At 36.2% G+C, this 48,239-nt stretch carries 50 protein-coding genes and 2 tRNA genes; 51 read left to right on the top strand and 1 reads right to left on the bottom strand.

Annotated elements, in window-relative coordinates; all coding sequences use genetic code 11:
* The first annotated feature begins 154 nt into the window (after nt 1-154).
* The 9 genes from ILS93_RS27995 (at nt 155) to rsmI (ending at nt 6,658) form a co-directional block, all read left to right on the top strand.
* Entirely contained in the window at nt 155-334 is a 180-nt protein-coding gene (locus ILS93_RS27995) for a sigma factor G inhibitor Gin (protein ID WP_064475144.1), read from the top strand.
* Nucleotides 335-406: 72 nt separating this feature from the next.
* Nucleotides 407-1,828, top strand: coding sequence for an aminotransferase class I/II-fold pyridoxal phosphate-dependent enzyme (locus tag ILS93_RS27990; protein WP_088047077.1), 1,422 nt, complete (start codon nt 407-409; stop codon nt 1,826-1,828).
* 1 nt (nt 1,829) lies between these two features.
* Entirely contained in the window at nt 1,830-2,456 is a 627-nt protein-coding gene (gene tmk, locus ILS93_RS27985; RefSeq protein WP_000677225.1) for a dTMP kinase, read from the top strand.
* Between the two features lie 35 nt (nt 2,457-2,491).
* On the top strand, nt 2,492-3,475 hold the full coding sequence (gene holB, locus ILS93_RS27980) for a DNA polymerase III subunit delta' (protein WP_064475146.1): 984 nt from the start codon (nt 2,492-2,494) through the stop codon (nt 3,473-3,475).
* Nucleotides 3,476-3,480: 5 nt separating this feature from the next.
* Nucleotides 3,481-4,308 carry a PSP1 domain-containing protein gene (locus tag ILS93_RS27975; protein ID WP_000272429.1) on the top strand — a complete coding sequence of 276 codons (828 nt, stop codon included), beginning with the start codon at nt 3,481-3,483 and terminating at the stop codon, nt 4,306-4,308.
* Between the two features lie 14 nt (nt 4,309-4,322).
* Entirely contained in the window at nt 4,323-4,676 is a 354-nt protein-coding gene (yabA, locus tag ILS93_RS27970) for a DNA replication initiation control protein YabA (protein WP_000412057.1), read from the top strand.
* A 120-nt stretch (nt 4,677-4,796) separates the two neighbouring features.
* Nucleotides 4,797-5,537, top strand: a complete 741-nt coding sequence (locus tag ILS93_RS27965) for a tRNA1(Val) (adenine(37)-N6)-methyltransferase (protein WP_060486369.1) — start codon at nt 4,797-4,799, stop codon at nt 5,535-5,537.
* Nucleotides 5,524-5,814 (top strand): GIY-YIG nuclease family protein, encoded by a 291-nt coding sequence (locus ILS93_RS27960; RefSeq protein ID WP_000414343.1) that lies wholly within the window; start codon nt 5,524-5,526, stop codon nt 5,812-5,814. The genes ILS93_RS27965 and ILS93_RS27960 overlap by 14 nt, the downstream gene beginning before the upstream one ends.
* Entirely contained in the window at nt 5,783-6,658 is an 876-nt protein-coding gene (rsmI, locus tag ILS93_RS27955; protein ID WP_064475148.1) for a 16S rRNA (cytidine(1402)-2'-O)-methyltransferase, read from the top strand. The genes ILS93_RS27960 and rsmI overlap by 32 nt, the downstream gene beginning before the upstream one ends.
* A gap of 20 nt (nt 6,659-6,678) precedes the next feature.
* Here rsmI and ILS93_RS27950 read toward each other — a convergent pair whose 3' ends face one another.
* On the bottom strand, nt 6,679-6,963 hold the full coding sequence (locus ILS93_RS27950) for a transition state genes transcriptional regulator AbrB (protein ID WP_000843037.1): 285 nt from the start codon (nt 6,961-6,963) through the stop codon (nt 6,679-6,681).
* Nucleotides 6,964-7,464: 501 nt separating this feature from the next.
* Between ILS93_RS27950 and metG the strand changes: the two genes are divergently transcribed.
* The 42 genes from metG to lysS all read left to right on the top strand — a co-directional run bounded on the left by metG (nt 7,465) and on the right by lysS (nt 47,918).
* Complete coding sequence (metG, locus tag ILS93_RS27945; protein ID WP_064475149.1) at nt 7,465-9,447, top strand: methionine--tRNA ligase; 1,983 nt, start codon at nt 7,465-7,467, stop codon at nt 9,445-9,447.
* 165 nt (nt 9,448-9,612) lie between these two features.
* Complete coding sequence (locus ILS93_RS27940; RefSeq protein ID WP_064475150.1) at nt 9,613-10,380, top strand: TatD family hydrolase; 768 nt, start codon at nt 9,613-9,615, stop codon at nt 10,378-10,380.
* Nucleotides 10,381-10,574: 194 nt separating this feature from the next.
* Nucleotides 10,575-11,132 (top strand): ribonuclease M5, encoded by a 558-nt coding sequence (rnmV, locus tag ILS93_RS27935; protein WP_000692830.1) that lies wholly within the window; start codon nt 10,575-10,577, stop codon nt 11,130-11,132.
* Complete coding sequence (gene rsmA, locus ILS93_RS27930; protein WP_064475151.1) at nt 11,129-12,007, top strand: 16S rRNA (adenine(1518)-N(6)/adenine(1519)-N(6))-dimethyltransferase RsmA; 879 nt, start codon at nt 11,129-11,131, stop codon at nt 12,005-12,007. Before rnmV ends, rsmA begins: the two co-directional genes overlap by 4 nt.
* Before the next feature lie 110 nt (nt 12,008-12,117).
* Nucleotides 12,118-12,981, top strand: a complete 864-nt coding sequence (gene yabG, locus ILS93_RS27925) for a sporulation peptidase YabG (protein ID WP_064475152.1) — start codon at nt 12,118-12,120, stop codon at nt 12,979-12,981.
* A gap of 238 nt (nt 12,982-13,219) precedes the next feature.
* Nucleotides 13,220-13,480, top strand: a complete 261-nt coding sequence (gene veg / locus ILS93_RS27920) for a biofilm formation stimulator Veg (protein ID WP_000044349.1) — start codon at nt 13,220-13,222, stop codon at nt 13,478-13,480.
* 91 nt (nt 13,481-13,571) lie between these two features.
* Nucleotides 13,572-13,751, top strand: a complete 180-nt coding sequence (gene sspF / locus ILS93_RS27915) for an acid-soluble spore protein SspF (RefSeq protein ID WP_001985066.1) — start codon at nt 13,572-13,574, stop codon at nt 13,749-13,751.
* A 196-nt stretch (nt 13,752-13,947) separates the two neighbouring features.
* On the top strand, nt 13,948-14,817 hold the full coding sequence (gene ispE, locus ILS93_RS27910; RefSeq protein WP_000772096.1) for a 4-(cytidine 5'-diphospho)-2-C-methyl-D-erythritol kinase: 870 nt from the start codon (nt 13,948-13,950) through the stop codon (nt 14,815-14,817).
* A gap of 54 nt (nt 14,818-14,871) precedes the next feature.
* Nucleotides 14,872-15,720 carry a pur operon repressor gene (purR, locus tag ILS93_RS27905; protein ID WP_064475153.1) on the top strand — a complete coding sequence of 283 codons (849 nt, stop codon included), beginning with the start codon at nt 14,872-14,874 and terminating at the stop codon, nt 15,718-15,720.
* Between the two features lie 124 nt (nt 15,721-15,844).
* Complete coding sequence (locus ILS93_RS27900; RefSeq protein WP_000869826.1) at nt 15,845-16,219, top strand: RidA family protein; 375 nt, start codon at nt 15,845-15,847, stop codon at nt 16,217-16,219.
* Nucleotides 16,220-16,371: 152 nt separating this feature from the next.
* Entirely contained in the window at nt 16,372-16,665 is a 294-nt protein-coding gene (spoVG, locus tag ILS93_RS27895; protein WP_000454042.1) for a septation regulator SpoVG, read from the top strand.
* Nucleotides 16,666-16,987: 322 nt separating this feature from the next.
* Nucleotides 16,988-18,367, top strand: coding sequence for a bifunctional UDP-N-acetylglucosamine diphosphorylase/glucosamine-1-phosphate N-acetyltransferase GlmU (glmU, locus tag ILS93_RS27890; protein WP_064475154.1), 1,380 nt, complete (start codon nt 16,988-16,990; stop codon nt 18,365-18,367).
* 18 nt (nt 18,368-18,385) lie between these two features.
* On the top strand, nt 18,386-19,339 hold the full coding sequence (locus ILS93_RS27885) for a ribose-phosphate diphosphokinase (protein WP_000107420.1): 954 nt from the start codon (nt 18,386-18,388) through the stop codon (nt 19,337-19,339).
* 72 nt (nt 19,340-19,411) lie between these two features.
* Nucleotides 19,412-19,972, top strand: coding sequence for an aminoacyl-tRNA hydrolase (gene pth, locus ILS93_RS27880; protein ID WP_078183735.1), 561 nt, complete (start codon nt 19,412-19,414; stop codon nt 19,970-19,972).
* A 70-nt stretch (nt 19,973-20,042) separates the two neighbouring features.
* Nucleotides 20,043-20,267 carry an anti-sigma-F factor Fin family protein gene (locus ILS93_RS27875; RefSeq protein ID WP_222661714.1) on the top strand — a complete coding sequence of 75 codons (225 nt, stop codon included), beginning with the start codon at nt 20,043-20,045 and terminating at the stop codon, nt 20,265-20,267.
* 105 nt (nt 20,268-20,372) lie between these two features.
* On the top strand, nt 20,373-23,903 hold the full coding sequence (gene mfd / locus ILS93_RS27870) for a transcription-repair coupling factor (RefSeq protein ID WP_064475156.1): 3,531 nt from the start codon (nt 20,373-20,375) through the stop codon (nt 23,901-23,903).
* A 136-nt stretch (nt 23,904-24,039) separates the two neighbouring features.
* Nucleotides 24,040-24,576, top strand: a complete 537-nt coding sequence (spoVT, locus tag ILS93_RS27865) for a stage V sporulation protein T (protein WP_000648312.1) — start codon at nt 24,040-24,042, stop codon at nt 24,574-24,576.
* Nucleotides 24,577-24,808: 232 nt separating this feature from the next.
* Nucleotides 24,809-26,410, top strand: coding sequence for a putative polysaccharide biosynthesis protein (locus ILS93_RS27860; protein ID WP_088047080.1), 1,602 nt, complete (start codon nt 24,809-24,811; stop codon nt 26,408-26,410).
* Between the two features lie 12 nt (nt 26,411-26,422).
* On the top strand, nt 26,423-27,883 hold the full coding sequence (yabN, locus tag ILS93_RS27855; RefSeq protein ID WP_222661713.1) for a bifunctional methyltransferase/pyrophosphohydrolase YabN: 1,461 nt from the start codon (nt 26,423-26,425) through the stop codon (nt 27,881-27,883).
* A 14-nt stretch (nt 27,884-27,897) separates the two neighbouring features.
* The gene (locus ILS93_RS27850) at nt 27,898-28,173 is read left to right on the top strand and encodes an RNA-binding S4 domain-containing protein (RefSeq protein ID WP_001234876.1); all 276 of its coding nucleotides are present in this window, start codon (nt 27,898-27,900) and stop codon (nt 28,171-28,173) included.
* Between the two features lie 58 nt (nt 28,174-28,231).
* Nucleotides 28,232-28,540: a sporulation protein YabP gene (gene yabP, locus ILS93_RS27845; RefSeq protein WP_001059101.1), complete on the top strand. Its 309-nt coding sequence runs from the start codon at nt 28,232-28,234 to the stop codon at nt 28,538-28,540.
* A complete protein-coding gene (gene yabQ, locus ILS93_RS27840; protein WP_016085301.1) occupies nt 28,537-29,190 on the top strand; it encodes a spore cortex biosynthesis protein YabQ in 654 nt (217 codons plus the stop codon). Before yabP ends, yabQ begins: the two co-directional genes overlap by 4 nt.
* Nucleotides 29,187-29,546, top strand: a complete 360-nt coding sequence (gene divIC, locus ILS93_RS27835; RefSeq protein ID WP_001208737.1) for a cell division protein DivIC — start codon at nt 29,187-29,189, stop codon at nt 29,544-29,546. The genes yabQ and divIC overlap by 4 nt, the downstream gene beginning before the upstream one ends.
* Nucleotides 29,547-29,633: 87 nt before the next feature.
* Nucleotides 29,634-30,122, top strand: coding sequence for a S1 domain-containing RNA-binding protein (locus ILS93_RS27830; RefSeq protein WP_000021454.1), 489 nt, complete (start codon nt 29,634-29,636; stop codon nt 30,120-30,122).
* A 160-nt stretch (nt 30,123-30,282) separates the two neighbouring features.
* Nucleotides 30,283-30,356: transfer RNA gene (locus ILS93_RS27825), tRNA-Met, on the top strand.
* Between the two features lie 13 nt (nt 30,357-30,369).
* Nucleotides 30,370-30,441 (top strand) — tRNA-Glu (locus ILS93_RS27820).
* A gap of 260 nt (nt 30,442-30,701) precedes the next feature.
* Complete coding sequence (gene spoIIE / locus ILS93_RS27815) at nt 30,702-33,173, top strand: stage II sporulation protein E (RefSeq protein WP_064475159.1); 2,472 nt, start codon at nt 30,702-30,704, stop codon at nt 33,171-33,173.
* 233 nt (nt 33,174-33,406) lie between these two features.
* Nucleotides 33,407-34,837 carry a tRNA lysidine(34) synthetase TilS gene (tilS, locus tag ILS93_RS27810; protein WP_222661712.1) on the top strand — a complete coding sequence of 477 codons (1,431 nt, stop codon included), beginning with the start codon at nt 33,407-33,409 and terminating at the stop codon, nt 34,835-34,837.
* Nucleotides 34,834-35,376: a hypoxanthine phosphoribosyltransferase gene (hpt, locus tag ILS93_RS27805; RefSeq protein WP_000981838.1), complete on the top strand. Its 543-nt coding sequence runs from the start codon at nt 34,834-34,836 to the stop codon at nt 35,374-35,376. Before tilS ends, hpt begins: the two co-directional genes overlap by 4 nt.
* An 85-nt stretch (nt 35,377-35,461) precedes the next feature.
* Entirely contained in the window at nt 35,462-37,363 is a 1,902-nt protein-coding gene (gene ftsH, locus ILS93_RS27800) for an ATP-dependent zinc metalloprotease FtsH (protein WP_016085296.1), read from the top strand.
* Nucleotides 37,364-37,588: 225 nt separating this feature from the next.
* The gene (locus tag ILS93_RS27795; RefSeq protein ID WP_000578367.1) at nt 37,589-38,377 is read left to right on the top strand and encodes a type III pantothenate kinase; all 789 of its coding nucleotides are present in this window, start codon (nt 37,589-37,591) and stop codon (nt 38,375-38,377) included.
* 6 nt (nt 38,378-38,383) lie between these two features.
* On the top strand, nt 38,384-39,262 hold the full coding sequence (gene hslO, locus ILS93_RS27790) for a redox-regulated molecular chaperone HslO (RefSeq protein ID WP_088047084.1): 879 nt from the start codon (nt 38,384-38,386) through the stop codon (nt 39,260-39,262).
* Nucleotides 39,263-39,372: 110 nt separating this feature from the next.
* Nucleotides 39,373-40,296 (top strand): cysteine synthase A, encoded by a 924-nt coding sequence (gene cysK, locus ILS93_RS27785; protein ID WP_064475161.1) that lies wholly within the window; start codon nt 39,373-39,375, stop codon nt 40,294-40,296.
* A 219-nt stretch (nt 40,297-40,515) separates the two neighbouring features.
* The gene (gene pabB / locus ILS93_RS27780; RefSeq protein WP_222661711.1) at nt 40,516-41,913 is read left to right on the top strand and encodes an aminodeoxychorismate synthase component I; all 1,398 of its coding nucleotides are present in this window, start codon (nt 40,516-40,518) and stop codon (nt 41,911-41,913) included.
* A 5-nt stretch (nt 41,914-41,918) separates the two neighbouring features.
* Nucleotides 41,919-42,506, top strand: a complete 588-nt coding sequence (pabA, locus tag ILS93_RS27775) for an aminodeoxychorismate/anthranilate synthase component II (RefSeq protein WP_064475163.1) — start codon at nt 41,919-41,921, stop codon at nt 42,504-42,506.
* Nucleotides 42,500-43,357 (top strand): aminodeoxychorismate lyase, encoded by an 858-nt coding sequence (gene pabC, locus ILS93_RS27770; RefSeq protein WP_088047082.1) that lies wholly within the window; start codon nt 42,500-42,502, stop codon nt 43,355-43,357. Before pabA ends, pabC begins: the two co-directional genes overlap by 7 nt.
* A complete protein-coding gene (folP, locus tag ILS93_RS27765; RefSeq protein ID WP_142315072.1) occupies nt 43,347-44,207 on the top strand; it encodes a dihydropteroate synthase in 861 nt (286 codons plus the stop codon). The genes pabC and folP overlap by 11 nt, the downstream gene beginning before the upstream one ends.
* Nucleotides 44,208-44,570: a dihydroneopterin aldolase gene (folB, locus tag ILS93_RS27760; protein WP_064475166.1), complete on the top strand. Its 363-nt coding sequence runs from the start codon at nt 44,208-44,210 to the stop codon at nt 44,568-44,570.
* The gene (folK, locus tag ILS93_RS27755; protein ID WP_064475167.1) at nt 44,567-45,082 is read left to right on the top strand and encodes a 2-amino-4-hydroxy-6-hydroxymethyldihydropteridine diphosphokinase; all 516 of its coding nucleotides are present in this window, start codon (nt 44,567-44,569) and stop codon (nt 45,080-45,082) included. The genes folB and folK overlap by 4 nt, the downstream gene beginning before the upstream one ends.
* Nucleotides 45,034-45,237 (top strand): helix-turn-helix domain-containing protein, encoded by a 204-nt coding sequence (locus ILS93_RS27750; protein ID WP_000387029.1) that lies wholly within the window; start codon nt 45,034-45,036, stop codon nt 45,235-45,237. The genes folK and ILS93_RS27750 overlap by 49 nt, the downstream gene beginning before the upstream one ends.
* Before the next feature lie 23 nt (nt 45,238-45,260).
* Nucleotides 45,261-46,259 (top strand): tRNA dihydrouridine synthase DusB, encoded by a 999-nt coding sequence (dusB, locus tag ILS93_RS27745; protein ID WP_064475169.1) that lies wholly within the window; start codon nt 45,261-45,263, stop codon nt 46,257-46,259.
* Between the two features lie 159 nt (nt 46,260-46,418).
* Nucleotides 46,419-47,918, top strand: a complete 1,500-nt coding sequence (gene lysS / locus ILS93_RS27740; protein WP_000369672.1) for a lysine--tRNA ligase — start codon at nt 46,419-46,421, stop codon at nt 47,916-47,918.
* Nucleotides 47,919-48,239: the final 321 nt, after the last annotated feature.

Here is a 48,239-nt window from a genome sequence, read left to right as displayed (position 1 = left end):
CTGTTTTCAAACAGTACGAAAAAAGAAGTAATGGTAATACAAACACGTTGCCCAAGGGTTAATCATATTATATAAGAGATGGATGTATATTTTTCTGAAAATTGTTAAGGAATAGAAGTATAAAATATGTCCATTTGAATAGGGAGGGAAGGTTATGAAAGTACAAAATGAAGTTTGTATTGTTTGTGAGACAGAAAGAAAAGAAGGGATATATGTTTATAATAATTTAATATGTTATGAATGTGAAAAGGATATGGTGAATACGGAGACAAATGATCCGAAGTATATATATTATTTAAAGCAGCTTCGGAAATTAGAAGTATCATATTTTTAAATAGGCATATGCCTATTATTTTTTTTGTTCTGTATAATAGAGGGAGAATGAAATAATAAGGAAGAGATATAGATGAATCAAAATCGCATACCTTTATATGAGGCATTAACAGAGTTTAAAGAAAGAGGGCCGTTATCCTTTCATGTTCCAGGTCATAAAAATGGTTTAAACTTCCCTCAGGAAGCTGTAGGGGAGTTTAAAGATATACTATCTATCGATGTAACTGAGTTGTCAGGATTAGATGATTTACATAGTCCGTTTGAATGTATAGATGAGGCACAACAGTTATTAGCTGATGTATATGGAGTGAAAAAAAGTTATTTTTTAATTAATGGTTCAACAGTAGGGAATCTAGCAATGATTTTGTCTTGTTGTGGGGAACATGATATTGTTCTTGTACAAAGAAATTGTCATAAATCAATTATTAATGGTTTAAAATTAGCGGGCGCAAATCCAATTTTTTTAGATCCATGGATTGATGAAGCTTATAATGTACCAGTGGGAATTCATGATGAAATTATTAAGGAAGCAATTGAAAAATATCCAAATGCTAAAGCACTCATTTTAACGCATCCTAATTATTATGGAATGGGGATGGATCTAGAGGCAAGCATCGCTTATGCACATGCACATAAAATCCCCGTTTTAGTAGATGAAGCACATGGAGCCCATTTTTGTTTAGGAGGGGCATTTCCAAAGTCAGCATTAGCATATGGTGCAGATATTGTAGTTCATTCTGCACATAAAACATTACCCGCGATGACAATGGGATCCTATTTACATATAAATAGTCGCTTAGTGAAAGAAGAAAAAGTTTCTACCTATTTAAGTATGCTACAATCTAGTAGTCCATCGTATCCAATTATGACTTCTCTTGATATTGCACGTTTTACAATAGCACGTATAAAAGAAAAGGGACATGATGAAATTGTCGAGTTTTTACGGGGATTTAAAGACGAATTGTGTTCTATTCCACAAATAGCTATTTTACAGTATCCATTACAAGATGAGTTAAAGGTTACTGTACAGACACGTTGTCAGTTATCAGGATACGAATTACAGTCTGTATTTGAAAAGGTCGGTATATATACAGAAATGGCGGATCCATATAATGTCCTATTTATTTTGCCCTTGCAAGTAAATAAGGAATATATGAAGGCTATAGAGATGATCCGAGGGGCATTGCAATATTATGAGGTGAAAGACAAGAAGGAATCTATTCGTTATACTTATAAAGGAGAATTTTCTCCTTTACCGTATACATATAAACAACTGGAAGGATATGAAACAAAAGTAGTATCTGTAGAAGAAGCAGTTGGGATGATAGCGGCAGAAATGGTAATTCCGTACCCACCTGGAATTCCATTAATTATGTATGGGGAAAGAATTACTTCAGAACATAAAGAGCAAATTATGTATTTAGAGCAATCAGGCGCTCGTTTTCAAGGTAGCACGAAATATATGAAAGTGTATGATATAGAAAGTAGGTTTTAGAATGAAGGGATTATTTGTAACAATTGAAGGTCCAGAAGGTTCGGGTAAAACAACGTTAATTAAAAGTTTATTGCCGTACTTTGAACAAAAAGAACAAAAGGTAATGGCGACGAGAGAACCAGGTGGTATTGCAATTTCAGAGGATATTAGAACAATTTTACATAAACAAGAATATACGATGATGGAAGCACGTACAGAGGCGCTTCTGTATGCTGCTGCACGTAGACAACATTTGGTGGAAAAGGTTATGCCGGCACTTAACGAGGACTACCTTGTATTATGTGATCGTTTTATAGACAGCTCTTTAGCGTATCAAGGATATGCAAGAGGGTTAGGTATGGATAAAGTATTTGAAATAAATCGTTTCGCAACAGAGGACTGTATGCCTAGTTTAACGATTTACCTAGACATTGAACCAGAGATTGGTTTAGCTCGCATTGAAAAAGATGCAGGACGTGAAGTGAATCGATTAGATATGGAAGATATCTCTTTCCATAAACGTGTCCGTGAAGGGTATTTACAAGTTGTAGAACGTTTCTCAGATCGTATTGTATTGGTAAATGCTGATCAACCAATGGAAAAACTTATAGAAGAAGTTGTTCAGATTATAGAAGATAAATTGTTATAATAGAAGGAAAGAATGAAATAAGTGAGGTATGTATTATGACGAAGACGTGGGAGCAGCTTTCTGCTATACAACCCATCGGTGTAAAAATGTTGATGAATAGCATTGCAAAAGAGCGTATATCCCACGCTTACTTGTTAGAGGGAGGGAAAGGGACTGGAAAGTTTGCAACGGCAATTCAAATGGCAAAGAGTTTCCTATGTTCTGGGCGGAATGGGGTAGAGCCTTGTCATGTATGTACAAATTGTAAGCGAATTGATTCAGGTAACCACCCTAACTTACATATTGTAAAACCAGACGGATTATCTATTAAGAAGCAGCAAATTCATGATTTACAAGAAGAGTTTTCAAAAACAGGATTAGAAGCAAATAAAAAAGTATATATTATTGAGCACGCAGATCGTATGACAGCAAATGCAGCGAATACACTTTTAAAATTTTTAGAAGAACCAAGTAGTGATACAACAGCTATTTTACTTACTGAACAAAGTCATCAAATTTTAAATACGATTTTATCTCGCTGTCAAGTTGTTACATTTAGACCGTTACCTACGGAATCTTTAATTAGAAGATTACAGGATGAAGGTATTACGGCATCTTTATCGACACTTGCTGCGCAACTCACGAATAGTTTTGATGAAGCTTTAGCTTTATGTAGTGATGAATGGTTTGCACAAGCACGAGCTTTAGTGATAAAATTATGTGAAGCGCTCGAAAAGGATAAAGCCTCTATTTTTTTTGTACAAGAAAAATGGGGAAAACACTTTGGAGAGAAAGAACAATTACAGCAAGGTTTAGATATGTTGCTCCTTATTTATAAGGATTTATTATATGTTCAACTTGGAGAAGAAGATCGTCTTGTTTTTCATGAGCAGAAAGAGTTGTTTGAATCTTTCTCCTATGCTCAGAAGCGCATTGTATCAGCTCTCTTTAATATATTAGAGGCAAAAAATAGAATCAACGCTAATGTAAATGCGCAGCTTGTGTTCGAACAGTTAGTGTTGCGGTTGCAGGAGGGATGACCGTTTTGTATGATGTAGTAGGTGTTCGCTTTAAGAAGGCCGGAAAGGTGTATTACTTCGATCCGAATCAGTTCGATATCTCTGAAAATGAGTTTGTAATTGTAGAAACAGTAAGAGGTATTGAGTACGGAAAAGTAGTTATTACCAAAAAGCAAGTTGATGAAAACGACGTTGTATTACCGCTAAAAAAGGTTATTCGTATTGCAAATGAAAATGATCGTACCATTGTTGAAGAGAACAAACATGCTGCGAAAGAAGCATATCAAGTTTGTCAGCAAAAGGTAGTAGAGCATAATCTTGATATGAAACTTGTAGATGTAGAGTATACGTTCGATCGCAATAAGATTATTTTCTACTTTACTGCGGATGGTCGGATTGATTTCCGCGAACTAGTGAAGGACTTAGCGGCAATTTTTAGGACAAGAATTGAACTAAGACAAATTGGTGTTCGTGATGAAGCGAAGATGCTTGGTGGTATTGGTCCATGTGGTCGTATGCTTTGTTGTTCTACTTTTTTAGGAGATTTTGAACCTGTATCCATTAAGATGGCAAAGGATCAAAATTTATCATTAAATCCTGCAAAAATCTCTGGTTTATGTGGTCGCTTAATGTGTTGCTTAAAATATGAGAATGATGAATATGAGGCAGCAAAGGAACAACTTCCTGATTTAGATCAACGTATACAAACCCCGCATGGTACTGGCCGTGTTATCGGATTAAATATTTTAGAAAGATTAATTCAAGTGGAACTAGTAGACAAGGAACGGATAGTAGAATATACGTTAGATGAGTTAGTGAATAAAGGGGTCGTTTCGAGTCAAACCACAGATTAATGAGGTGGGTGCTTGTGGAGAAAAAAGATATTTTTGCATCGGTTTCTAGTATGGAAGAGCAAATTGGACATTTATACAAACAGTTGGGAGAATTAAAACAACATCTTGCAGAGTTGTTGGAAGAGAACCAACATATAAAAATGGAAAATGAAAATTTGCGACACCGCTTTGAAGAAGTGCAGATTAAAGAAAAACAAAAAACTCAAAAACGTAAAGAAGTGAAGCCGAAGACAACTGATATTGGCGAAGGCTACGATAATTTAGCAAGGCTATATCAAGAAGGTTTTCATATTTGTAATCTGCATTATGGAAGTGTACGTAAAGAGGGAGATTGTTTATTCTGCCTGTCATTTTTAAATAAAAAGTGAAATTACCTTTCCAATGATAATTGGAAAGGTAATTTTTTATACATGAGAGTAGAATGAAATATGTTTTTTATTAGTAGAAGATGAAATAGGGTAGGTTAAGTGTAAGAAAAGGAGTAACATATGAATTTATATGAAGATGAACGTTTAGATTACTTATTAGCGCAAGATATGAAGATTGTACAAAGCCCATCAGTATTCAATTTCTCGTTAGATGCTGTTTTACTTGCAGACTTTGCTTGGGTACCGATTCAAAAAGGTAATGTACTTGATTTGTGTACAGGTAACGCAGTTGTCCCCCTTTTATTAAGTACAAGAACAAAGGGAAACATTACAGGTGTAGAAATTCAAGAACGTTTATATGATATGGGAATCAGAAGCGTTCAATACAATAAGTTAGAAGAAAGAATTCACTTAATACATGGGGATTTGAAAGATATGCCGGAGAAACTTGGACGTCATCAATATGATGTAGTCACATGTAATCCCCCTTATTTTCAAACACCTGCAACTTCTGAGAAAAATATGAATGAACATTTAGCGATAGCTCGTCATGAAATTATGTGTACATTAGAGGATGTTGTATCTGCAAGTAGTCAATTAGTAAAGCAAGGTGGGAAAGTAGCATTTGTACATCGTCCAGGTCGTTTACTAGATATTGTTACATTAATGCGTAAATACAAAATTGAACCAAAGCGTGTAAGATTTGTTTATCCTAAGGCAGGGAAAGAAGCGAATACATTGTTAATTGAAGGAATTAAGGATGGAAACGCAGATTTGAAAATATTGCCCCCTCTTTTTGTATATGAAGAAAATAATGAATATACAAAGGAGATTCGTTCAATTTTATATGGAGAAGAATAAGCATTGTTTTTATGTAGTAGAGTGCTCTGACGGAAGTTATTATGCTGGATATACAAATCATATAGAGAAGCGGATTCAGACCCATAATAGTGGAAAAGGGGCTAGGTATACGCGTGCTAGACTTCCTGTTGTTTTAAAATACATAGAATTTCATGAAGATAAGCGTACAGCTATGCAAGCAGAGTATTATTTTAAGCAGTTAAATAGAAAACAAAAAGAAGAATATATGCAAAAAGGAGAACGCTATGTGGCAACAAAAAAGCTTTCAACAAAATGAAAAGGGAGTTTTATATTTAGTACCAACTCCTATTGGAAATTTAGAAGATATGACATTTCGTGCAATCCGAATTTTAAAAGAAGCTGATTTAATTGCTGCTGAAGATACGAGACAAACGAAAAAACTTTGTAATTATTTCGAAATTGAAACCCCTGTTATGAGTTACCATGAGCACAATAAGGAAGTAAGTGGGAAGAAAATATTAGGGAAGTTAGACGAAGGAAAGACTGTAGCACTTGTTAGTGATGCTGGTATGCCGTGTATTTCCGATCCAGGTTACGATATTGTTGTAGAGGCTGTAGCAGAACAGTATCATGTTATCCCGCTTCCTGGGGCAAATGCAGCCCTTACAGCATTAATTGCATCAGGTCTTGAAACAAAACAATTTTATTTCTATGGATTTTTACAAAGAAATAAAAAAGAAAGAAAAATGGAGTTAGAGAAGCTTCGTTATGTACAAACTACAATGATGTTTTATGAAGCGCCCCATCGTTTAGATGATACTTTAATCTCGATGCAAGAAGTGTTGGGAAATAGAGAAATTGTATTATGTCGAGAGTTAACGAAAAAATTCGAGGAATTTATTCGTGGAACAGTTGAGGAAGCAATTGAGTGGACGAAACAAAATGAAGTTCGTGGCGAGTTTTGTATTTTAGTAGCTGGTTCAACGGAAGAACCTGCCCCAGAAGAACAATGGTGGGAATCTATTTCGATATATGATCATATTGAACATTATATAAACGAAAAAGGTATGAATTCAAAAGAGGCAATAAAAACAGTCGCTAAAGATCGAGATTTGTCGAAACGCGATGTATATCAAATCTATCATGTCGATAAAAAATAAGCTTCTCATAATTGAGAAGCTTATTTTGCTGTTTCGATATAATCTTGAAGTTCGTTTAAGACTTGCTCAGCGCCTTCTTTGCTTAAGATAATTTTACCTTCAGCTAAAGATAGGTTACCATCAGATACTTCACCAGTTACTTGGCAAGTCATGTTTGGCTTATATTTTTTTAAGATGATTTTCTCGTCATCAACGTAGATTTCAAGAGCATCCTTTTCTGCAATACCTAAAGTACGGCGTAATTCGATTGGAATTACTACACGACCTAATTCATCAACTTTACGAACGATACCAGTAGATTTCATAATTCTTTTCCTCCTAAAGAAATAGTTTATAAGTTTCGAGTCTATTTTCTAGATTCGTCATTTTTCGACAAAATACCCTATGGACATATGATACCAATCATTTACATTTCCGTCAATTCTTTAATTCTATATTTTTTAAAAAGATTTATAGATTTCTTACTTCTTATATATAATAGAATGAGAGTAATTTCTACTATTATTTCACTTTATTTTCAGAAAAATTTATAGATTGTAAGTAAGGACTGTATATTTTCTTGAAATATGAGCAATAGATGATAAAGATACTAAGTATTAACTCGTTTTTATCAAGCATTAGCAAGCAGTAAGATTCTAAATTTAAAATTTGGCTGGAGCAAAGAAGTTAAGTTGGAGTCGGATTGGTGCGGGTTAATAATCCGCGGGAGTGAACAAAACCCCCACAGATTAAAGTTTCACTTTATATATAAGTTTTTGATATACTATTTATAAATACATATGAGGTTATCCGGGAGGTCCAAAACAATGACAGAGGAAAACAAATCCTTTTATATTACTACCCCAATTTATTATCCAAGTGGAAAATTACACATTGGACATGCTTATACAACAGTAGCAGGAGATGCGATGGCACGATATAAGCGTATGCAAGGATATAATGTTCATTATTTAACAGGAACTGATGAGCATGGACAGAAGATCCAAAAGAAAGCAGAAGAATTAAATGTTACACCACAAGCATATGTGGATAACATTGTTGCAGGAATCAAAGAGCTTTGGGAGAAGATGGATATCTCTTATGATGATTTTATTCGTACAACTGAAGATCGTCATAAAGATGTTGTTGAAAAAATCTTCAAGCAACTAGTAGATCAAGGTGATATTTATCTTGATGAATATGAAGGTTGGTATTCTGTACAAGATGAAACATTCTATACAGAACATCAATTAGTAGATCCAATTATGGAAGGTGAAAAAGTAGTTGGAGGAAAAAGCCCAGATAGTGGTCATGATGTAGAACTTGTTCGTGAAGAATCGTATTTCTTTAGAATGGGTAAATATGTCGATAGACTATTAAAATTCTATGAAGATAATCCACATTTCATTCAGCCAGAGTCTCGTAAGAATGAGATGATTAATAACTTCATTAAACCGGGCTTAGAAGATTTAGCTGTTTCTCGTACTTCATTTGACTGGGGAGTTCGTGTTCCAGGTAACCCGAAACACGTTATTTACGTATGGGTTGACGCATTATCTAACTACATTACAGCATTAGGTTATGGAACAGAAAATGAAGAGATGTATAAGAAATTCTGGCCAGCTGATGTGCATTTAGTTGGAAAAGAAATCGTTCGTTTCCATACAATTTATTGGCCAATCATTTTAATGGCATTAGATTTACCTCTTCCGAAAAAAATCTTTGCTCATGGTTGGATTTTAATGAAGGATGGAAAGATGAGTAAGTCAAAAGGAAACGTAGTAGATCCAGTTACTTTAATCGATCGTTACGGATTAGATGCATTACGTTATTACTTACTTCGTGAAGTTCCATTCGGATCTGATGGTGTATTCACACCAGAAGGATTTGTGGAGCGCATTAATTTCGATTTAGCAAATGACTTAGGTAACTTATTAAATCGTACAGTAGCTATGATTGATAAGTACTTTAACGGAGAAATCCCTGCATTTAAAGCAGATGTAACGGAATTCGATGAAACGTTAGTAACGTTTGCAAAAGATACATTGAAAAAAGTAGAAGAGGCAATGGAGAATATGGAATTCTCTGTAGCGCTAAGCTCAATTTGGCAATTGGTTAGCCGTGCAAATAAATATATTGATGAAACACAACCGTGGGTATTAGCGAAAGATGAGAATGATCGTGAAAAATTAGCTTCTGTAATGGCTCACTTAGCAGAAGTACTTCGTCAAACAGGTATTATGCTTATGCCGTTCTTAACGGTAGCACCAAGTAAGATGTTTGCTCAACTTGGACTTACTGAAGAGGCACATAAATCTTGGGGAAGCCTATCTACAATTGGCTGTATTCCAGCTGGAACAAAAGTAGAAAAAGGAAACCCGATTTTCCCTCGTTTAGAAATGGAAGTAGAAGTAGGCTACATTAAAGAACAAATGAAAAGCTCTGCTCCTAAAGTAGAAGAGAAAAAAGAAGAAGAACCGAAAGCAGAAGAAATTACAATTGATGATTTCTTTAAAGTAGAATTACGCGTAGCTGAAGTACTATCAGCTGAACCTGTGAAAAAAGCAGATAAGTTGTTAAAAATTCAGCTGGATTTAGGTACAGAAAAGCGTCAAGTTGTTTCAGGAATTGCAAAATTCTATTCGCCGGAAGACCTAAAAGGTAAAAAGGTTATTTGTGTAACAAACTTAAAACCTGTAAAATTACGCGGTGAATTATCACAAGGTATGATTTTAGCGGGTGAAGAGAATGGCGTGTTGTCATTAGCATCAATCGACCAAAATCTACCAAACGGTACGAAAATCAAGTAATTAAGACAAGAAAAGAGATGTTTCACGTGTAACATGTGTGAAGCGTCTTTTTTCTTTTTACATTCTCTACTTTTGCATTAAAATTATAGTATTGTTATCGTTAAGTTAGTAAAGAGCTTATTTTTTAGAATAAACTGGATTTCAATATAAAAGGAGTTATGTATTATGTTGTTTGATACACATTCACATTTGAATGCAGAGCAATTTGAAGAAGATTTGCAAGAGGTTATTGTACGAATGAAAGAAGTGGGAGTTACCTATACAGTTGTTGTTGGTTTTGATGAAGTAACGATAAAAAAGGCGATTGAATTAGCTGAAACTTATGATTTTATTTACGCTGCGGTAGGATGGCATCCAGTTGATGCAATTGACATGACAGAAGAACATTTAGCTTGGTTAGAAGAACTTGCTTCTCATCCTAAAGTCGTTGCACTTGGAGAGATGGGATTAGATTATCATTGGGATAAGTCTCCAAAAGAAATACAGAAGGAAGTATTCCGTAAACAAATTGCATTAGCCAAAAAGGTGAAATTGCCGATTATTATACATAACCGCGATGCAACTCAAGATATTGTTGATATTCTAGAAGAAGAGAATGCAGCTGAAGTGGGAGGCATTATGCATTGTTTTAGTGGCAGCGTAGAAGTAGCAGAGCGATGTGTTGATATGAACTTTTTAATTTCGTTAGGCGGACCAGTTACATTTAAAAATGCTAAGAAACCGAAAGAAGTTGCTATGGAGATTCCATTAGAGAAATTGTTAATAGAGACGGATTGTCCATATTTAACACCACATCCATTTCGAGGAAAACGAAATGAACCAAGTTATGTAAAACTCGTAGCAGAAGAAATTGCGAATTTAAAAGGAATTTCTTATGAGGAAGTAGCAGAAATAACAACAAAAAATGCAAAAGCTTTATTTGGTGTTGAATAAAAAGGAGTGGGAGAACCCATTCTTTTTTATTTTTGTGAAAAAATAAGGGCGAATGAGGAAGTGTTACAATAAGAAGAGAGAACAAAGTTTTGGACATTCTATTTTTTAAAATGTAAGAATGGGGAAAATAATAATGGAAAAGTCGTCATTTTTTTGTTTTACTAAGTAGAGACGAAACGAGTGTGGAGGCAAGCATGAAAATTAAAGAGATTATCGTTGTAGAAGGTAAAGATGATACAGTTGCGATTAAGCGTGCTGTTGATGCGGATACAATTGAAACGAACGGTTCAGCAATCGGTGATCATGTTATTGAGCAAGTTAAATTAGCGCTGCAAAAACGGGGCGTTATTATTTTCACAGATCCGGATTATCCTGGAGAGCGTATTCGAAAAATTATTTCTGATAAGGTGCCTGGATGTAAACATGCCTTTTTACCGAAGGAAGAAGCACTTGCCAAAAGGAAAAAGGGTGTCGGGATTGAACATGCTTCTAATGAATCAATTCGCCGTGCTTTAGAGAATATACATGAAGAAATGGAAGCTTACACAAGTGAAATTAGTTGGAGCGATTTAGTCGATGCAGGCTTAGTGGGCGGAGAAATGGCAAAGAGTCGCAGAGAAAGAATGGGTAAGCTATTAAAGATTGGTTATACAAACGCAAAACAGTTACATAAACGTTTACAAATGTTTCAAGTTTCAAAAGAATCGTTTGCAGAAGCTTATAAGCAAGTCATACAGGAGGAAAGAAAATGAAGGATATCGCAACGCCAAATCGTACGAAAGACATTGTTGAAAAGTATGGATTTTCATTCAAAAAAAGTTTAGGACAAAATTTTTTAATTGATACGAACGTATTAAATCGTATTGTCGATCACGCTGAAATTGGTTCAGAAAGTGGTGCAATTGAAATTGGACCAGGTATCGGTGCGTTAACAGAACAATTAGCGAAGCGTGCTAAAAAAGTAGTGGCTTTTGAAATTGATCAGAGATTATTACCGATTTTAGATGAGACGTTAGCTCCATATAACAACGTTACAGTTATAAATAAAGACGTACTAAAGGCAGATGTACATGAGGTGTTTAGTGAGCAATTTGAGGAAGGGCAAGATGTAATGGTAGTAGCGAACTTACCGTACTATATTACAACGCCAATTTTATTTAAATTGCTGGAAGAGAAATTACCGGTTCGTGGATTTGTTGTTATGATGCAAAAAGAAGTTGGAGATCGTTTAGCTGCTAAACCTGGAACGAAAGAGTATGGTTCTTTATCCATTGCTATTCAGTATTATACAGAGGTAGAAACAGTTATGACTGTACCACGTACAGTGTTTGTGCCACAACCAAATGTTGATTCTGCGATTATTCGTCTCCTAAAGCGCCCGAAACCAGTTGTAGAAGTAACAGATGAGACATTCTTCTTTGAAGTAGTACGAGCAAGTTTTGCACAGCGTCGTAAAACTTTAATGAATAATTTATCAAATAATTTAAACGGTTTCCCGAAAGATAAAGAGTTGTTGGATCGAATTTTAACAGAAGTAGGAATTGATCCAAAACGAAGAGGCGAAACGCTATCTATCGAGGAGTTTGCAACATTAAGTAATGCATTAGTTCTTCATAAATTGTCATAAGAATAGAAAAGGGACAGTTCAACTTGAACTGTCCCTTTTGTCACCTTTCCGCTCCTACATTCATACTTTAAAAACAGGTAAGATGGCCTAACGAGTTTGGAGGTAGGAGAATGGCTTTACATGTTGGAGAATTAGTGGAACGATATTCTCATAATAGGGATATCCTTTTTCGTATTATAGAAATAAAAGGCGAGATAGCTATATTATTTGGAGAGGAAATTAGACTGGTGGCAGATGCACCACTTGAAGATTTAATTAGTATAGATCAACGAGAGCATAAAAAAAGAGCGAAGCGTGAGAAAGAAACGATGGAGCGTACGTATCGTTTGTTTCAACAAGATTATGTATTAATGAAACAAAGGCATGAACACACTTCAACGGGTGGATATACAAGTGAGGTGAATTATTTTCAAATGCCAGGACGTGTATTGCATATAGATGGGGACCCGTTATATTTGCGCAAGTGCTTAGACTTATATAATAAAATTGGTGTTCCTGTACAAGGTATTCATTGTAAAGAAACAGAGATGCATGAAAAGGTAGTAGATTTAATAGATCATTTTCGTCCGGACATTTTAGTTATTACGGGGCACGATGCATATACAAAATCAAAAGGGGTAAAGGGAGATTTAGCAGCATATAGACATTCAAGGCATTTTGTACAGGCTGTTCGAGAAGTGAGAAAAAAATATCCATCATTGGATCAACTCGTTATTTTTGCCGGGGCATGCCAATCACACTTTGAAGCATTAATTCGAGCGGGTGCTAATTTTGCTAGTTCACCATCTAGAATTAATATTCACGCACTAGATCCTGTATATGTGGTTGGTAAAATTAGTTTTACGTCGTTTATGGAAAGAGTAAATGTATGGGATGTTGTACGTAATACGATTACCGGCGAAAAGGGACTTGGCGGGATTGAGACGAAGGGGATTTTACGAACTGGATTACCCTTTCAACATTATGAAGAATAAGCAAGGTACATATGTATCTTGCTTTTTTGTATGGAAAGGATTTAAATCAGCTTGGATAAAAAGAGACAAGAACGCGCAGACTACATAATGATACTTTTACAATATAGTATTTCTTCTATCTATTTGAACGCATGATGCTTTTATAACGATATTGTCTGTGAGTTGCGGTTAATAATTGGGATAGATATATCGTGTTTTAAGTGTGCAATCTAAATTACAGCGAGGTGTAACGAAGTATATGTCAAAACGTTTAGATGAAATTAAAAGCGAATTAGATCACCATCTTGGACAGAGACTGATGTTAAAGGCAAATAGTGGGAGAAGAAAAACAGTAGAACAATCAGGTGTACTTGCAGAAACGTACCGTTCTGTTTTTGTTGTACAATTGGATCAGCAAGAAGATGCGTTGCAACGTGTATCATATAGCTATGCGGATGTTTTAACAGAGACAGTAGAGTTAACGTTTTATGGTGAACCTCATAATGAAGTAATTTTATAATTCATGTATCGTTACATATATTCCCACAAATGAAAAGCTATATTATTTTGCATACTAATTATACCGTAGCAAAATAAGGAGGGACTCTGCATTGAGTAGACGAAGAGGTGTCATGTCAAATCAATTTAAAGAAGAGCTTGCAAAAGAGCTAGGCTTTTATGATGTTGTTCAGAAAGAAGGCTGGGGCGGAATTCGTGCGAAAGATGCTGGTAACATGGTGAAACGTGCTATAGAAATTGCAGAACAGCAATTAATGAAACAAAACCAGTAGTTGTAAGATACTTTCTATGCTACGGTAGCCGAGGAGTGATTCCTCGGCTTTTTGTACTCGAAAAGGTGCCATCATTTTACATAAGTAGTTTCATTCTGAATGCTTTTCGTTATAATTAGGGAAGTGTCATCGTCTTACTATAAATTTATGGTAAAATAAACGATAAAAGATTGAGTACATAGAGTGGGTGAATAGATTGAAGCTACTAGTGAAAGCACCAGCAAAGATTAATCTGTCGTTAGATGTACTGGGAAAAAGACAAGACGGATATCATGAAGTGAAAATGATTATGACAACAATTGATTTAGCGGATCGTTTAGAACTAATGGAATTAGCAGAAGACCGTATTGAAATTTTATCCCATAATCGGTATGTCCCAGACGACCAAAGAAATTTAGCTTATCAAGCAGCGAAATTATTAAAAGAGAAGTTTAATGTGAAAAAAGGCGTATCTATTACTATTGAAAAAACGATTCCAGTAGCAGCTGGATTAGCAGGTGGAAGTAGTGATGCAGCAGCGACATTACGTGGCCTTAATAAATTATGGAATTTAGGGCTTACAATTGATCAGTTAGCAGAGCTTGGCGCAAAAATTGGATCAGATGTATCGTTTTGTGTATATGGTGGGACAGCAATTGCCACTGGAAGAGGAGAGCAAATTGAGCACATAAAAACTCCGCCTTCTTGTTGGGTTATTTTGGCGAAACCCCATATTGGTGTATCTACTGCTGATGTGTATGGAAATTTAAAGTTAAATCGAGTTACACATCCAAATGTAGATAAAATGGTTAACGTCATAAATGCTGGGGACTACAAAGGGATTTGTGATACTGTTGGTAATGTTTTAGAAGATGTAACGTTTGCGATGCATCCTGAAGTTGCACGTATTAAGGCACAGATGAAGCGATTTGGGGCGGATGCCGTATTAATGAGTGGAAGTGGCCCAACTGTATTTGGTCTTGTGCACCATGATTCGCGAATGCATCGTATATATAATGGATTAAAAGGATTTTGTGAACAAGTATACGCAGTACGTTTATTAGGAGAGCGAGAAACGCTTGAATAAAGACGTATAATACGTTATGATTTGTTTAGAATATTCGTGATTTGAGGTGAGAGTATGAAAATTAGACGAAGTACAAGATTAGTCGATATGACGTATTACTTGTTACAAAACCCTCGTCAGCTAGTTTCTCTCACTTTTTTTGCTGAAAGGTATCAATCAGCTAAGTCTTCCATTAGTGAAGATTTAGTTATTATTAAGCAAACGTTTGAACAACAAGGGGTCGGCACATTGCAAACGGTACCAGGAGCAGCAGGAGGAGTGAAATATATACCATATATAAGTGAGGAAGAGGCAGATCTAATTATTAGTGAGCTTTGTAGCTTATTTGAAAATCCAGGTCGTATTTTGCCTGGTGGTTACTTATATATGACAGATCTTTTAAGTAATCCTCGCCATATTAATGGCGCAGGTCGTTTGTTTGCTTCTGTTTTTGCTAGGCAACCAATTGATGCGGTTATGACGGTGGCAACGAAGGGGATTCCACTTGCTTATGCGGTGGCAAATTACTTAGATGTACCGGTAGTAATTGCAAGGAAAGATAATAAGGTAACAGAAGGTCCAACTGTTAGTATTAACTATGTATCAGGTTCTTCTAAGCGAATTCAAACAATGACGTTAGCAAAGCGTAGCCTTCCAGAGGGATCAAATGTTTTAATTATTGATGACTTCATGAAAGCTGGCGGGACAATTCAAGGTATGATGAGTATGTTAGAAGAGTTTAAGGCTAATGTTGTTGGTATTGGTGTATTAGTAGAATCCACGGATATTGAAGAACGACTAATTAATAATTTTGTATCATTAATTCGTCTATCAGAAGTTGATGTGAAAGAAAAAGCGATTCAAGTGGAAAAGGGAAATTATTCACTGGCACCATTTGATGAAGGGCTTGTAGAGGCTGAGTAAAAAGGTAAAGCAGATCGCTTTATCTTTTTTTTATTCTATTTATAAATTATAAAATAGATGGACAAACTGCTTTTCGTGCACTATTTTTAAAGAGTAAAAATAAATAATAAAAGGGTGAAAAAATATGAAAGTTGTTCAAACAAGCAATGCACCACAAGCAATTGGACCATATTCACAAGGGATTATTGTAAATAATATGTTTTACAGTTCAGGACAAATTCCGTTAACTGCAAGTGGAGAGCTTGTAGCAGGAGACGTGACAGTACAAACAGAGCAAGTATTTCAAAATTTACAAGCGGTATTAGAAGAAGCAGGTGCTTCATTTGATACAGTAGTAAAAACAACAGTATTCTTAAAAGATATGGATGATTTTAATGCTGTTAATGAAGTATACGGCTCTTATTTCTCTACTCATAAGCCAGCGCGTTCTTGTGTGCAAGTAGCAAAATTACCGAAAGATGTTTCGATTGAAATCGAAGTAATTGCCCTAGTTAAGTAATCTTTTGTAAGCGATAACCTCCACTAATCTCTATATTCAATTACATTAAAAATTTTTATCTTAAAAATTTTTAAAAAATTAAAGGGAAAATAGAAAATTTGTGGAATTTATACAAATATATCGCTTATTTAGAAAAGGGTGGTGAACACAAGATGGAAGTGACTGACGTAAGATTACGCCGCGTAAACACAGAAGGCCGCATGAGAGCAATTGCCTCTATTACTCTAGACCATGAATTTGTTGTTCATGATATTCGTGTAATTGATGGTAATAATGGATTATTTGTAGCAATGCCAAGTAAACGTACTCCAGATGGAGAATTCCGTGACATTGCACATCCAATTAATTCTAATACACGCTCTAAAATTCAAGATGCGGTTTTAACAGAGTATCATCGTTTAGGCGAGTTAGAAGAGGTTGAGTTTGAAGAAGCGGGTGCTTCGTAAAATTCGAATGAAAAGGGCTTTTTAAAGAAATCCCTATAATTTTGCAACAAACTCCTGTAAGCATTTACAGGGGTTTGTTTTTTTGTGGTTTTATCTATTTTTCGCACGGAAAATTCTGAATTCTTCAAAGTGAAGAGGAAAACTTCTAATTTTTTCAAAATCATTTTAAATAGTATAGCTTATTTCTTAAAAAAGATACTAAAGAGTAAAACATCGTATAAGAATTATGGTAAAATTTAATAGTTAAAATGTGTTTCTTGAAATATATGATGATTTAGGATAATATCGTTAATGGATAAATAGGTTGCGATGGAGGGTCTATATGTCAAACAGATTTGCAGTGATTCTAGCTGCAGGCAAAGGCACACGTATGAAGTCTAAGCTATACAAAGTGCTTCATCCTGTATGTGGAAAACCTATGGTACAACATGTTGTCGATCAAGTAACGCAATTAGGATTGCAGAAACTTGTAACAGTCGTAGGACATGGTGCTGAAATGGTACAAGAACAGCTAGGAAACGTAAGTGAGTTTGCATTACAAGCAGAACAACTTGGTACAGCACATGCTGTAGATCAAGCTGCAAGTGTACTTGCAAACGAAGAAGGAACAACTTTAGTTATTTGTGGTGATACGCCGCTAATAACTGCTGAAACGATGGAATCATTGCTTCAGCAACATAAAGAGGCAGGGGCAATGGCAACGGTGCTAACAGCTTACATAGAAGAACCTGCTGGATATGGTCGTATCGTTCGTAATGAGAATGGTCATGTTGAAAAGATTGTTGAGCATAAGGATGCAAATGAGAAAGAATTAGCTATTAAAGAAATCAATACAGGTACGTATTGTTTTGATAATAAAGCTTTATTCGCCTCACTTTCTAAAGTTTCAAATGATAACGTACAAGGTGAATATTACCTGCCAGATGTTATTGAGATTTTAAAAAATGAAGGTCATATCGTATCAGCTTATCAAACAGAGCACTTCGATGAAACGTTAGGTGTTAACGACAGAGTCGCTCTATCGCAAGCGGAAATTATTATGAAAAACCGTATCAACCGAAAGAACATGGTAAATGGTGTTACAATTATTGATCCAAGTAACACGTATATTTCTGCTGATGCGATTATCGGTAGTGATACAGTTCTTCATCCAGGAACAATTATTGAGGGGAATACTGTAATTGGTTCTGATTGTGAAATTGGACCGCATACAGTAATTCGCGATAGTGAAATTGGAGATCGTACAACAATTCGTCAATCTACTGTACATGATAGTAAACTTGGTACAGAAGTATCGGTTGGTCCATTTGCACATATTCGCCCAGATTCAGTTATTGGAGATGAAGTACGCGTTGGAAACTTCGTGGAAATCAAAAAAACTGTTTTTGGTAATAGAAGTAAAGCTTCACACTTAAGTTATATCGGGGATGCACAAGTTGGAGAAGACGTGAATCTTGGTTGTGGTTCAATTACGGTGAACTATGACGGTAAGAATAAATTCAAAACTGTGATTGGTAATGGGGTATTTATTGGATGTAATTCAAACCTTGTTGCTCCTGTAACAGTTGAAGATGGTGCTTATGTGGCAGCAGGCTCTACAATTACAGAGAATGTTCCATCAAAAGCATTATCTGTAGCACGTGCACGTCAAGTTAACAAAGAAGACTATGTTGATCAATTGCTGAATAAGAAAAAATCATAATGTGGAGGGTTAATCTAGATGTCGACTCAATATCTAAATTCTAATTTGAAAGTATTCTCTTTAAACTCTAATAAGGAACTTGCTGAGCAAATTGCAAAGCACATTGGAGTAGGACTAGGAAAATGTTCTGTTGATCGTTTTAGTGATGGAGAAGTTCAAATTAACATTGAAGAAAGTATCCGTGGTTGCGATGTATTCATTATTCAATCTACAAGCTTCCCAGTAAACGAACATATCATGGAATTACTTATTATGATCGATGCATTAAAGCGTGCATCTGCAAAAACAATTAATATTGTTATTCCTTACTATGGTTATGCGCGTCAAGACCGTAAAGCGCGTTCTCGTGAACCAATTACATCGAAACTTGTAGCAAACTTGCTTGAAACAGCAGGTGCAACTCGTGTAATCACTCTAGATTTACATGCTCCACAAATTCAAGGATTCTTTGATATCCCAATCGACCACCTAATGGGTGTACCGATCCTTTCAGATTACTTTGAAACAAAAGGTCTTAAAGATATCGTAATCGTGTCACCTGACCACGGTGGGGTAACTCGTGCTAGAAAAATGGCAGATCGTCTAAAAGCACCAATCGCTATTATTGATAAGCGTCGCCCTCGTCCGAACGTATCAGAGGTAATGAACATTATCGGTAATATTGAAGGTAAAACAGCAATTTTAATTGATGACATCATTGATACAGCTGGTACAATTACATTAGCAGCAAACGCTCTTGTTGAGAACGGTGCTTCTGAAGTATATGCTTGCTGTACACACCCAGTATTATCTGGTCCAGCAATTGAGCGTATCCAAAATTCAAATATTAAAGAGTTAGTTGTAACCAACTCTATCGTATTACCAGAAGAGAAGAAAATCGACAAAGTACATGAACTTTCAGTTGCTCCACTAATCGGAGAAGCAATCATTCGTGTATACGAAGAAGAATCTGTAAGTGTATTATTCAATTAATTGGATAGAATGAGACGTAACCAAGATTGGTTACGTCTTTTCGTATCGAAAAAAGAAAGTAGTGGTACAAGAATGAAATTGATAGTAGGACTTGGGAACCCGGGTAGAGAATATGAATTAACAAGGCATAATATTGGATTTATGGCGATTGATGAACTTGCAAAGCGTTGGAATATTTCTTTGAATGAACAAAAATTTAAAGGAATATTTGGTGCAGGATTTGTTAATGGAGAAAAAGTAATCTTATTAAAGCCACTTACATATATGAATTTATCTGGGGAAAGTATTCGACCACTCATGGATTACTATAAAATTGATGTTGAAGACTTCGTTGTTCTGTACGATGATTTAGACATCCCTGTAGGTAAATTACGCCTTCGTATGAAAGGTAGTGCTGGTGGACATAATGGTGTGAAATCAACAATTTCACATTTAGGAACACAAGAGTTTCAACGTATCCGCATGGGAATTGATCGTCCGAAAAATGGCATGAAGGTAGTAGATTACGTATTAGGACGTTTTACATCGGAAGAAATTCCTGATGTGAGTCATTCTATTGAAAAAGCAGCGGATGCATGTGAAGAATGGTTAAATAAACCTTTTCTTCAAATCATGAATACCTTCAATAGTTAAGGGTATGATTGGGAATATTTTGTCTTATTTTTACCCATACTAGTAGTAATTGGATTTTTAGGAGGCTAGTATGGAAGGTTATTATTATTGCAGACATTGCGGGATTAATGTAGGCTCCGTTACTGCAGAAAAAGTGTATAGCGACGTTTTATTTCAACTAACAGAGCAAGAAGTAGTAGAGATGATTCATTTTCATGAGAATGGAAATATATATATAAAAACGATTTGTGAATCGTGTCAAGAAACGCTCGCATCTTATCCTGAGTATTATGAATATGAAAAATTTCTGCAATAAAATGTTGTCGCTTTGGCATGTCCAAAGCATTTTTCTGTTTTCTTTTTCCAAAATATTTGCATAAAATATAGTGGCTTGCTCTTTATGTTGAGAGGGGTTTTGAAAATGATAGGTTTATTAGAGCAATTTTATAAAAATGAAGAGATCCAATCGGTTATTAATGGACTAGAAGATGGTTTAAAAGAACAACTTGTATCAGGTATGGCAACCTCTTCTCGTTCGTTATTAATGGCGGCCTTATATAAAAAAACAAAAAAATCACAACTTATTGTGACGCATAATTTATATCAAGCACAAAAAGTGCATGAAGATTTAGTGGCGTTACTTGGTGAAAAAGATGTGTGGTTATACCCAGTAAATGAATTGATAGCATCAGAAATTGGTGTTGCAAGCCCAGAATTGAAGGCGCAACGTATTGAAGTATTGAATCGTTTAGCGGCAGGAGAGAACGGGATTATTGTAGCGCCAGTTGCAGGACTACGCAGATTTTTACCAATGAAAGAGTTGTGGAAGCAAAGGCAAATCGAAATCAATCTAGGGCAAGAGATTGATTTAGATACATTCTTGCATACTTTACATCATATTGGTTATGAGCGTAAGTCGATGGTAGAAGCTCCTGGGGAATTCAGTTTGCGTGGGGGAATATTAGATATTTACCCATTAACTGAAGAGTTACCATTTCGTATTGAATTTTTCGATACAGAAGTTGATTCTATTCGATTATTTGATGTGGATGAACAGCGCTCTCAAGATAAAAAAGAAAGTGTTAGATTTGGTCCAGCAACAGAGTTTTTATTTTCACAGGAAGAATTGAAGTCGGGAATTGAGCATCTTGAGGAAGGCTTGACTAAGACGATGCAAAAACTTTCCGATGATAAATTGAAGACTACAGTGCTTGAAACGGTAAGTCATGAAATTGAGATGTTAAAAAACGGGCAAAGTATAGAACAGATGTTTAAATATTTATCTATTTTCTATAAAGAACCTGCTAGTCTTATAGATTATTTACCAGAAGATGGTATTGTGGTTTTAGATGAGATTTCCCGTATTCAAGAAACAGCATCACATCTTGAAACAGAAGAGGCGGAATGGTATATATCACTTCTTGGTGAGGGAATAATTATTCAAGATTTATCTTTCTCACACTCGTTTGAGGAATTTCTTCATCATAAAAAAAGAAGTTTTGTATATTTAACGTTATTCTTACGTCATATAGCACATACACATCCGCAAAACATTGTGAATGTGACATGTAAAACAATGCAAGATTTCCATGGGCAGATGCAGTTGTTGAAAACTGAAATTGATAGATGGAACGAAGGGCATTTTACGACTGTTGTGCTCGGCACAGATGATGAACGTGTAAAAAAACTACAACATATTTTAAGTGATTATGATATTGAGGCAGATATCGTAGAGGGCACAGACATATTATTGCCTGGAAGGTTACAAATTGCTGTAGGTGATTTACATGCAGGATTTGAAATGCCGATGCAAAAGCTTGTTGTTATTACTGAAAAAGAGCTTTTTCATAAGAAAGTTAAAAAATCACAACGTAAGCAGAAGTTATCTAATGCTGAACGTATTAAAAGTTATTCGGAATTAAAAGTTGGAGATTATGTAGTTCATGTAAATCATGGTATAGGTAAATTCTTAGGTATCGAGACATTAGAGATTAATGGTGTTCATAAAGATTACTTGAATATTAAATATCAAGGTAATGATAAGTTATACGTTCCAATTGAACAAATTGACCAAGTGCAGAAATATGTAGGATCTGAAGGTAAGGATCCAAAAGTTTATAAATTGGGCGGAAATGATTGGAAAAAGGTCAAAACGAAAGTTGAAAAATCTGTACAAGACATTGCGGATGACCTAATTAAACTATATGCTGAGCGCGAAGCTTCAAAGGGTTATGCATATACACCAGATACGGCAGAACAACAAGAATTTGAATCTTCTTTCCCATATCAAGAGACAGAGGATCAATTACGTTCTATTGAAGAGATTAAGAAAGATATGGAACGTGGACGTCCGATGGATAGGCTTCTTTGTGGTGATGTAGGATATGGAAAGACGGAAGTAGCTATCCGTGCGGCATTTAAGGCAATTATGGATGAAAAACAAGTTGCAATTTTAGTGCCGACAACGATCCTTGCACAACAACACTATGAAACAATTCGAGAGCGTTTTCAAGATTATCCAATCAATATAGGATTATTAAGTAGATTCCGTACGAGAAAACAGCAAAATGAAACAATTAAAGGCTTAAAAGATGGTACGGTAGATATCGTAATCGGAACGCATCGTATTTTATCTAAAGATGTTACTTATAAAGATTTAGGTCTTCTTATTATTGATGAAGAACAAAGGTTTGGTGTAACGCATAAAGAAAAAATTAAACAATTAAAAGCAAATGTTGACGTGTTAACATTAACGGCAACTCCGATTCCGCGTACACTCCATATGTCTATGCTTGGTGTGCGTGACTTATCTGTTATTGAGACACCACCAGAAAATCGTTTCCCAGTCCAAACGTATGTAGTAGAGTATAACCCAGCGTTAATGCGAGAAGCGATAGAACGAGAGCTTGCAAGAGGTGGGCAAATTTACTTCCTATATAATCGTGTGGAGGATATCGAAAGAAAAGCGGATGAAATTTCGATGTTAGTTCCAGACGCGCGTGTAACTTATGCGCATGGGAAAATGAACGAAGGTGAATTAGAGTCTGTTATGCTATCGTTTTTAGAAGGGCAGCATGATGTTCTTGTAAGTACAACAATTATTGAGACGGGTGTAGATATTCCGAATGTAAATACGTTAATTGTATTTGATGCAGATCGTATGGGACTATCGCAGCTGTATCAGCTTCGTGGTCGTGTTGGACGTTCTAATCGTGTTGCATATGCATACTTTGCATACAAACGAGATAAAGTGTTATCAGAAGTTGCAGAGAGGCGTCTGCAAGCCATTAAAGAGTTCACAGAGCTTGGGTCAGGTTTCAAAATTGCAATGAGAGACTTATCCATTCGTGGTGCAGGTAACTTGTTAGGAGCCGAACAGCATGGATTTATTGATTCTGTCGGATTTGATCTATATTCTCAAATGTTAAAAGATGCAATTGAACAGCGTAGAGGAACAGATGGGGTTGAAAATACAGTTAATGTTGAAATTGATTTAGAAGTAGATGCATATTTACCAGATGCTTATATTTCAGATAGTAAACAAAAGATTATGATGTATAAACAGTTTAGAGGTGTTTCTGCAATTGAGGATATTGAAGAGTTGCAGGAAGAGATGATAGATAGATTTGGTGATTATCCGCAAGAAGTTGGTTACTTATTGCAAATTGCAAATATTAAAGTATTGGCAATGAAAGAACAAATTGAGTTAATTAAGCAAAATAAATTTGAAGTGACAATTCTGTTCTCAGAACAAGCAAGTCAAAATATTGATGGCGGAAAATTATTCATGCTTGGAAATAGTTTTGGACGTATGATTGGTCTAGGAATGGAAGGATCGCAATTGAAAATCGTTATGAAAACAAATGGTTTAGAGACATCGAAGTGGTTAACAATTGCTGAAAATTTATTAAAAGGCCTGCCAGATGTAAAAAAAGAAGTCATAAATGCCTAATATAAGATAAAAAAATACAATTCGGCGTGCATAGAAGAACTAATGTGTAAAATACTATGTCTAACAGTTGGTGATTTTTACATGAACAGGTAAATTCACCACTTTGATCATCAGTAGAAAGTGAGGCAGCATTAGAATGAAAGCAACTGGAATCGTACGTCGAATTGATGATTTAGGTAGGGTAGTAATTCCGAAGGAAATTCGTAGAACTTTACGTATTCGAGAAGGAGACCCACTAGAAATATTTGTTGATCGCGATGGAGAAGTGATTTTGAAAAAATATTCTCCAATTAGTGAACTAGGTAATTTTGCAAAGGAATATACGGAAGCTTTATACGATAGCTTAGGACATAATGTGCTTGTATGCGATCGTGATTCTATTATCGCAGTAGCAGGCGTATCTAAAAAAGAATACTTAAATAAAAGTGTTGGCGATTTAATTGAGAAGACAATGGAAGAGCGTAAGTCTGTAATTATGACAGATGAAAGCGAAATTTCAATTATTGATGGAGTAACAGAAAAAGTGAGTTCCTATACAATTGGCCCGATTGTTGCGAATGGGGATCCAATTGGAGCTGTTGTTATCTTCTCTAAAGAGGCTATTATAAGTGAAGTAGAGCATAAGTCAGTAAATACAGCTGCAAGCTTTTTAGCGAAACAAATGGAGCAGTAAGGCTATATGGAATTTTAGAAGTAGCAATCTTTCCTAATTATGATATTTCTTCTTGAGAAATCAAATATTTGGAGATATATGTATATTGAATGAAGGTAGCGCTTTGCTACCTTTTTTCGTTGAACATTTCTATCGTTGCGCGAACGTATTATTACTCGTGTAGGCAAGGAAGCTTGTCCTTTTCTTTATGATATAATACGAGGGGTGAGAATAGAAAAAGGAGTTTTCTTGTATGGAATCAAAGAAGTATCAAGCCTTTTGGCGTGGGGCTATTATATTAACAATCGCAAGTTTTGTTACAAAGGTATTAAGCGCTTTTTACCGTATTCCATATCAAAATATAGCGGGTGATATTGGTTTTTATATTTACCAACAAATTTATCCGTTTTATGGATTTTGTTTAATTTTAGCTACTTATGGGTTCCCCATTATAATTTCAAAAATGGTTGCGGAACGATTAGAGCGAGGGAAACAACAAGAAGCAGAAGAAATTATCTGTGTATCTTTTTGGTCTTTATTGGGAATTGGTTTCGTAGGCTTTTTTACATTGTTTTTTGGTGCCGAAACAATTGCAGCAGCCATGGGTGATATACACTTAGATAAGTTATTACGTGTTATTTCATTTTCATTCATATTGATGCCGTTTTTATCTGTAGCAAGAGGATATTTTCAGGGATTCAATAATATGATGCCAACAGCTGTTTCGCAAGTGATAGAACAAACGATTCGTGTTTCTATTATTGTATTTTTATCTCTATTCCTAATTGCTCACGGATTTGATTTATATACAGTCGGTGCAGGTGCTATGTTAGGTTCAATCGCAGGCGGACTGATTGGGATTATCGTACTTGTACTTTATATGCGTCATGACTTTCGTTCTATATTTTTCAAGAGTGTAAAGAGAATTAAGGGGAAAAAGAGGATCATTAAAATTCTGTTTTGGCAGGGATTGGCGATTTGTGTTAGTAATTTAGTACTTATTTTTATACAAATGGCTGATTCCATTTCCTTCTATTCCTTACTTATTGGGGCAGGAGAACAAGCTGAAAGTGCAAAGGTATTAAAAGGTGTTTACGACAGAAGTATCCCGCTTATGCAATTAGGTACTGTCGTGACAACTTCTTTCTCATTGTCACTTATTCCAATTATTACAGCGGCGAAGGAAAGAGGAGATCTTTCCTTTATTCGAGAAAAGGTAAAGTTAGCAATGAAAATAACATTTGTTATTGGATTTGCAGCTGCCATTGGATTAACTTGTATTATTCAGCCTACGAATATTATGTTGTTTGAAAATAGTGATGGGTCAGATGTTTTATCCATTTTATCTTTATCTATTTTATTTAGTTCATTGTCGATTACAACTGCTTCTATTTTGCAAGGGTTAGGACAAACATTAAAACCAGCAATATTCGTTATATTTGGGGGTTGTTTAAAGTTAGCTTTAAATTATACATTAATGCCGTATTTTGGTGTGAAGGGAGCTGCAATTGCAACACTAGTTGCGTTAATTGTAATTTCTGTGCTAAATAGTGCATTACTTATGCAAGCTGTATCTGAATCGCTTATCGATAAGCGTAATATGTTAGGTGTAGTTATTAGTGGTATCGGTATGGGGTTTGTATTAATAATATTTATACGTGTGATGCAAATGTCTGGATTAGTAATTGATACAACGCATAGAGGAATTGCAACACTTGAGGCATTGTTAGGTGTAGCTATCGGTGGATTAACATATGTGTTTTTAATTTTAAAATTACGTGTATTTACAAAAGCGGAAATAGGAACCGTTATGAAAAAAGAGAAAAAAGAAGGTTTATTGAAGAAGAGTGGATAGAGGTGGCAGGTTGTGAGTGGAATCATTACTATTTTAGGGTTAGGTGCTGGTGAGTTAGATCAGTTAACGATGGGTGTATATCGAAAAATAAAAGAAGCAGATCACATGTTTGTTAGAACGAAGGAACATCCCGTTATAGAAGAGTTGGAGAAAGAAGGTATACAATATACAGCCTTTGACAGTGTATATGAAGCGCATGATACATTTGAAATTGTATATGAAACAATCGCGAATACATTGCTAGAACAAGCTGAAGGCACAGAAATCATCTATGCCGTGCCAGGGCATCCGCTTGTAGCGGAAAGAACGGTTCAGCTACTGTTGGAAAAAGGCGAAGTAGCGAATGTTGAAGTGCGCATTGAAGGTGGACAAAGTTTCCTTGATCCTATGTTTGCGAGTCTAAAGATTGATCCGATTGAAGGATTCCAATTAATTGACGCCACATCATTTGAAAGAGGACAATTAGAATTACGTCAACATTTAATCTTTTGCCAAGTATATGATGCATTCGTTGCGTCTGATGTGAAATTAACATTAATGGAGATGCTATCAGATGATTATGAAGTGTATATCGTAACAGCTGCAGGGACTTCGTTTGAACAAGTTAAAAAGGTACCGTTGTACATGTTAGATCATGAAACAGAGTTGAATAATTTAACGAGTGTATATGTACCACCAGTTAAAGAACGTGCGTCCTTGTATCAACAGTTTGATGTGCTTAGAGAAATTATTGCAGACCTTCGTGGACCGAATGGTTGTCCGTGGGATAAAAAGCAAACACATCAATCTTTAAAGAAGTATTTAATTGAGGAAGCTTATGAAGTGTTGGAAGCAATTGATGAAGAGGATGATGATCACTTAGTAGAAGAACTGGGTGATATATTATTACAAGTTATGTTGCATGCTCAAATCGGGGAGGATGAAGGTTGGTTCTCTATAGATGATATTATTCGAACTTTATCTGAGAAAATGGTTCGCCGCCACCCGCATGTATTTGGGAATATGGATGTAAATAATGCCGATGAAGTAATTGCCAATTGGGAAGAAATTAAAAAACAAGAAAAAGGATTCGTGAAAGAATCTGTTTTAAATGGGGTTCCAAAAAGTTTGCCCCAGTTACTACGCGCCTATGAAATCCAGAAAAAAGCTGGCAAAGTTGGTTTCGATTGGGTTGATGTACAACCGATGATAGAGAAAGCCTTAGAAGAATGGCAAGAGTTCCAACAAGAAGTTACAAATATGGATGAGGCGAAAATGTTAGGTGAATTTGGCGATTTACTATTTGCGTTTGTGAATATAGCTCGTCATTATAAAATAGATCCCGAAGAGGCGTTACGTTCAACGAATGAGAAATTCGTCGGTCGTTTCTTATACATGGAAGCAAGGGTAGCTGAAATGAATAAAGAGATGCAAGATTTATCATTAGAGCAGTTAGATGTTTTATGGGAAGAGGCAAAACAAACAGAGCGTTAATAGGGGGATTTGATATGCGTCTAGATAAGTTTTTAAAAGTATCACGTTTAATTAAAAGAAGAACATTAGCGAAAGAAGTAGCTGATCAAGGAAGAATATCAATTAATGGTCAAGTGGCAAAAGCGAGTTCAGATGTGAAAGTAGCTGATGAATTAACAATTCGTTTTGGTCAAAAAATAGTAACTGTAAAAATAAACGAATTGAAAGAAACGACTAAAAAAGAAGATGCAGCAAATATGTATAGTTTAGTTCGCGAAGAAAAAGTAAAGGCTGAAGAAGGCTTGTTCTAAAATCAATTATCCCTTCATACATTACTATTAGCTAGTATAAATCTATGGGGGGATTTACGTGAATAATGGTTACTCACCTATGTCTTCTAATCAACAAAATGTTTCGGTAGAGCATGATATTATTATGCGTGGCAGGCGTGTAATTGATATTACCGGTGTAAAGCAGGTAGAGAGTTTTGATAGCGAGGAGTTTTTACTTGAGACCGTAATGGGTTTTTTAACAATTCGTGGTCAAAATTTGCAAATGAAAAATTTAGATGTAGAAAAAGGTGTTGTATCGATTAAAGGGAAAGTTCATGAGATGCTGTATATTGATGAGAATCAAGGGGAGAAAACTAAAGGATTCTTTAGTAAGTTGTTTAAATGAGCCTAACAATTCAGTTGTATACGATGCTCTCAATGATCGGAATGGGTGCTTGGATTGGAGCGTCTTTAGATACATACCAACGATTTTTAAAGCGGCAAGAACGTAAACGTTGGCTTGTATTTATACATGATATACTATTTTGGATTGTCCAAGCATTATTCGTTTTTTATGTATTGCTTCTTGTAAATGAAGCTGAACTACGTATATATGTATTTTTGGCATTATTATGTGGTTTTGCGGCGTATCAAAGCTTATTGAAAGCACTATACATGAAACTGTTAAATTTTCTCATCTATATTTTTATGCAAACAACACATTTTTTTGTTCAAATTATAAAGCTACTCATGATAAAACCTGTTATTATTATAGCGCAGCTATTTATTGCATTTATATTATTCTTATTTCGTATACTGCTTTCAATTGGACATGTGTTATGGAAAATGGTGATTTGGATATTACTTTTCATATGGAAAGTTTTTTTCTGGCCTGTTCGATTTATTGCTTCGCTCATATGGAAACTTCTCCCTAATCGTGTTAAACTTTTTATAATGAAACATGTAGGGTTCCTGCAATATATAGCAAAATTGAAGGGACACATCTTCCAATTATGGGAGCGTATAAAAAAGAAGTTAGGGGGACCTCGGAAATGAGGGAACTGAGACAAAGAACAATCGAAAAACAGAGTCCAAATCCTGTTAAAGAGCATATAATACAAACGGATGAGAACAGGAAGCGACTTTATCGCCGTTTAGCGGTTTTTCTTGTCTTTGCTTTTACAATTATTGCGAGTATTAGTGTAACGTTTTATCAACAAAACAGTTCCATTAGAGCAAAAGAAGCAAAAGTTAAGGACATGAAAAAAGAACTGGATTCATTAACGAATAAAGAAAAGAGTCTAAAAGACGAAGTTCAAAAGTTAAATGATGAAGAGTACGTATTAAAGATTGCTAGAAGGGATTATTTCTTCTCTGGAAAAGGGGAGATAATTTTTCCTGTTTCTAAGTAGAGTATGTCTTATTGACACTATATTTTAGGATTATATATAATAAAGTAAAATTTGACTTTTTAACCACTAAGGAGGAGCATTTTTTTTATGTCAATCGAGGTAGGCAGCAAGTTACAGGGTAAAGTAACAGGTATTACAAATTTTGGGGCTTTTGTGGAGCTGCCAGAAGGCTTAACGGGTCTTGTTCATATTAGTGAAGTTGCTGATAATTATGTGAAAGATATTAACGATCACTTAAAAGTGGGCGACCAAGTAGAAGTAAAAGTTATTAACGTTGAAAAAGATGGCAAGATCGGTCTATCTATTAAAAAAGCGAAAGAGCGTGAAAAAACAGAAGGAGATCGTCCACGTGGTGAATACCAACGCGGTGGCGGTGGCGATCAACAACGTTCTGGACGTCCACAACGTAATCGTTCTTTCAACAGAGATAACCGTGGTGGCGGTAACGAACGAGCTCCAAAAGAAACATTCGAGCAAAAGATGGCACGTTTCTTAAAGGACAGTGAAGATCGTTTAACTTCTTTAAAGCGTAACACAGAATCTAAACGCGGTGGCCGTGGCGCACGTCGCGGATAATAAGAACGTTTAATTCTTAGCATATAGAGAAGTACCCAGGGCGATTGCTCGGGGTGCTTTTTTATATGTGAAAATATATTTTTAAAAAAGTTTTCAAGATGTGTTGACTTTAAAATATATCTGAGGTAAGATACTAATTGTCCGTTAAATAAGACGACATGGCGGTGTAGCTCAGCTGGCTAGAGCGTACGGTTCATACCCGTGAGGTCGGGGGTTCGATCCCCTCCGCCGCTATATTTAATTTAACGGCCCGTTGGTCAAGTGGTTAAGACACCGCCCTTTCACGGCGGTAACACGGGTTCGAATCCCGTACGGGTCATCCTAAAAAGATCATGCAAATTTGCATGATCTTTTTTTGTTAAATAAATTAAGACATACAACACTTCTACAAAATCACCCTATATTTTCTGAATGTTCAATTAAAATAGTGAGAATAAATTACATACCGTGTATATATGTAGAGTTATTTCGAATAAAAAGTCGAACGATTATAAAAGTGAAAACTGTTGTTTTGACAAAAATCCCAATAATCATCTTTTATAATGACAGTAATTAAACTATGCAGGTGGTGTTAAAAATATGCCTAAAGCAGGAAGGAATACTATGAATACAAGTGCATTGGCAATGAATGAGAGTCAGCTTGGAGCAGTAAAGTGGACGAGTAAGTTGCGAATGAAGTTTGAGCAGGTTTTCTTTAGATGGGGATTTATTATTGTTGTTATTGGTTTTCTTTTGGGACGAGCGTATATATTAACAAACATTTTACCGTTTGCACTGCCGTTTTTTGCTGCTGTTTATGTTATGAAGCGGGATAAAATGCCGCTCGCGTTCTTGGCTCTTATGGGGGGCGCACTTTCAGTTTCGATAGATAATTTATTCTTTACCTTTGCATCTATTTTTACTTTCTTCATTTATAATATCTTCTTTAGTCGGTTTACACGTAAAACTGTTGGACTTGTTCCATTCCAAGTATTTATCTCCGCATTAACCGCACATTTAGTTGTCGTATATTTCGCGCAACAAACTGTCACCATGTACGATTTACTCGTTAGTACGATTGAGGCAGGGCTTAGCTTCGTATTAACTATGATATTTTTACAAAGTGTTCCGCTTTTAGTAGAACGAAAAGGTAAACAACAAGCGCTAGAGACAGAAGAAATTGTTTGTTTAATTATATTACTAGCATCTGTTTTAACAGGTACAACAGATTGGTTTGTATATGACGCTTCTATTCAACATATTTTTACTAGGTATTTAGTGCTTGTGTTTGCATTTATCGCGGGGGCTGCTACAGGATCTACAGTGGGGGTGGTCACTGGATTAATATTAAGTTTAGCCAATGTCTCCAGTTTGTCTCAACTTAGTCTACTTGCTTTTTCTGGGTTGCTTGGTGGTTTGTTAAAAGAAGGGAAGCGTTTAGGTGTTAGTTTAGGTTTATTAATTGGGACGAGCTTGATTACGCTATATGTAGACAAGCAAACAAACATTGTGACAACTTTAATTGAATCTGGTGTGGCGATTGTGTTCTTCTTATTAACACCGAAACTTGTTATGGATCGTATTGCTAAATTCATGCCAGGCACACAGGAACATTCACAAGATCAACAACAGTATTTAAGAAGGATGCGTGATGTTACAGCGAATAAAATTAATCAATTTGCCAATGTATTTGCTGCTTTATCTAATAGCTTTTCTGTATATGGATATGTGGAGGAGGAAGATAAAGAGACAGAAGCGGATTTGTTCTTAAGTACAATTACTGCAAAAACATGTCAAACATGCTTTAAAAAGGACCAATGCTGGGTAGTTAATTTCGACAAAACGTACGATTATATGAAACAAATAATGAGTGAAACGGAAGAGGGGACGTTGCAGCATAATCGGAAGTTAGTTCGTGAATGGGACAAGCATTGTGTGAGAGGGAAGAAAGTGACGGATTTAGTAGCGGGTGAATTAGATCACTTCTATGAAGGACAAAAATTACGAAAACAAATGAAAGAAAACCGTAGAATAGTAGCGGAGCAACTATTAGGTGTATCAAAAGTTATGGAGGATTTTGCTAAGGAGATCCAAAGAGAACGAGAAAATCATCAAGTGCAGGAAGAACAGATTATGCAAGCGTTTCGTGATTTTGGCGTAGAAGTAGAGCATGTTGATATATATTGTTTAGATAGAGGAAGTATTGATATTGAAATGTTGATTCCGGTTGCATCTAATGAACATGGAGAATGTGAAAAGTTAGTTGCGCCGATGCTTTCTGATATTCTAAAGGAAAATATTGTTGTTAAACATGAAGAAAAATCTTCTTATCCGAACGGCCACAGCTTAATATCATTTGGTTCAGCAAAAACGTATTCTCTTGATACTGGGTTGGCCACAGCTGCAAAAGGCGGTGGGTTTGTTTCTGGTGACTCTTATGCGATGATGGATTTGAGTGTTGGTAAATATGCGCTTGCAATTAGTGATGGTATGGGAAATGGGCAAAGAGCTCATATGGAGAGTAAAGAAACGGTGAAATTATTACAAAAAATACTTCAATCAGGCATTGATGAGGAAATAGCGATTAAATCTATCAATTCTATTCTTTCTTTAAGAACAACAGAAGAGATGTTTACGACGTTAGATTTAGCTATGGTGGATTTACGGGATGCGAGTGCGAAATTTTTAAAGATTGGATCGACGCCGAGTTTTGTTAAACGCGCGAATAATATTTTGAAAATTGAGGCGAGTAATTTACCGATGGGGATTATTGAGGATGTTGAAGTTGATGTAGTAGGTGAACAATTAAAAACGGGCGATATCCTTATTATGATGAGCGATGGGATTTTCGAAGGAGCGCAACATGTAGAGAATCACGAGCTATGGATGAAACGAAAAATTAAAGAATTACAAACCGAAGATCCGCAAGAAATTGCTGATATCATTATGGAAGAGGTGATTCGCTCTTGTGATGGTTATATAAATGACGATATGACTATCGTTGTGGCGAAAGTGAAGAAAAATATGCCGAAGTGGGCTACGATTCCAATTGTAGGAATGCAGGCACAATAAATTTTAAGTGTGATGTTTCTTTATCACTGTTTCTTTCTAAAAACCTAGGTGGATGCCTAGGTTTTTTTACTTTAAAAGATAATGTTATTATTTTTTTGAATATGTACGGATGATGTAAGATAAAAATGTAATTTTTGTATATCTTTTTTTTGCACAATGTTTGTAAAAGTTGTACCATTATAAACAAGGTAACTAACGTTGCTGTTCTTGTTTAATGAAAGGTGATTACGAAGTTGAAAGATACATTTGTTGAAAAGGTAGATGACTTTGTAAAGCAGCATGATGTATTAAAGGAACGTTCAACAATTGTTGTAGGGGTTTCTGGTGGTCCTGACTCTTTGGCTCTTCTATATTATTTGTTAGAAAAAAGAGCAGCAAAACAGTTTGAAATTGTAGTGGCACATGTGGATCATATGTTTAGAGGTGATGAATCTCATGAGGACCTACAGTTTGTTCAGGACCTTTGTAAAGGGCTGGGAGTTATTTGCGAAACGATAAGGATTAATGTGTCGCAATATCAACAGCAACACGGAATGAATGCACAGGTTGCTGCTAGAGAATGCAGATATGCATTTTTGGAAAGAATAATGAAGAAATATGATGCGAGATATGTAGCTCTTGGACATCATGGTGATGATCAAGTAGAGACGATTTTAATGCGCCTTGTACGAGGGAGTACTCCGAAAGGATATGCAGGAATTGCAGTGAAGCGTCCTTTTCATAATGGATATTTAATTAGGCCGTTACTTGGAGTAACGAAGGAAGAGATTGTTGATTACTGTAATAAGCTAAAAATAATTCCCCGTATAGATCCAAGTAATAAAAAGGAAGTATATACAAGGAATCGATTACGTAAATATGTTCTTCCTCATTTGAAAGAAGAAAATTCACAAGTGCATGAGAAATTCCAAAAATTTAGCATGCAAATGCAAGAGGATGAGGCGTATTTGCAGGAATTAGCTTTTGAGAAAATGAATAAAGTAATTACAAAAAAAAGTGATAAACAAATTAGCTTATCAATTCCTGCCTTTGAATCCATGTCTATGTCTTTACAAAGAAGAGGGATTCAACTAATATTAAACTATCTTTATGAATATAAGATTCCATCTTCTCTTTCCTCTATACATATTGACAAAGTGATTGAGTTTTTTAAGCGGACACAACCTTCGGGTTCACTTGATTTTCCAGGTGATTTAAAAATTGTTCGCGCATACGAAGAGTGCAGCTTTGGATTTAAACAAGGAATTGTTTCTCCTTTTTTACAAGATTTATCAGTGCCCGGGACAATTACGCTATCGAACGGGGATAAGCTTGTAACAGAGGTGAGCGAAGACATACCAAGTAACATGAATGAAACAGTACTTGTTGCTAAGTATAATGATATATCATATCCACTTCGTATTCGTTCTAGAGAAAATGGAGATCGCATGTCAATACAAGGTATGAATGGCACAAAAAAGATAAAAGCTATCTTTATCGAAGCGAAAGTACCAAGAGAAAAAAGAGAAGAATGGCCGGTCGTTTGTGATGCAAGTGGGAATATTATTTGGGTACCCTTGTTGAAGCGATCTGCATTTGCTATCTCGAAAGAGACGGCAAAGAAGGATAAATATATGATTATTCACTACAAAAGCAAGGAGTCTTCCGGGAGGATAATGAAATGATGAATCAAGATATCGAAAAAGTATTAATTTCTGAAGAACAAATACAAGAAAAGGTGCTCGAATTAGGCGCAATTATTGCAGAGGATTATAAAAACACAGTACCTCTTGCGATTGGCGTATTAAAGGGCGCGATGCCATTCATGGCAGATTTATTAAAGAGAACAGATACATATCTTGAAATGGACTTTATGGCTGTATCTAGTTATGGTCACTCTACCGTTTCAACAGGCGAAGTGAAAATTTTAAAAGACCTTGATACTTCTGTAGAAGGTCGCGATATTTTAATCGTTGAAGATATTATTGATAGCGGTCTTACGCTAAGTTACTTAGTAGACCTATTTAAATATCGTAAAGCGAAGTCTGTAAAAATTGTTACGTTATTAGATAAGCCGACAGGCCGCAAGGTAGATTTGAAAGCGGATTATGTTGGATTTACTGTTCCGCATGAATTTGTTGTAGGATATGGATTAGATTATAAAGAGCAGTACCGTAATCTTCCTTATGTAGGAGTATTAAAACCAAGCGTTTACTCAAATTAATTAAATACAGGCGTTACAATTGTATAGGAAAGTTTTTCTATGTTACGATTTACAATAGTGTTTATGCCGTGAGAGGAGGTTAGGAATGAATCGTATCTTCCGTAATACCATCTTTTATTTACTGATATTCCTAGTAGTAATTGGAATCGTGAGCTATTTTAATGGTTCGACGCAAAAAACGACATCAGTTAGCTACGATAAATTCATTACTAAACTAGAAAAAGGTGAAGTGCGTAATGTGCAACTTCAACCGAAAAATGGTGTATTTGAGGTAAAAGGACAATTTAACAACTCTAGCCAAGGAGAACAATTTGTTACTTATGCACCAAATACTGAGGAATTACAAAAGAAAATTAATGACAAAGCGCAAGGTGCTGAAGTTAAGTATCAACCAGCAGAAGAAACAAGTGCTTGGGTAACGTTCTTTACTTCTATCATTCCGTTTGTCATTATCTTCATTTTATTCTTCTTCTTATTAAACCAGGCTCAGGGCGGCGGTAGCCGTGTTATGAACTTCGGGAAAAGTAAGGCGAAGTTATATAATGACGAAAAGAAAAAAGTTCGTTTCAGAGATGTTGCTGGAGCGGATGAAGAGAAACAAGAGCTTGTTGAGGTAGTTGAATTCTTGAAAGATCCTCGTAAGTTCGCTGAAGTTGGTGCTCGTATTCCGAAGGGTGTTCTATTAGTAGGACCTCCAGGTACAGGTAAAACTTTACTAGCACGTGCCGTTGCAGGTGAGGCTGGCGTTCCATTCTTCTCTATCAGTGGTTCTGATTTCGTAGAGATGTTCGTTGGTGTCGGTGCATCACGTGTACGTGATTTATTCGAAAATGCAAAGAAAAATGCTCCTTGTATCATTTTCATTGATGAAATTGATGCAGTAGGACGTCAACGTGGCGCAGGTCTTGGTGGTGGCCATGATGAGCGTGAGCAAACGTTGAACCAATTACTTGTTGAAATGGATGGATTCGGTGCAAACGAAGGTATTATTATCATTGCTGCAACAAACCGTCCCGATATTCTTGATCCAGCGTTATTACGTCCAGGTCGTTTTGACCGTCAAATTACAGTAGATCGTCCAGATGTAAATGGCCGTGAAGCTGTACTGAAAGTACATGCTCGTAATAAACCGCTTGATGATCATATCAACTTAAGAGCAATTGCAACTCGTACACCAGGGTTCTCTGGTGCTGATCTTGAAAACTTATTAAACGAAGCTGCTTTAGTAGCTGCGCGTCAAGATAAGAAGAAAATTGATATGAGTGACATTGATGAAGCAACGGATCGTGTTATTGCAGGTCCTGCTAAGAAAAGTCGTGTTATCTCTGAAAAAGAACGTAATATCGTTGCATTCCATGAAGCTGGCCATACTGTAATTGGTGTTGTCCTTGATGAAGCAGATATCGTTCATAAAGTAACAATTGTCCCTCGTGGTCAAGCTGGTGGATATGCAGTGATGCTTCCGAAAGAAGATCGTTACTTCATGACAAAACCAGAGTTACTTGATAAAATCACTGGTTTACTTGGTGGTCGAGTAGCTGAAGAGATTGTGTTTGGTGAAGCAAGCACAGGTGCTCACAACGACTTCCAACGTGCGACTGGTATTGCAAGACGTATGGTTACGGAATTCGGTATGAGTGATAAGCTTGGACCAATGCAATTCGGTAGCTCACAAGGTGGTCAAGTGTTCTTAGGAAGAGACTTCCATTCAGAACAAAACTACAGTGATGCAATTGCACATGAAATCGATGTGGAAATGCAAACTATTATAAAAGAATGTTATGCTCGCGCGCACCAAATTCTTACTGAAAAACGTGATAAGCTAGATATTATTGCGAAAACGTTACTTGAAGTAGAAACGTTAGATGCAGAGCAAATCAATCATTTATATGATTACGGCAGATTGCCAGAGCGTCCAACATCTTCAGATGATGTGAAAGTAAACATCAATATGAAGAAGGACGATGAAGAATCAGAAGATAAGTAAGAGATGAAGGAGTGACGATGGTCACTCCTTTTTTTATTTGTGGAACGAAATGAAGTAGAAAAAGAATTTAAATAAATTGGGTATTAAAAATTGAAATAGAGCGTAATCTTTTTGTAAAATGATGAGGATAGAAAAGCTGATTATATAAGTATGTGTGATATGATGTTTTTATAAGTTTTATACATACTGCACAAATATAGATTAAATAAGATAAGTGGTGAGAATATGATTTTTGTATTGGATGTAGGGAACACAAATGCTGTACTAGGCGTGTTTGAAGAGGGGGAACTTCGTCAACACTGGCGCATGGAAACAGATCGTCATAAGACAGAAGATGAATATGGAATGCTTGTCAAGCAGTTGCTTGAGCATGAAGGTCTTTCGTTTGAAGATGTGAAAGGTATTATCGTGTCTTCAGTCGTACCACCAATTATGTTTGCTTTAGAGCGCATGTGTGAAAAGTATTTTAAAATTAAACCGCTTGTAGTAGGTCCTGGAATAAAAACAGGGCTAAATATTAAATATGAAAATCCACGTGAAGTAGGCGCGGACCGAATTGTAAATGCGGTAGCAGGAATCCACTTGTATGGAAGTCCGCTTATTATTGTCGATTTCGGTACGGCTACTACATATTGTTATATTAACGAAGAAAAGCATTATATGGGTGGAGTTATTACGCCGGGAATTATGATTTCAGCAGAGGCTTTATATAGTAGAGCGGCAAAACTTCCTCGTATTGAAATTACAAAACCAAGCAGTGTTGTTGGAAAGAATACGGTAAGTGCAATGCAATCTGGTATTCTTTATGGTTATGTTGGACAAGTGGAAGGTATTGTTAAGCGTATGAAAGAGGAAGCTAAACAAGAACCGAAAGTTATTGCAACAGGTGGATTAGCGAAATTAATTTCAGAAGAATCGAATGTAATTGACGTTGTAGATCCATTTTTAACATTAAAGGGTTTGTATATGTTATACGAGCGTAATGCAAATTTACAGCATGAGAAAGGTGAATAAATGAGTATGAAAGATTATTTAGTAAAAGCGTTAGCGTTTGATGGGGAAGTGCGTGCATATAGTGTACGTACTACAAACACAGTAAGTGAGGCGCAAAGACGTCATGATACATGGAGAACAGCTTCAGCGGCACTTGGTCGTTCTTTAACTGCAGGTACAATGATGGGCGCGATGTTAAAAGGTGACCAAAAGTTAACGATTAAGGTAGAAGGTAATGGTCCGATTGGTCCCATCTTAGTAGATGCTCATGCAAATGGGGATGTACGTGGTTATGTAACGAATCCACATGTTGATTTTGAAGGAACGGAACAAGGAAAATTACGTGTATATCAAGCGGTAGGTACTGAGGGATTTGTAACAGTAATTAAAGATATTGGTATGCGTGAGCCGTTTATTGGTCAATCTCCAATTGTTTCAGGAGAATTAGGGGAAGACTTCACGTATTATTTTGCAGTTTCTGAGCAAACACCTTCTTCTGTAGGAGTTGGCGTTCTTGTAAATGGAGATGACAGCGTATTAGCGGCAGGTGGATTTATCCTTCAAATTATGCCAGGTGCACAGGAAGAAACAATTTCATTCATCGAAGATCGTTTGCAAAAAATTCCTCCTGTATCAACGTTAATCGAACAAGGGCTTTCTCCAGAAGAGTTACTGTATGCAGTTCTTGGAGAAGATAAAGTAAAAGTATTAGAAGTGATGGATGTTCAATTTAATTGCACATGCTCACGCGAACGTATTGAGAGTGTGTTAATTAGTTTGGGTAAAACAGAGTTAGAGCAAATTCGCGAAGAAGAAGAAGAGACAGAAGTTCATTGTCATTTCTGTAATGAGCGATACAAGTTTTCTAAAGAAGATATTACAAATTTAATTGAGAGTTTGTCATAAGGGAAGTGAGGGAATCCATCCTCTAAATAGATTGACAAACAGGGAATTTTCTGACAAAATCGAAATATAGATAAAACCAATAAAAATACTCGGTGTTAGGAGTGACAGGAATGCGAGTGGCACAATCAGTTTCAGAATTAATCGGGAAAACGCCGATCGTTAAGTTGAACCGCATCGTAGAATCAAACAGCGCAGATATATACTTAAAATTAGAATTTATGAATCCAGGGAGCAGTGTTAAAGATCGTATTGCATTAGCTATGATTGAAGATGCTGAAAAAAAAGGATTATTAAAAGAAGGCGATACAATCATTGAGCCAACAAGTGGTAACACAGGAATTGGTTTAGCGATGGTAGCGGCCGCTAAAGGATATAAGGCAATTTTAGTAATGCCAGAAACAATGAGTATTGAGCGTCGTAATTTATTACGTGCTTACGGTGCAGAATTAGTATTGACTCCAGGACCTGAAGGAATGGGTGGAGCGATTCGTCAAGCGACTGAATTAGCAAAAGAGCATGGCTACTTTATACCACAACAGTTCAAAAATCAATCAAATCCAGAAATTCATCGTTTAACAACAGGGCCAGAAATTGTTGAACAAATGGGTGAACAATTAGATGCGTTTATTGCAGGTATTGGTACAGGTGGAACGATTACTGGTGCTGGTGAAGTACTGAAGGAAGCGTATAAAGATATTAAAATTTATGCAGTAGAACCTGCGGATTCACCAGTACTATCTGGTGGGAAACCGGGTCCACATAAAATCCAAGGAATTGGGGCGGGATTCATCCCAGAGACATTGGATGTAGAGGTATATGATGAAATTGTTCAAGTAAAAGCAGAGCAAGCATTTGAATATGCAAGAAGAGTGGCTAAAGAGGAAGGTATTTTAGTGGGTATCTCTTCTGGAGCAGTTATTTATGCAGCAACAGAAATTGCGAAAAAGTTAGGTAAAGGGAAAAAGGTACTTGTTATTATCCCAAGTAACGGTGAACGTTATTTAAGTACACCGCTTTATCAATTTGAGTCTTAATTATATGTGATTGAAAAAGCATCCTTGAAAAGGATGCTTTTTCTTTTTGGATTGGAAATAGGAAAAGAGTGAATGACTAGAAAACTTCATGTAAAATAAGAGGTAGTATAATTAATTTATTTTCACTAGCCTTCGAGTATAACCACTTTATATACATAACGAATGTAGTTTGAAGTGGTTAATCTAAGAGGGTGGGATAAAAGAAGACGGGGTGTTGATATGCAACGAAGAAAATCTTTAGCGCTTTCTATTCCATATCAGTTAGATTTCTTTAAGCAGTATAAATTTCTTTCTAAGGATAAACCGCAACATATTTTGTTAGAGAGTGGACGTGGCGGTCGTTATAACATTGTGGGGTTGAACCCAGTAGCGGTAATCCGAGGGAAGGGTGAAACGTTACATATAAGCGAAAGTGATAAGGAAACAATAAAACAAGGAAATCCATTAGATTTAATGCAGGAATATATGGAGCGATGGAAAACGGACTATAATCCGGAATACCCTCCATTTCAAGGTGGTGCAATTGGTTACTTTAGTTATGATTGCATCCGTTATATTGAAAAACTCCCTTCCCTTGCGGAAGATGACATTAATATACCTGATATATTCTTTTTATTATTTGATGATGTGTTTGTTTATGATCAAAAAGAAAAAGTATTATGGATTATTACACATTATGTAGATAAGCATGAAGAGGCAAAAGAGCGATTAAATGAATGGAAGATTCTTTGGGCGACAGAAGCGCCAGAAGTGAATATACCTTTTGCGTGCCCTGAAGAGAAAAGTGAAACAGTTGCTTTTACAGAAGAAAGCTTTATGAAGGCGGTTGAATGTATTCAAGAATATATTGGAGCTGGTGATGTGTTCCAAGTAAACTTGTCGACAAGGCAAGAAAGAACGTTACAAACACACCCACTCGAAATTTATACAAGTCTTCGTGAAATTAATCCATCTCCATATATGGGTTACTTGGAGCTCGGGGATTTTCAAATTGTTAGTGGATCGCCAGAGTTGCTAATTAAGAAAGAGGGAACCGAAGTAAGTACAAGACCGATTGCTGGAACGAGATCTAGAGGGGCGAATGAGCAAGAGGATGAAGAATTAGCAAAAGAATTAATTGAGAACGAAAAAGAAAGAGCAGAGCACGTCATGCTTGTGGATTTAGAACGAAATGATTTAGGGCGTGTTTGTAAATATGGCACTGTAGAAGTAGATGAATTTATGGTAATTGAGAAATACTCACATGTTATGCATATTGTTTCTAATGTGCGTGGTGAGGTGGAAGAAGATAAAGATGCTTTTGATTTAGTGAAGGCTGTATTCCCTGGGGGAACAATTACTGGTGCCCCGAAAATACGTACGATGGAAATTATTGAAGAATTAGAACCTGTTCGCCGAGGGATTTATACAGGTTCAATCGGGTGGATCGGTTATTCTGGAGATACAGAATTGAATATTGTAATTAGAACACTGCTTGCTAAAGATGGAAAAGCACATGTACAAGCAGGAGCAGGAATTGTAATTGATTCGAATCCGGAAAATGAATATAAAGAGTCGTTAAAAAAGGCGATTGCTTTATGGCGTGCAAAAGAACGTAGCGAAGAAACGGTTAGGTGAGAGAAATGATATTAATGATTGATAATTATGATTCTTTTACATTTAATTTAGTGCAGTTTCTTGGAGAACTTGGACAAGAGCTTGTTGTTAAACGTAACGATGAAGTGACTATTTCAGATGTTGAGAATATGAAACCAGACTTTTTAATGATTTCGCCAGGTCCGTGTAGTCCTAATGAAGCGGGTATTAGTATGGAGGTTATTCAATACTTTGCTGGAAAGATTCCGATTTTTGGGGTTTGTCTTGGACATCAATCCATTGCACAAGTGTTTGGTGGAGAGGTTATACGTGCGGAGCGCTTAATGCATGGGAAAACGTCGCTTATGCATCATGACGGAAAGACGATTTTTTCGGATATCCCTAATCCGTTTACTGCGACACGTTATCATTCCCTTATCGTTAAGAAAGAGACGTTACCTGATTGCTTAGAGGTAACATCTTGGACAGAAGAAGGGGAAATTATGGCGCTCCGTCATACGACATTACCGATTGAAGGTGTACAGTTCCATCCGGAATCAATTATGACTTCCCACGGAAAAGAGTTGTTGCAGAATTTCATTCGTAAATACAGTCCAAGTGTGACATCATGTTAATTTACTTAAATGGTGAGTATGTAGAAGCAAGTGAAGCGAGAATTTCTCCTTATGATCATGGTTATTTATATGGTCTTGGAGTTTTTGAGACGTTTCGTATTTATAATGGTCATCCTTTCTTATTGGATGATCATTATGACCGTTTAATAGATGCGCTGGATACATTGCAAATTAAATGGACAATGACGAAAGATGAAGTACTGCTTATTTTGAAGAATTTACTCGTTAAGAATGAATTAGAGCATGCATATGTACGTTTTAATGTATCAGCGGGCATAGATGAAATTGGATTGCAAACGAAAATGTATGAAGAGCCGTCTGTTATTGTTTTTATAAAACCTTTAGCAGCCCCTGAAGATGTAGTAGAAAAAGAAGGGGTTGTTTTAAAGCAAGTGCGAAATACACCAGAGGGTGCGTCTCGCTTAAAGTCTCATCATTATTTAAATAACATTTTAGGAAAACGTGAAATTGGAAATGTTGTGAATAAGGAAGGTATTTTTCTTACTGAAACAGGTTATGTTGCAGAGGGTATTGTTTCGAATCTCTTTTTCGTGAAAGGTGATATTTTGTATACACCTTCGTTAAAAACGGGGATTTTAAATGGTATCACTCGTGCGTTTATTATAAAGGTTGCTGAAGGGTTGGGCATCGAAGTAAAGGAAGGTTTCTTTACAAAAGATGAATTACTTTCCGCTGATGAAGTTTTCGTAACAAACTCGATTCAAGAAATTGTTCCACTTTATCATATAGAGGGGCGAGATTTCCCGGGTAAAGTAGGTGTGGTTACAAAAAGGTTTATGAATCTTTACGAAATGCAGAGAGAGAAATTGTGGAGCAGAAATGAATTGTGAAGAGGAGATGTGTAGTTTGAAGTGGGATTATGATTTGCGCTGCGGCGAATATACATTGAACTTAAATGAAAAAACTTTAATTATGGGGATTTTAAATGTAACACCAGATTCGTTTTCCGATGGTGGGAGTTACAACGAGGTAGAGGCTGCGGTGCGCCATGCGAAAGAAATGCGAGATGAAGGTGCTCATATTATTGATATCGGCGGTGAATCTACTCGCCCAGGTTTTGCTAAAGTATCAGTGGAAGAAGAAATCAAGCGAGTTGTTCCGATGATTCAGGCGGTTGCAAAAGAAGTGAAATTGCCTATTTCTATCGACACGTATAAAGCTGAAGTTGCAAAACAAGCAATCGAAGCTGGCGCTCATATTATTAATGACGTTTGGGGAGCGAAGGCGGAACCAAAAATCGCTGAAGTTGCAGCTCATTACGATGTACCTATTATCTTGATGCACAATCGCGATAACATGAATTACCGCAATTTAATGGCTGATATGATTGCTGATTTATATGACAGTATTAAAATTGCTAAAGGTGCTGGTGTGCGAGATGAGAATATCATTTTAGACCCAGGCATTGGTTTTGCTAAAACACCTGAACAAAATTTAGAAGCGATGCGTAATTTAGAACAGTTAAACGTACTGGGTTATCCGGTTCTCTTAGGTACTTCAAGAAAGTCCTTTATTGGACATGTGTTAGATTTACCGGTAGAGGAACGTCTTGAGGGAACGGGAGCTACCGTTTGTCTCGGCATTGAAAAGGGCTGTGAGTTTGTTCGTGTTCATGATGTGAAGGAAATGACACGTATGGCTAAGATGATGGATGCGATGATTGGTAAGGGGGTAAAGTAATTGGATAAAATTTATGTTCATGATATGGAGTTTTACGGTTATCATGGTGTATTCCCAGAGGAAAATAAATTGGGTCAGAGATTTAAAGTGGACTTAACGGTGGAGTTGGATTTGAAACAGGCAGGAGAAAGTGATGACTTAGAGCATTCTGTCAATTATGGAGAGCTTTTCGAGTTATGTAGAAAAGTTGTTGAAGATAGAACGTATAAGCTTGTAGAGAGTATCGCTGAAAATATTGCTGCAGATATATTGAAACGATATGAGAGTATTTTCCGTTGTACAATTAAAGTAATTAAACCAGATCCGCCGATACCTGGACATTATCGTGCTGTAGCAGTGGAAATTACGAGAGAACGTCCATGAATAATATAGCTTACATTGCATTAGGTTCAAATATCGGAGAACGTTATACGTATTTAACTGAAGCGATTCAGTTTTTAAACAAAAACCCGTATATCCAAGTTAACGATATTTCATCTATATATGAAACAGAGCCAGTTGGCTATACTGACCAAAGTTGCTTTTTAAATTTAGTTATAAAAATTTCTACCAATTTATCACCGCAAGAATTATTGAAAATTACACAAAGAGTAGAGAATGATTTAGGAAGAAAAAGGGAAATTAGATGGGGTCCGAGGACCATCGACCTTGACATTTTACTATATAATCAAGAGAATATTGAAGCAGAGAATCTTATTGTTCCGCATCCGCGGATGTTCGAAAGAGCTTTTGTTATCGTTCCGTTGTTAGAGATTAATCAAGATATAAAACAAAACATTTCACGTTCACAAGTAGAAGAAATGAAAAGGCGAGAGGGAGTAACGGTATGGAAGCAGAAAAATGGGGAAGACGCATTCGTGCTTTTCGAAAGCTGAAAGGTTATACACAAGAAGGTTTTGCGAAAGAGTTAGGGGTATCTGTATCTGTTTTAGGTGAAGTTGAGAGAGGGAATCGATCGCCTTCCCAAGATTTTGTAGTGGAAGTTGCTAAGGCATTAAAGGTTTCAGTGGAGGAATTAATGCCGAAGTGACTATGAAGGAAGGAGTAAGTCGAGTGTTAAAGATTGCAAACATTGAGATGAAAAACCCGGTTGTATTAGCACCGATGGCGGGAGTGTGTAACTCTGCATTCCGTTTGACAGTAAAAGAATTTGGTGCAGGTTTAGTTTGTGCTGAAATGGTAAGTGATAAAGCGATATTACTTAATAACAAAAGAACATTAGATATGTTATATATTGATGAAAGAGAAAAGCCATTAAGTTTACAAATTTTTGGTGGAGAGAAAGAAACTCTTGTAGATGCTGCGAAATACGTAGATAAATATACGACAGCAGACATTATTGATATTAATATGGGCTGCCCAGTACCAAAAATCATTAAGTGTGATGCGGGAGCAAAGTGGCTTTTAGACCCAAATAAAATATATGAAATGGTAGCGGCAGTTGTAGATGCTGTTGAAAAGCCGGTTACAGTTAAGATGCGTATTGGTTGGGATGCAGATCATATTTTTGCAATTGAGAATGCAAAAGCTGTTGAGCGTGCTGGCGGACAAGCAGTAGCAGTTCATGGACGTACACGAGTACAAATGTATGAAGGGAAAGCGGATTGGGATATTATTAAACAAGTAAAGCAAGCTGTAAATATCCCGGTTATCGGAAATGGTGATGTCGAAACGCCACAAGATGCAAAGCGTATGCTTGATGAAATTGGTGTAGACGGTGTTATGATTGGTCGTGCTGCCCTTGGGGACCCGTGGATGATTTATCGTACGGTAAAGTATTTGGAAACAGGTGAATTAATGCCGGAACCGACAGTGCGTGAGAAAATTGACGTATGTATGTTGCATCTAGATCGTCTTATCGATTTAAAGAACGAAATTGTCGCTGTAAGAGAGATGAGAAAGCATGCAGCTTGGTATTTAAAGGGTGTTCGTGGTAATGCAACTGTACGTAATGGTATCAATGCTTGTAATACGCGTGAGGACCTTGCGAATGTATTAGGTGCATTTGTAGAAGAAGTAGAAGCGAAACAACAAACAATTCACGTTGGTTAATAATAGATAGGGAAGATTGACATTCTTCTATACACTTCCTATAATTACGTGAAAGAAAGAAGAACTGCCAGCTAGTTGCTGGCAGTTTTTCTAGTTGAGTAGAAAATGCTATACTGTATATATTGTAAAAATTAATAGAGCTGGAGTGATATCAATACCATGGATAACATGAACCACGAAGAATTAAACGACCAATTGCTTGTTCGTCGTGAAAAGTTACATAACTTACGTGAGCAAGGAATCGATCCGTTCGGTAAACGATTTGAACGTACAAATGCAACAAATGACTTATTAAGCTTATATGGAGAGTTCTCTAAAGAAGAATTAGAAGAGAAAGAAATCTCTGTTTCTATCGCTGGTCGTATTATGACAAAACGCGGTAAAGGAAAAGCTGGATTTGCACATATTCAAGATTTACATGGACAAGTTCAAATTTATGTTCGTAAAGATGCTGTTGGAGATGAAGAGTACGAATTATTTAAAACAGCAGATTTAGGTGATTTAGTAGGTATTGAAGGTAAAGTGTTCAAAACGAACGTTGGAGAACTTTCGGTGAAAGCAACGGGCTTTACACTATTAACGAAATCTCTTCGTCCATTACCGGATAAATATCATGGATTAAAAGATGTTGAACAACGCTACCGTCAACGTTACTTAGACTTAATCACAAGTATGGAAAGCCGTGAAACATTCGTTACTCGCAGTAAAATCATTCGTGAAATGAGAAGATACTTAGATGACAATGGTTATCTTGAAGTGGAAACACCTATGATGCATGCAATTGCAGGTGGAGCTTCTGCGCGTCCTTTCATTACGCACCATAATGCGTTAGATATGGAATTATACATGCGTATCGCAATTGAACTTCATTTAAAACGCCTTATTGTGGGTGGATTAGAAAAAGTTTATGAAATCGGTCGTGTATTCCGTAATGAGGGTGTATCAACTCGTCATAATCCAGAGTTTACAATGATTGAATTATATGAAGCGTATGCTGATTATAAAGATATTATGAAACTAACAGAAAATATGGTTGCTCATATTGCGAAGCAAGTACTAGGTACAACAACAATCCAATATGGTGATTATGAAATTAATCTAGAACCAGAATGGACACGTCTTCATATGGTAGATGCAATCAAGGAACATTCAGGAGCAGATTTCTGGAATCCAATGAGTGTAGAAGAAGCGCGTGAACTTGCAAAAGAACATAATGTAGGTATTAAGGATACGATGGAAGTTGGTCATATTATAAACGAATTCTTCGAACAAAAAGTAGAAGATAAATTAATCCAACCAACATTTATTTACGGTCATCCGGTAGAAATTTCGCCACTTGCGAAAAAGAATGACGAAGATCCACGATTCACAGATCGTTTCGAATTATTTATCGTTGCACGTGAACATGCAAATGCATTTACTGAGCTAAATGATCCGATTGATCAAAAAGAACGTTTTGAAGCGCAATTAAAAGAACGCGAACAAGGTAATGATGAAGCTCACATGATGGATGATGATTATATTGAAGCTCTTGAGTACGGTATGCCTCCTACAGGTGGACTAGGAATTGGTATTGATCGTCTTGTTATGTTGTTAACGAATGCACCATCTATTCGTGATGTATTATTATTCCCTGCTATGCGTCATAAACAAGACTAAGCTTTGGAGATTTCTCCAAAGCTTTTTTTATTTGAGTATGAGCTACGTGGGGATAGTAGTTCTTGATGGTGCGAGAAATTATATTTATATAGAAGAAATGTGCTGTTTTTATACTTTTTTACTAAGTTGAAAATTTTATTAGAAAAACTATTGCATTTTAATAATCAAACTGGTATATTTATATTCGTTGCCACGAAAGGTAACAAGCAAAACAAACGAAAAACAACTTATTGAAAAAAGTTGTTGACGAAAATATAACGAAATGTTATATTAATAAAGTCGCTTCTGAGCGGCAGACGAGTTCTTTGAAAACTGAACGAA

It is taken from the genome of Bacillus sp. 16GRE42 (assembly GCF_019837435.1).
Lineage (GTDB): Bacteria > Bacillota > Bacilli > Bacillales > Bacillaceae_G > Bacillus_A > Bacillus_A wiedmannii.
The sequence above is the reverse complement of the archived record's forward strand: the minus strand, read 5'-3'. Positions and strand labels throughout refer to the sequence as shown.

Coding starts and splice junctions, on each gene's coding strand:
- ILS93_RS27995 (WP_064475144.1), top strand. CDS start 155: ATGAAAGTACAAAATGAAGTTTGTATTGTTTGTGAGACAGAAAGAAAA.
- ILS93_RS27990 (WP_088047077.1), top strand. CDS start 407: ATGAATCAAAATCGCATACCTTTATATGAGGCATTAACAGAGTTTAAA.
- tmk (WP_000677225.1), top strand. CDS start 1,830: ATGAAGGGATTATTTGTAACAATTGAAGGTCCAGAAGGTTCGGGTAAA.
- holB (WP_064475146.1), top strand. CDS start 2,492: ATGACGAAGACGTGGGAGCAGCTTTCTGCTATACAACCCATCGGTGTA.
- ILS93_RS27965 (WP_060486369.1), top strand. CDS start 4,797: ATGAATTTATATGAAGATGAACGTTTAGATTACTTATTAGCGCAAGAT.
- ILS93_RS27960 (WP_000414343.1), top strand. CDS start 5,524: ATGGAGAAGAATAAGCATTGTTTTTATGTAGTAGAGTGCTCTGACGGA.
- rsmI (WP_064475148.1), top strand. CDS start 5,783: ATGTGGCAACAAAAAAGCTTTCAACAAAATGAAAAGGGAGTTTTATAT.
- ILS93_RS27950 (WP_000843037.1), bottom strand. CDS start 6,963: ATGAAATCTACTGGTATCGTTCGTAAAGTTGATGAATTAGGTCGTGTA.
- metG (WP_064475149.1), top strand. CDS start 7,465: ATGACAGAGGAAAACAAATCCTTTTATATTACTACCCCAATTTATTAT.
- ILS93_RS27940 (WP_064475150.1), top strand. CDS start 9,613: ATGTTGTTTGATACACATTCACATTTGAATGCAGAGCAATTTGAAGAA.
- rnmV (WP_000692830.1), top strand. CDS start 10,575: ATGAAAATTAAAGAGATTATCGTTGTAGAAGGTAAAGATGATACAGTT.
- rsmA (WP_064475151.1), top strand. CDS start 11,129: ATGAAGGATATCGCAACGCCAAATCGTACGAAAGACATTGTTGAAAAG.
- yabG (WP_064475152.1), top strand. CDS start 12,118: ATGGCTTTACATGTTGGAGAATTAGTGGAACGATATTCTCATAATAGG.
- veg (WP_000044349.1), top strand. CDS start 13,220: ATGTCAAAACGTTTAGATGAAATTAAAAGCGAATTAGATCACCATCTT.
- purR (WP_064475153.1), top strand. CDS start 14,872: ATGAAAATTAGACGAAGTACAAGATTAGTCGATATGACGTATTACTTG.
- ILS93_RS27900 (WP_000869826.1), top strand. CDS start 15,845: ATGAAAGTTGTTCAAACAAGCAATGCACCACAAGCAATTGGACCATAT.
- spoVG (WP_000454042.1), top strand. CDS start 16,372: ATGGAAGTGACTGACGTAAGATTACGCCGCGTAAACACAGAAGGCCGC.
- glmU (WP_064475154.1), top strand. CDS start 16,988: ATGTCAAACAGATTTGCAGTGATTCTAGCTGCAGGCAAAGGCACACGT.
- ILS93_RS27885 (WP_000107420.1), top strand. CDS start 18,386: ATGTCGACTCAATATCTAAATTCTAATTTGAAAGTATTCTCTTTAAAC.
- pth (WP_078183735.1), top strand. CDS start 19,412: ATGAAATTGATAGTAGGACTTGGGAACCCGGGTAGAGAATATGAATTA.
- ILS93_RS27875 (WP_222661714.1), top strand. CDS start 20,043: ATGGAAGGTTATTATTATTGCAGACATTGCGGGATTAATGTAGGCTCC.
- mfd (WP_064475156.1), top strand. CDS start 20,373: ATGATAGGTTTATTAGAGCAATTTTATAAAAATGAAGAGATCCAATCG.
- spoVT (WP_000648312.1), top strand. CDS start 24,040: ATGAAAGCAACTGGAATCGTACGTCGAATTGATGATTTAGGTAGGGTA.
- ILS93_RS27860 (WP_088047080.1), top strand. CDS start 24,809: ATGGAATCAAAGAAGTATCAAGCCTTTTGGCGTGGGGCTATTATATTA.
- ILS93_RS27850 (WP_001234876.1), top strand. CDS start 27,898: ATGCGTCTAGATAAGTTTTTAAAAGTATCACGTTTAATTAAAAGAAGA.
- yabQ (WP_016085301.1), top strand. CDS start 28,537: ATGAGCCTAACAATTCAGTTGTATACGATGCTCTCAATGATCGGAATG.
- divIC (WP_001208737.1), top strand. CDS start 29,187: ATGAGGGAACTGAGACAAAGAACAATCGAAAAACAGAGTCCAAATCCT.
- ILS93_RS27830 (WP_000021454.1), top strand. CDS start 29,634: ATGTCAATCGAGGTAGGCAGCAAGTTACAGGGTAAAGTAACAGGTATT.
- spoIIE (WP_064475159.1), top strand. CDS start 30,702: ATGCCTAAAGCAGGAAGGAATACTATGAATACAAGTGCATTGGCAATG.
- hpt (WP_000981838.1), top strand. CDS start 34,834: ATGATGAATCAAGATATCGAAAAAGTATTAATTTCTGAAGAACAAATA.
- ftsH (WP_016085296.1), top strand. CDS start 35,462: ATGAATCGTATCTTCCGTAATACCATCTTTTATTTACTGATATTCCTA.
- ILS93_RS27795 (WP_000578367.1), top strand. CDS start 37,589: ATGATTTTTGTATTGGATGTAGGGAACACAAATGCTGTACTAGGCGTG.
- hslO (WP_088047084.1), top strand. CDS start 38,384: ATGAAAGATTATTTAGTAAAAGCGTTAGCGTTTGATGGGGAAGTGCGT.
- cysK (WP_064475161.1), top strand. CDS start 39,373: ATGCGAGTGGCACAATCAGTTTCAGAATTAATCGGGAAAACGCCGATC.
- pabB (WP_222661711.1), top strand. CDS start 40,516: ATGCAACGAAGAAAATCTTTAGCGCTTTCTATTCCATATCAGTTAGAT.
- pabA (WP_064475163.1), top strand. CDS start 41,919: ATGATATTAATGATTGATAATTATGATTCTTTTACATTTAATTTAGTG.
- pabC (WP_088047082.1), top strand. CDS start 42,500: ATGTTAATTTACTTAAATGGTGAGTATGTAGAAGCAAGTGAAGCGAGA.
- folP (WP_142315072.1), top strand. CDS start 43,347: ATGAATTGTGAAGAGGAGATGTGTAGTTTGAAGTGGGATTATGATTTG.
- folK (WP_064475167.1), top strand. CDS start 44,567: ATGAATAATATAGCTTACATTGCATTAGGTTCAAATATCGGAGAACGT.
- ILS93_RS27750 (WP_000387029.1), top strand. CDS start 45,034: ATGGAAGCAGAAAAATGGGGAAGACGCATTCGTGCTTTTCGAAAGCTG.
- lysS (WP_000369672.1), top strand. CDS start 46,419: ATGGATAACATGAACCACGAAGAATTAAACGACCAATTGCTTGTTCGT.